Genomic DNA, 57671 nt, shown 5'->3' with positions numbered 1-57671 from the left:
TCCGTGGCTTCATGCAGTTCCTTGAAAGCTCCGACGATGTCGCCGAGTGGCAGCGCTATGCCCCGCTGATCGTACGGCAGGTCGACAGCCTGAACCGCCTCGTCACCGAACTGCTGGAGTTCGGCCGGCCCCGCCCGCCGGCCTTCCTGCGGGTGCAGTTGAACGATCTGATCCGCGAGGTGTCTTTGCTGGCAGGGCGCAAGTCGAACGCCCGCATCGCCCTGCATCCCGCCCCCGACCTGCCCCTGGTCGAAGCCGATGGCGAGGCGCTGAAGCAGGTCATGCTCAACCTGATCATCAACGCGGTCCAGGCGACCTCGGAAACCGGAAGCATCGCTATCGCTACCGCCATGGCGGCGGATGGCCGCGAGGCCGTTGTCACGGTGACCGACGATGGCGAAGGAATCACGCCGGAAAACCTCGACAAGGTGTTCGATCCCTTTTTTTCGACCAAACCGCAGGGGACCGGGCTTGGGCTGGCGATGGCGCACCGGATCGTCGATGCGCATCATGGAACCATCTCCATCGCCAGTGTGCCGGGCGCCGGCACCACGGTGACCTTGCGGATTCCCATCCTTCCCAACCGGGCGGTTGACGCATGACGACCCAGTTCCCAGCCATGCAGCAGACGATATCGGCCCCGGCCGTCCTGGTGGTGGATGACGACGAGGCGATCCGCGAGATGCTTGCGGCGGTGCTGACGCGCGACGGGCTGTCGGTGACGACCGCCGCTGACGGCGTGGAGGCGGTCGCCGTCTTCGCCGCACAGCGCCATGCCGTCGTGCTGATGGATGTCCGCATGCCGCGGATGACCGGGTTGCAGGCGCTGGCGGAGATCCGGAAGCTCGACCGCTCCACCGCGGTGATCCTGATGACCGCCTTCGCCGAGGTCGGCTCGGCGGTCCAGGCGATCAAGGATGGCGCCTTCGACTATGTCATCAAGCCGTTCGACATCGCGGAGATCCTGCTGCAGGTCGGGCGGGCGTTGCAGATGCGCCGGATGCGCGACGACATCGCAACGCTGCACCGCGAACTGTCCAGCAGCTATCACACCGGCCGCATCCTGACCGCCAGCCCGCGCATGGGCGAGCTTCTCCAGACCATCGCGAAGGTCGCCAAGAGCAACGCCACCGTGCTGGTGACCGGCGAGAGCGGCACCGGCAAGGAGTTGGTGGCGGCGGCCATCCACTACAACAGCCCGCGCAACGCCGGTCCCTTCGTCAAGGTCAACTGCGCCGCGGTGCCGGAAGGGTTGCTTGAAAGCGAGTTCTTCGGTCACGAGAAGGGCGCCTTTACGGGGGCGCAGGCGCGCCGCCGCGGCCGGTTCGAGCAGGCCGGGCACGGCACCCTGTTTCTTGACGAGATCGGCGACATTTCCCCCGGTTTGCAGGTGAAGCTGCTGCGCGTCCTTCAGGAGCGCGAGTTCGAGCGGGTCGGCGGCACGGAACTGGTGCGTACGGATGTGCGCGTCATCGTCGCCACCAACCGGAACCTGGAAGAGATGGTCCGGCAGGGACTGTTCCGGCAGGATCTCTATTTCCGGCTGAATGTCGTGACCCTCAGGACCGTGCCGCTGCGCGAGCGGCCGGAGGATGTCCGTTTGCTCGCCAGCCATTTCCTGCAACGCTTCGCTGCCGAGAACCGGATCGAGGTCAGCGGTATCGACGAACAGGCGATGGAACGCCTGCTGGCCTACCACTGGCCGGGCAACATCCGTGAACTGTCCAATGCGATGGAGCGCGCGGTGGTGATGAGCACCGGCGCGATGATCGTCGCGGAGGATTTGCCGGAGCAGATCGCCGGATTTGCTGAGGACGGCGTGCCGGGCGGCGGCAGCGATATCGTCCCGCCGGTTGCGGGCGGTGGTGGCCTGCGCGAACAGGTCAGCCGCTTCGAGGCGCGCGTGGTGGCCGAGGCGCTGGCCCGCAACGATGGCAACCGTATGCGGACGGCCCGGGAATTGGGGATCAGCCGCCGGTCGCTGCTCTACAAGCTGCAGGAATACGGCATCTCCTGAACCGAGAGTGCCGCAGGGTGTCGCTGCGCAAGATCTTGCGCAGCACGCACAAAGTTGCACACCGGCCGAGGGTGATCCGCCCGCTCCCGGCCGGTCGCGGCGGCCGGAACCCAAGGAAGATGCGGGATGTCCGGGCTTCTCACGCCGGAGCCGGTGGTTGGCACATCCATTGCTTTAATGTGGATATATCGGCCGGCTCCTTTGCTCCACTGCCATGGCGTGGACATCGCGGGGCCCCCGATCGCAGCGCTATGAAACCAAGAATGAGCGCGTGGTCCGCTTCTCAGGGTTCCCCCTCGGGATCCCATGGCGGGCTTCGCGCCCGCGGGGCTGCCGACGGAGATCGATCCGCGGCACCCCGACGTCCAAGGGAGACGTCGAATGAGTAAAGTGCGAAAGCTGGAAGAAGCCGTCGCCATGATTCCCGATGGCGCGGTCCTGATGATCGGGGGATTCATGGGTGTCGGAACGCCGCCCCACCTGATCGATGAACTGCTCCGCCAGGGCAAGCGCGACCTGACGGTCATCGCTAACGACACCGCCCGCCCCACCGTGGGGATCGGCCGGCTGGTCTCGGCGAAGGCGGTGCGCAAGGTGATCGCCAGCCATATCGGCACCAATTCCGAGACCCAGCGGCAGATGATCGCCGGCGAGACAACAGTCGAACTGGTGCCGCAGGGCACGCTGGCCGAGCGGGTGCGGGCCGGTGGCTTCGGCCTTGGCGGCGTGCTGACGCCCACCGGCGTCGGCACGGTGGTGGAGGACGGCAAGCAGCGCATCGAGCTGGACGGCACCGTCTATCTGCTGGAGCGGGCGCTGAAGGCCGATTTCGCCCTGATCGCCGCCAAGCGGGCCGATTACCTGGGGAATCTCGAATACGCGCTGACGGCGCGCAACTTCAACCCGCTGATGGCGATGGCCGCCGAAACGGTGATCGCCGAAGCCGAGGACATCGTGCCGGTGGGCGTCATTCCGCCCGACAGCGTCGTCACCCCGAATGTGCTGGTCGACTGCCTGGTCGCCAAGGAGCATCGCCATGGATGAGAAAACCCTGATCGCCAAGCGCGTCGCGCTGGAACTGCGGCCGGGCAACCTGGTGAATCTCGGCATCGGCCTGCCCACCATGGTGGCCGCCCATCTGCCGGCCGGCGTCAACGTCTTCTTCCAGTCGGAGAACGGCATCATCGGCATGGCCCCGGTCCCCGAACCGGGAGCGGAGAACGACGATCTGAGCGATGCCGGCGGCAGCCCGATCGGCGCCGTTCCGGGTGCCGCCTCTTTCGACAGCGCGATGTCCTTCGGGCTGATCCGCGGCGGGCATCTGGACGTGACCGTGCTGGGCGGCCTGCAGATCGACGAGGAGGGCCGGCTCGCCAACTGGATGGTGCCCGGCAAGATGGTGCCCGGCATGGGCGGTGCGATGGATCTGGTCTCCGGCGCCAAGCGGGTGATCGTCGCCATGCAGCACAGCGCCAAGGGCACGCCCAAGATCGTCAAACGCTGCGAACTGCCGCTGACCTCGGTGCGGCGCGTCGACCTGATCGTCACCGAGCTGGCGGTGATCGAGCCGACGGACAAGGGGCTGGTGCTGCGGGAGGTCGCGCCCGGCGTCACGGTGGCCGATGTGCTGGCCCAGACCGGCGCCGAGCTGATCGTCCCGTCCGCCGTTCCGACCATGCCGGTCGGTGCCTGACCGTCGCCATCCGGGCATCGGCCCATTTCGATCGTTGGGGTAAACCGCCGTCCCCGCGCCGCCCGGCCGTCCTGTCCGGCGGCGCGAACGGCCCCCCTCGTGCCGGAGAATCGCCATGAGCGTCACCACCGCACCCCCGCCGGCGCCGGACGCCAGCGCCCGCTTCAATCCGATCACGCCGATTTCCCGCGCCCTGACCTGGCTGGTCAGCCGCTATCTGCCCGACCCGCTGATCTTCGCCATCATCCTGACCGTTCTGACCTTCGGCTTCGCCTGGTGGCTGACGCCGAGCGGGCCGGTCGATCTGGTGCGCATGTGGGGCAACGGCTTCTGGAACCTGCTGGCCTTCTCGATGCAGATGGCGCTGGTGCTGGTCACCGGCCACGCGCTCGCCAGCTCCGAGCCGGTGCGCAACGTCATGGGCCGGGTGGCTTCCATCGCCAGGACGCCGGCCCAGGGCGTCATGCTGGTCTGCTTCGCCGCCGCGGTGACCAATGTCGTCAACTGGGGGTTCGGCCTCGTCGTCGGCGCCATGTTCGCCCGCGAGGTGGCCCGCCGCGTCCCGAAATCGGACTACCGGCTGCTGATCGCGTCGGCCTATATCGGCTTCATGACGTGGCACGGCGGCTTCTCCGCCTCGGTTCCGCTGGTCGCCGCGACCAAGGGCAACCCGATGGAGAAGACGGTCGGCCTGATCCCGATCGCCGACACCATCTTCACCACCTATAATGTCGGCATCACGCTGGCGCTGATCGTCGTCCTGCCGCTGGTCTGCCGGATGATGCACCCCAAGCCGCATGAGGTGGTGGCGGTCGATCCGGCCCTGCTGAAACCGGAGCCCTCGACCAAGCGCGTCCTCGGCCCCGACGCCAGCCCGGCGGAAAAGCTGGAGGAGAGCCGCGTCCTCGGCTTCGTCGTCGCCGCGCTCGGCATCGGCTACCTGTTCCTCCACTTCCAGGCCAAGGGCTTCGACCTCAACATCAACACGGTCAACCTGATCATGCTGGTGGCCGGCCTGATCCTGCACGGTACGCCGATGGCCTATGCCCGCGCGGTCGCCAACGCCGCCCGCGGCACCGCCGGCATCATGGTGCAGTTCCCCTTCTATGCCGGCATCCAGATCATGATGGAGCATTCCGGCCTGGGCGGGCTGATCACCAACCTGTTCGTCGACATCGCCAACAAGGAGACCTTCCCGGTCCTCGCCTTCCTGTCGTCGGGCCTGATCAACTTCGCCGTCCCGTCGGGCGGCGGGCACTGGGTGGTGCAGGGCCCCTTCATCATGCCGGCCGCCCAGCAGCTCGGCGTCGATCTCGGCAAGGCGGCGATGGCCATCGCCTACGGCGAGGAGTGGATGAACATGGCGCAGCCCTTCTGGGCGCTGCCGGCGCTCGCCATCGCCGGGCTGGGGGTGCGCGACATCATGGGCTATTGCGCGACGGCCCTGGTCATCACGCTGCCCATCTTCCTGATCGGCCTCTATTTTTGACCGTCACCGACCAATCGGCCGCCGCGCTCCCCGGACGGGCGCGGCAGCCCTCCATCCCGCAAGACACAATTATTCCGGAGGAGTCCTCCATGACCGAGATCGTCATCGCCAGCGCGGTCCGCACCGCCATCGGCAGCTTCAACGGCGCTCTGGCCTCCGTCCCTGCCCATGAACTCGGCGCCGCCGCGATCCGCGAGGCGCTGTCGCGCGCCCACACCGACGCCGCCGAGGTGACCGAGGTGATCCTGGGGCAGGTGCTGACCGCCGGCCAGGGCCAGAACCCCGCCCGCCAGGCGGCGGTGAAGGCCGGCATCCCGGTCGAGAAGACCGCTTTCGGCATCAATCAGGTCTGCGGCTCCGGCCTGCGCTCGGTGGCGCTGGGGTATCAGGCGATCCATTGCGGCGACGCCGAGGTGATGGTGGTCGGCGGCCAGGAGAATATGAGCCTGTCGCCCCACCTCATGTATCTGCGTAACGGCACTAAGATGGGCGCCGCCGAGATGCTCGACAGCATGATCAGGGACGGGCTGTGGGAGGCATTCCACGGCTACCACATGGGCACCACCGCCGAGAATGTTGCCCGCGCCTGGGAGTTGAGCCGCGAGCGGCAGGACCAGTTCGCGCTGGCCTCGCAGCAGAAGGCCGAGGCCGCGCAGAAGGCCGGCCGCTTCCAGGACGAGATCGTGCCGGTGACCATCAAGGGCCGCAAGGGAGACACCATCGTCGACAGCGACGAGTATCCCAAGCACGGCACCACGCTGGAGGCACTGGCCAAGCTGCGCCCGGCCTTCGCCAAGGACGGCACGGTGACCGCCGGCAATGCCTCCGGCCTCAATGACGGGGCCGCCGCGCTGGTGCTGATGACGGCGGAGAATGCCGCCCGGCGCGGCCTGACGCCGCTGGCGCGCATCGCCTCCTGGGCGACGGCCGGCGTCGATCCCAGCGTCATGGGCACCGGGCCGATCCCGGCCTCGAAGCTGGCTCTGCGGAAGGCCGGCTGGTCGGTGGACGATCTCGACCTGATCGAGGCGAACGAGGCTTTCGCGGCGCAGGCGCTGGCGGTCAATGCCGGGATGGGCTGGGACGAGGGCCGGGTGAACGTCAATGGCGGCGCCATCGCGCTCGGCCATCCCATCGGCGCCTCGGGTGCCCGCATCCTGGTCAGCCTGCTGCACGAGATGGGCCGGCGCGACGCCCGCAAGGGTCTCGCCACCCTCTGCATCGGTGGCGGCATGGGCGTCGCCCTCTGCGTCGAGCGCGGCTGATCCGTCGAGTGGCGGAGCCGCTACCGATGCCATCACGATGCCATCACATGGCGGCGGCTCCGCGACCATTTGTACCCTTTTGAAGGATGGTAGTATGGCAGAGATTGTCGAAGTGTCCGTCACGCTGCGCATCGCGGTCACCGACGCCCCGGACGGGCGGGCCCTTGCCCTGCGGGCGGCGGAACAGTTCAGCCATGTCAGCCACGCCCAGATCGCCGCGTTCAACGAGGTGAACCGGGTCCATTCCGCCGACCATGGCACCGTCGAAGCGGTCACCAGCATCGTCGCTGGGGCGAGCCGCGGCTCGTAACGTTGGTCCGGCTCCCTGGAACGGGCCGGGGGGAACGGGCCGGAAAGAGGGAAGACAGGATCATGCGTTTGTCGGAGCTGCCGTTGCGGTGGCGCATCGGATTTCTCGCCTCGCTGTCGATCATCGCCGCCGGACTGGTGGCGGCGGTCGGTGGCCATTTCGTCAACCGCGCGCTGGTCGAACAGCGGATGAACAGCGTCCGCTTCATCGCCGAGAGCGGTGGCAGCATCGCCGTCCGCTTCCACAAGCTGGCGCAGGATGGCGCGATGAGCGAGGAGGAGGCCAAGGAGCGCGCCAGGACGGCGATCGGCGCCATACGCTACGCCGACGGTGAGTATCTGTGGATCTGGACCTCGCAGATCGTCAACGTCATGCACGCCAACCCGGCGCTGATCGGCAAGAGCGGTGCGGAGATCCGCGACCGCAACGGCGTCTACGTCATCCGCGAAGCGGTGCGCGGCGCGCTGACACCGGTGCCGGAATTCGTGAGCTACGAGTGGCCGCGGCCCAACGATCCCAAGGGGCCGACCTATGAGAAGCTGGCCTACTCGGTCTATTTCAAGCCGTGGGACTGGGTGATCGGCACCGGTGTCTACACCGACGACCTGCGCTCCGCCTTCTTCGGCATGATGACCGTCTTCGGGCTGGTGGTCGCCGGGCTGTCGGCGCTGGCCCTGCTGCTGGGCTGGGCGGTCGCCCGCAGCGTGACGCGCCCGCTGTCGCGCGTGCATGGCGTCATGCTGCGCCTTGCGGACCATGATCTGGATGCCGAGGTGCCGGAACGCGGGCGGCGGGACGAGATCGGCGGCATGGCACGCACGCTCGAGGTCTTCAAAGAGAACCTGCTGCGCAACCGGCAGATGGAGCAGGAGCGTCGCGACGCAGCCGTCCAGGCAGCCGCGGAAAAACGGGCAGCGGTGTTCGATCTGGCGAACCGGTTCGAAAGCAGGGTCGGCCGCATCGTCGACCAGCTCGGCCGGTCGGCAAGCGGCTTCAAGGAAACGGCTTCGCATTTGTCCGGCGCAGTCCGGAAGGCCGAGCAGGAATGCACGTCGGTGGCGTCGGCCTCCGAGCAGGCGTCGGTCAATGTGCAGGCCGTCGCGTCGGCCGCCGAGGAGATGTCCACGGCGATCCGCGGTTTGTCGGGACGGGTGTCGCAAGCGGCTCAAAGGTCGAGGGCGACCGCCGAACGGGCGGAACAGGCACGCAGTCATTTGGACGCGCTGTCGACCGCCATCGAACAGGTGGACCAGGTCGTCGCATCGATCAATGTCGTGGCATCGCAGACCAACCTGCTGGCGCTGAATGCCACAATCGAAGCGGCGCGCGCGGGCGAGGCCGGCAAGGGTTTCGCCGTGGTTGCGAGCGAGGTCAAGAATCTGGCCAGCCAGACGCACGCGATGACCGAACAGATCGGGCAGCAGATCAGCACCGTGAAAGCTGCGTCCGACCGGACCGTCGAAGGAATGCGTGGCATCATCGATCAAGTCGAGCATATCGACCAGTCAGCCGCCGAGATGGCCGCCTCGGTCGAGCAGCAAAGTGCGGCAACCGGCGAAATCAGCCGCAACGCTCAGCAGGCAGCAGTCGGAACCAATGAGGTTTCACGCAGCGTGGTCGACATCCGGAAGGCCGAGCAGGAGAGTGGGGTTGCCGCCAGGCAGGTGATCCAGTCCGCCGACACTTTGGCGGCTGATGCTGCCTTGTTGAAGCATGAACTTGAGGCATTTCTGGCGGAGATCCGCGCTGCTTGACCCTGTTCAGTACGGAATGCGTATTCGGTGGCTCGCCGGTGGTTTCAACCACAATGTCGCAAATATCCAATCAGAAATGGAGCGGTCGTCCCAGCAGTCTGAGCGCAGCTTCATGAAAGACCTCGCCCAACGTCGGGTGGGCATGGATCGTTCCCGCCAAATCCTCCAGCTCCGCCCCCATTTCCAGAGCCAGTGCGAATTCCCCTGACAACTCGGAGACGTGGGCGCCCACCGCTTGGATGCCGATCACCCGCCGGTCTTCCCGACGCGCCACCAGCCGAACGAAGCCGCTCTCGCCGGCGTCCAGGGTCAGCGCACGGCCGTTCGCGGCAAAGGGAAACTGGTCGACGATCGCGTCGATCCCCTGTGCCGACGCCTCGGTCGGCGACAGGCCGACGCTGACGATCTCCGGCTCGGTGAAGCAGACCGCCGGGATCGCGGCCGGCGCGAAGCGGCGGCGGTGGCCGGCGATGATCTCCGCCACCATCTCGCCCTGCGCCGACGCCTTGTGCGCCAGCATCGGTTCGCCGACCAGATCGCCGATCGCCCAGACATTGCGCATCGAGGTGCGGCACTGGTCGTCCACCGCGACGAAGGCTCCCTGGCGATCGACCCCCATCGTCTCGAATCCCCAGCCCTCCAGCCGGGGACGCCGGCCCACGGTCGACAGCACGGCGTCGGCCGGCAGGCGGATCGTCCCACCGTCCGCCGTCTGTACGACCAGCGCATGCCCGTCCCCCGTGGCCTCCATCCCCAGCGCGCGAGCCCCGAGATGAACGGTCACCCCGGCCCGTTCCAACCAGCGCCGCACCGGATCGGTCAGAGCCGCGTCGTACAGTGGCAGGATGCGCGGCTGTGCCTCGACCACCGTCACCGCCGAACCCATCTTTGCAAAGGCGCTGCCCAGCTCCAGCCCGATATAGCCGCCGCCGACCACCGCAAGCCGGCGCGGCAGCCGGTCCAACGACAGCGCCTCGGTCGAGGACAGAACCGGCCCGCCGAAGGGAAGGGCCGGCAGCGGCACCGGCTCCGAGCCGGTGGCGAGGATCACATGCTCCGCCCTCACGGTCAGCGGGCCATCGCTGGTCTGGACGGTGCAGGTCTTGGCGTCGGAGAAGACCGCCCAGCCGCGCAGCGCCCGCACTTTCGCCTTGCGCAGCAGGGCCGCCACGCCGCCGCTGAGGCGGTCGACGATCCCGTCCTTCCAACGCACGGCGGCGGCGAGATCGAGGCGCGGCGGTGTGTCGAGCGCGATGCCGAAACGGCCATCGCCCAGCGACTGCCCCATCGCCTCGAAGCGGCCGGCGACATGGATCAGCGCCTTGGACGGAATGCAGCCGCGGATCAGGCAGGTGCCGCCCAGCCGGTCGGCCTCGACCAGCACGGTGTCGAGCCCCAACTGGCCGGCGCGGATGGCGGCGACATAGCCGCCCGGCCCGCCGCCAACCACGAGCACCTTGGCGGTGACGGTCTTTACGCTGGGTACGGTCATCGTGGTTGATCCATGAAAAGGGTGGCGGGCTGTTCCAGCGACGTCTTCACCCGCTGAACGAAGGAGGCGGCGTCCCAGCCATCGACGACCCGGTGGTCGAAGGAACAGGACAGGTTCATCATCGACCGCACGACGATGCTGCCCTTGCGCACCACCGGCCGCTCGACGATCCTGTTGACGCCGACGATGGCGACTTCCGGCCGGTTGATGATCGGCGTGGTGGCGAGGCCGCCCAGCGCGCCCAGGCTGGTGATGGTGATGGTGGAGCCGCTGAGCTGCTCCCGCCCGGCCTTCCCGTCGCGCGCGGCGGCGGCCAGTTTGCGGATCGCGTCGGCGGCCTGCCAGAGGTCGAGCGTCTCGGCATGGCGGACGACCGGCACCACCAGCCCGCCCGGCGTCTGCGTCGCGATGCCGGCATGTACCGCCTCGAACTGCTGGACGACATTCGCCGCGTCGTCGTAGCGGGCGTTGATCTGCGGGAACTCCGGCAGCGCCCGGACCAGGGCGCGGATCAGGAGGGGCAGCAGGGTCAGCTTCGGCCGCGCGGTACCACCCTCGGCGTTGAGGTGGAGACGCAATTCCTCCAGGGCGGTGACGTCGATTTCCTCGATGTAGGAGAAATGCGGGATGTGGCGCTTGGCCTCCTGCATGCTTTCGGCGATCCTGCGGCGCAGGCCGCGCACGGGCACCTCCGATACCCCGGTTCTGGCCAGGGAGGACGGCCGCTCGGCCAAGGCGACACCGTCGGCCTCACCCCCTCCGCCGGCAAGATGACGGTCGAGGTCGCGATGCAGGATCCGGCCGCCGGGGCCGGAGCCGGCGACGAACTGCAACGGGATGCCATGGTCCCAGGCACGGCGCCGCACCGCGGGTGAGGCCGTCGGCTTGACGCCGGGCGGCCGGCGGACCAGCAGGGCTGGCGTCGTGCCGTCCGGCCGGGCCGGTGCGACATCCGGCGCGGGGGCAGCGGCGGCAGGCGCTGCAGCGGTCGCTTCAGGCTGCGCCGCCACGGGGGCGTCGTTGAGCGTGTCGCCGGGGGTCTCGTCAGGGACCTGATCGCCGGCTCCCTCGACTTCCAGCACGACCAGTTCGGACCCGACCGCCAGCATCGCGCCGGGGGCGCCGTTGATCGACAGCACCGTGCCGGCCGTCGGCGACGGGATCTCCACCGTCGCCTTGTCCGTCATCACATCGACCAGGGTCTGGTCCTCGGCGACGCGATCGCCGGGCGCGACATGCCAAGCGACGATCTCGGCCTCGGCCGTGCCCTCGCCGACGTCGGGCAGCTTGAAGACATAGCGCGCCATGCTCACTCCTCCATCACGCGGCGCAACGCCTCGGCGATCCGGGCCGGGCCGGGGAAATACTCCCACTCGAAGGCGTGCGGGTAGGGCGTGTCCCAACCGGTGACCCGCTCGATCGGCGCCTCCAGATGGTGGAAGCAGTGTTCCTGCACCAGGGCGGACAGTTCGGCGCCGAAGCCGCCGGTCCGGGTGGCCTCATGCACGATGACGCAGCGGCCGGTCTTGCGCACCGATGCCTCGATCGCCTCGATGTCGACCGGCACCAGGGTGCGCAGGTCGAGGATCTCGGCATCGACCTGTGCGTCGCGGGCGGCGGCCAGCGCCACATGCACCATGGTGCCGTAGGCGAGGATGGTGACGGCGGTGCCGCTGCGCACCGTCGCCGCCTTGCCCAGCGGGATGGCGTAATGGCCGTCGGGCACCTCGCTGGCGGGATGCTTGGCCCAGGGCACCACCGGGCGGTCGTGGTAACCTTCGAAGGGGCCGTTGTAGAGACGCTTCGGCTCGAAGAACATCACGGGATCGTCGTCCTCGATGGCGCTGATCAGCAGCCCCTTGGCGTCGTACGGGGTTGAGGGGATCACCGTCTTCAGCCCGGCGACGTGGGTGAAGATGGCCTCCGGGCTCTGGCTGTGGGTCTGCCCGCCGAAGATGCCGCCGCCATAGGGCGCACGCACGGTGACCGGTGCCGTGAACTCGCCGCCGGACCGGTAGCGCAGCCGCGCCGCCTCGGAGATCAGCTGGTCGCAGGCCGGGTAGATGTAGTCGGCGAACTGCATCTCGGCGACCGGACGCAGGCCGTAGGCGGCCATGCCGACGGCGATCCCCATGATGCCGGCTTCGGTGATCGGGGTGTCGAAGACCCGGTCGCGCCCATGCTTGCGTTGCAGCCCGTCGGTGCAGCGGAACACGCCGCCGAAATAGCCGACATCCTCGCCCAGAACGACGACGTCGCCGCTCCGCGTCAGCATCACGTCCATCGCCGCGTTCAGCGCCTGGACCATGGTCATGGTCGCCATCGCTCAGACCCCCGCCTGCCGGCGCTGGCGTTCCAGATGCCAGGGCATGGTTTTGTAGACGTCCTCGAACATCGTGCGGGCCGACTGGAACGGCCCCTTGTCGAGGGTGCCGAGGGATTCGGCCTCCTTTCCGGCGACCTGGACCGCCTCCGCGACCTCCCGGGCCAGTTCCTCCTGCCTGGCCTCCGACCAGATGCCCAGCGCGATCAGGTGCTGGCGCAGCCGGTCGATCGGATCCCCCAGCGGCCAGTGGGCGCCGGCATTCTCCGGCCGGTATTTGGCGGGGTCGTCGCTGGTGGAATGGGCGGCGGCGCGGTAGGTGAACAACTCGATGAGGGTCGGGCCGAGATTGGCGCGCGCCCGTTCTGCCGCCCAGCGCGTCGCCGCGAAGACCGCCAGGAAGTCGTTGCCGTCCACGCGCAGGCTGGGGATGCCATAGCCGAGGCCCCGCGCCGCAAAGGTCGTGCGCTCCCCGCCGGCGATGCCGTGGAAGGAGGAGATGGCCCAGTGGTTGTTGACCAGATTGAGGATCACCGGGGCGCGGTAGACCGACGCGAAGGTCAGGGCGTGATGGAAGTCGCCCTCCGCGGTGGCGCCCTCGCCGATCCAGGCTGCAGCGATGCGGCTGTCGCCCTTGATCGCCGAGGCCATCGCCCAACCCACGGCCTGGCTGTATTGCGTCCCCAGATTGCCGGAGATCGAGAAGAAGCCGGCTTCCCTGCTGGAATAGAAGACCGGCATCTGCCGGCCCTTCAGCCGGTCGCCGGCATTGGAGAAGACCTGGCACATCATGTCGACCAGCGGCCAGTCGCGGGCGATCAGCAACCCCTGCTGCCGGTAGGTCGGAAACAGCATGTCGCTGCGGTCGACCGCCATTCCTTGCGCGACGGCGATCGCCTCCTCGCCGGTGCATTTCATGTAGAAGGAGGTCTTGCCCTGCCGCTGGGCACGCTGCATGCGCTCGTCATAGGCGCGCACCGTCATCATCGCCCGCAGCCCGCGCACCAGCGTGTCGGGGCCGAGCACCGGGTCCCAGGGACCGACGGCATGCCCCTGATCATCGAGCACGCGGACCAGATCATAGGCGAGGTCGGTCATGTCGGCCGCCGGACAGTCGGTGTCGGGACGGCGGGCGGTGCCGGCCGGCGGCACGGCAAGGGTGCTGAAATCGATCTCGCTGCCGGGCCGCTGCGGAGGCTCCGGCACATGCAGACTCAATGGTGCCCGAACAGGCACAGGGGCATCCATGGCATTCCTCCCAAAGGCGGGTGCTGGCATCGGACTTCCGTCCGAGAGGCGGCGGTGATGGAAAAGCGGGGCAGGAAGCGACCGCGACCGCAGCGGCGTGTCGGGGGGTATCGGGTCGTTGGTCCGATTATACCGTTGGCGCAGCGAATTTTCTTTGCGTTCTAATGCCCGCTATGCGGAAATTACGCATCATTCAATTCGTTGATCGCCGATCTGGAGAGGGATTTTATGCGGATCGAACTCGACGCCATCGACCGCCGCATTCTGGCCCTGCTGCAATCCGACGCCCAGCTGTCGAGTGCCGAGATCGCCGAGCGGGTGGGGTTGTCACAAGCGCCGTGCTGGCGCCGTATCAAGCGGATGGAGGAGAACGGCGTCATTCGCCTGCGCGCGACCCTGCTCGACCGGAAGAAACTCGGGCTGAACGTGCTGGTGTTCGCGCAGGTGAAGCTCGCCGCCCATGGCCGCGCGACCCTGCCCGAATTCGAGGAGACCGTGCGCCAGCTGCCGGAAGTGCTGGAATGCTACACGCTGATGGGGGCCACCGATTACATCATCAAGGTGGTCGCGCGGGACGTCGAAACCTATGAACACTTCTTCCGGGAGAAGCTGTCCCAGCTTCCGGCGGTGCGTGAAACCAATTCGGCCATCGCGCTGTCGGAGATCAAGCACACCACCGCCTTGCCCCTGTCCCTGCTGGAGGAACCCGATTGGCCGGCCCGGACGACGAAAACCCGCTGATCTCTGCGCAAGACCAGCGGGCTCGATCGTCAGAAGCCGGGGATCGTCCCCATCGCACAGGCCCGGCGCGCTTCAGCCTTCGCGCAGCTTGGTGCGGATGAGGATGATCAGCTGTTCGGCGTACCGGTGCTGCACATAACCACGAGCGGTGATGATGCCGACGGCCCGCCGGGAGTTGGGGTTGTCGAGCGGCACGACATGGAAATGATGGTCGACTTTCGGCCCGAGTGCGATGCTCGGCACGATCGAGACACCGAGCCCGGACGACGCCAGCGCCAGGGCCGTCTGGGCGCTCTCCACTTCGTACTGGACCTTGAGCTCGATGCCTTCCTTGCGCGTCAGGCGGTCGACGAGGCCGCGAACCGCTGTCTTGCGATTGAGCATGATCAGGGGAAACTGGGCCAGGGCCTCCAGCCCGATCTTCTTTTCTCCGTTGTAGAATTCATCGGGTATGCAGCTGACCAACGGATCATCGATGATCGATTCGAACTGGAACTCGTTGAGATTGGGGACTTCCGGTCCAATGTAGAATTCGACTTCCTGGTTCTGCAACAGGGCGAGTGCCGCCTGCGGCGGGGTTTCCTGCACCTCGACGACGCTGCGTGGATAGCGCAGCTTGAACGTCGACAGAATGTCGCCAAGGCGGCTCGCCGCCAGGGTCGGGGCGCAGGCGATCTGGATCTTTCCCTTGCGGCGGGCGGCAAGTTCCGTAAGCCTGTCGAGGCTGGCCTGCACGTCGCCCATTGCCCGCCCGATTTCCTCGAACAGGATTTGGCCTTCGCTGGTCAGGCTTACCCGCTGCGGCGTCCGTACGAACAGGCTGATGCCGATCTGCTCCTCAAGATCCTTGATCTGCATGCTGACCGCGGAGGGCGACCGGTTGCTTTCCTCCGCAGCCTTGCGAAAACTTCCGGACTCCGCGGCAAGAAGAAAGGTTTGCAGCAGTTTGAGGTTGATGCCTGACATGTCTACCGGAGCTTTACTTGCGATCAGCGGCGCTGATCTGCCTCTGCGGCCGGGAGACTATATCGCAACAGCGTGACAACATAGCCAACTCTCCCCAAAAGCCGCCTGCGAAAGCTCGCATAAGCCGCCGGAGAGGTCAAGTTGACCCGGATCACCGATGGAGGCCGAAGGTCAGGCAGCGGGCACGGGGTTGAACTGCCGGGGCGCCAGCCACCGGCGCGCCTCCAGGCGACCACGCCAGAACGCGGAGGGATGATCCGGGCACGTATGGGGTCAGTGGACGGCGGCAAACATGATTTTCTCTTCGGATGCCTCGGAGGCCATCATCTCTTCGACGACACGGCCGCGCTTCACCACGAGGACGCGGTCCGAAACCGCCATGATCTCCGGCAGATAGGAGGAAATCACCACGACGGCCATGCCGTCATCGGCAAGATCACTGATCAGCTGATGGATCTCGACGATGGCGCCGACGTCGACACCGCGCGTCGGCTCGTCGAAGATGATGAGCTTCGGTTTCTGGATCAGGGATTTGGCGATCACCACCTTCTGCTGGTTTCCTCCGGACAGCTCGATCATGCGTGCCTGATCGCTGATCTGTTTGAGCCGGAGCCGGGTACCCCAATGATCGACCAGCGCCTTTGCCTGGGCCGGTGAAACGATCGAAAGCGGGTTGTTGCCATTCGACAGGGCACCGATCTGGAGATTTTCTCCCCCGGTCATCGTTTCAAAGAAGCCATCGAGCTTGCGGTCCTCGGTGACATAGACGATCCCGTCGAGCATGGCCGGCCGCGGAACCCGGTAGCGCACTGACTTGCCGAAGAGCCGGATTTCACCGCCATGAAAGACATTGCGCTTCATCACGCCGGCGATCACCTTGGCCATCTCCGTTCGGCCGGCGCCGACCAGCCCGAACATCCCGGTGACCTGACCGGCGAACACCGAAAAGGAGGAGTTCCGGACCAGACCGGCGCAGGACAGGTTCTCCACGGACAGAACCTTTTCCCCGTAGCTGCGCGTTGCGCGCTTGGCCGATCCATGCAGCGTTTCGGACAGATTGCGGCCCACCATCGCCTGGACGATGGAGCCGCGGGTGAAATCCGCCGCCCTGCCGGTGGCGACGATCTGGCCGTCGCGCATCACCGTGATGCGGCTGGCCACCTGCAATGCCTCCTCCAGCGCATGCGTGATGAACACGATGGCCACCCCGGCCTTGACCAGCCGGTCCACGAGATTGAAGAAATGGCGCTTCTCCTCCGGGGTCAAGGTCGCCGTCGGTTCGTCGAAGATGATGACCCGCGCGCGGTGATGCACGGCGCGGGCGATCTCGACCATCTGCTTGTGGGCGGCACCCAGCGTGCTCACCTGTGCGGTCGGATCGACCTGGAATCCCATGCCTGCCAGGAACTGCCGTGCCTGGACGTTGAGGCCGCGCAGGCGATTGAACAGCTTCTCCTCACCCAGGTAGAGATTCTGCGCCACGGTCATGGCCGGCACCAGATTCGTTTCCTGGAACACCATGGCGATTCCCGCCTTCAAGGCCTCCGCCGGCGAGCTGAAATTCACCTCTTGCCCATTGAGGAGCAGCTTGCCCTCGCTGAGGGTATGGACCCCGGCCATCACCTTGGTCAGGGTGGACTTTCCGGCGCCGTTTTCTCCCAGCAGCGCATGGATCTCCCCTGGCTGGAGCGTGAAGTTGACGCCGCGGAAGGCCGCTATCCCGCCGAACGTCTTGGTCGCGTTTCGGAATTCGACGATATCGCCCATATCAGCATCGCCCATGTCAGCATCGCCCATGTCAGCCTCGCTGTCTGCCTGCCACATCGGGAAGCCTCAGAATTTTCGAGCCCCCCCGTGACGCAATGATCAGATCCTCGCCATGTTCGCAGGCAGCCAGGGTTCCATGCATCCTGCCGTCGGCACGGGAATGGAAGCTCCTCAGCGGCCGCATCTGCGGATCGCAGTTGACCACCAATCCGTAGGAACGCGTCACGGCATAGGGTTTCAGGACGCCCATCTGCTTGAGCTGGCTGCCCTGCATCGGCTCCCGGTAGGAGTTCCAGGAACTCAGCGAGGGCGCCATCCAGAAATCCTCGGGAATTTCCTCGAGCATGCGCCTGCGATAGCGGTCCTCGCGCAGGATGAACTCCACCAGTTGATTCCGTGTGGAGTAGAAGGTCAGCCAATATCCTGCATCCATGGCCGGGGAGATGCGCGCCGGATAGGCCGGCAGATGTTCGAGGACGTTTTCCACTTCTCCGCTGTTCAGATCGATCGACAGGATGCGGTGTCGCCAGGACTCGCTGACGAAAATGCGGTTGGATCCGGTTGTCGCCACGCCAGCCGGCCAGGCAAGGCCCGACTTCACCAGTTCGATCCGGCGCCGCGCCAGATCGATCTTCAGGACGCTGCCGGAACAGCCTTTCTGCATCAGGTCGCGGCGCCAGCCGGAGAAGCCCGTCGACGCCGAGCCATTGCTGGCAAGCAGCGTGTCGCTGTTCAGGAAGGTCAATGCGGTGACGCAGCCGAGATTGATGTTTCCCGTGGTCTTGAACGCCGCGCCATCGTAAGCGCCGCCGCGGATGACGATGCCTTCGCCATCGAGCGCCACCGCCGTCATGCCGCGTGCGGCGGCAAGCGCCGTGACGGGCTGATCGAAGCTGGCGAGTTCCTCCATGTCACCGTCCGCCCGGATTCGGAGGAGGCGCTTCCCACTCGAAACGAGAATGCCTTTGTGGGTGGACACCACGTTGTCCGCCGCGTCGAGCGCGGCGAGCGTCTCCGCCTCTTCGAGCCTCTGGTTGGGCAGCAGTGGCCCGTCGAAGGTCGGAACGGTAACCGCCCAGGCCCTGCGGCCGAAAAAGCGGTCGAGGAATTCTCCAAACGGGCTCATGCCGATTTGCCCCAGTAGGAATGGGAACTGAACCAGTTCTTATCCGCATTGGGCAGATCGAGTGTCCCCATGCGGTTGTTGAAGATTCCGCAGAGATAGAGAACGCCCTTGTGTTCGCGCATCGACGTGATCATTGGATGCTTCGCTCCGGTCTGGTCCCAGAAGCTTTCAAGGATTTCCCCCTTCTCGTTGAAACGCAGGACACAGCCGGTGTTGAGGTTGGGCATCAGCCACGCGTCCTCCGAGATGCGGCGCGCCATCCGCCGCCGGAAACCGGGCATCTCCAGCGAAAGATCGAGAGCCGGGGTCCGCATGCCCATCAGGGCCAGCCAGTAGGTGCCGTCGGACGCGCGGTTGATATTGTCCGGGTAGCCCGGCAGCCCCTCGATCACCCGTTCCAACCTGCCGGCCTTGGGACCGGCAAAGTAATAGCGGTTGATCCGGCACGCCCAGCTTTCGGCGAACAGAACCGATTGCCCGTCGAACGCGGTACAGACGCCATTGGGAAAGACGAGATTGGAAATCAGCGTCCGGGTAACTCCGCTCGACGGGTCATAGGTGATGATCCGGCCATTGCCACGGCTCTCGAGCGCATCCGCGTACCAGTCGTGCATCTCGAAACGTACGGTGGCTTCCGAAAACACGATCCGTCCGTCGGGAAGGATATCGCAGTCATCAGCGAGCTTCATCGGACTGTCGTCGACGACCGAGGTCAGGCTGCGGTTCGTCTCGGCGGTCAGGAGCTTCGCCTCGCCGGCCGGCGATACCTGATAGAGGCCCATGCCGGCGACGCAGACGATGAGGTTTCCTTGCCGGTCGAACGCCATGCCGAGCGGGGCACCGCCGATATGGGCAAAGACTTCCCAGCGTGTGTAATCGGGTGGGTAGAAGCGCAGGATTTCGCCTTGCCTGCTTCCGGTGTAGAGCCGGTCCTCGCCGTCGAAGATCACGTCTTCGGCGCCGTCAAGGACCCCCAGACCGATGACGCCGACGTCTTTCAGCCTGTCATTCACCGCCATCGGCATCCCGGGTTCGGTCGAGACGGGCTCCGGCATCTTCACCAGGGTCGGAGAGATGTAGACGCTGCGCAGGATCTTGTGCCGGTTCTTCGTCCAGCGGACGTCGAGAAAGACCGAGGCGAGCAGGACGAAGCCGAGCGTCAGGTCGTTGACAGGCCCCGGCACCGCGAGGGTCAGAAGGCCGTTGGACAGCACCAGCACGAAGACGACGCCCATGAGCGCCTTGGCGACCGAGCCCCGTCCGCCGCCAAGTGAAATGCCTCCCAGCACCGTGGCGGTCAGCGCCTGCAGTTCCAGGCCCGAACCGACGTCCGACGCGGCGCTGCCGATGCGGGCGCAAAAAAGGAAAGCCGCGAGCGCCACAAGCACCGAGCAAACCACATAGGCGCTGAATACGGTGAGCCGGACATTGATTCCGGCATTATAGGCCGACCGCCGCGCCCCGCCGACGGCGAACAGTCGCCAGCCGTAGCGGCCTCGCGACAGGATGATGTGCAGGATGACCGCCGTCACCAAGAAGAACACGAAGGACGCCGGAATTCCGGCAATCTGCCCGAGGCCGAGATAGTCGTAAACCGGGGAATCCGGAGAGCTCGTCACCAGCGCCGTGGATACCTTGGGGAACAGGATCTCGAACGCCGAACGGAAGATGATCAAGGTGACCAGCGTCGTCAGGAAGGCCCGCATCCGCAGGATGCCGATCATCACGGCATTGATGAAACCGCAGGCGGCCCCCACGGCGAGCGTCGCCGCCAGTCCGGTGCCGAAGCTCCACTGTCCGACATTCATTCCATAGAGCGTGGCCAGCACCGCCAGCGCGAAGGTCGAACCGATCGAGAGGTCGATGCCTCCCGACACGATGACAATGGTGAGCCCCAGGACGACGAGCCCCAGTTCGGCAACCTGGCCGCTGAGATTGGTCAATGTCGCCAGACCGAAAAAACCGGGCACGATCGATCCGAAGATTGCAAAAAGAAGCACCAGCGCCGTGAAGGGAATGACGCTGTCGATCCATTTCTTGGACAGCAGCTCTCCCACCACATGATCCGGGAGGAAGCGGTAACGCCAGCGCACAAGGCTTTCGGCCATGCTCATCGGTCGATTCCATTATTTAAGTTCGTCGATTTTCCAGCAGTTCCTGCCCGTCGCATTGTTCTTGTCGACGCGGGTGACCGGGCCGAAGAAGATCGTCTTCTCGCTGCCGGCCTTGTGATCGGGGTGTTGCAGAAGTTCGGAGATCTGCTGCGCGGCGATTTCCCCCTGAACCGGCGCATTGAAATTAAAGATGACGTCCAGCAGGCCGTTCTTGATGCTCTGGCACCCGGTGTCGCTGCCCGCACCGTTGGTGACGATCGTCACCTGATCCTGCTTGCCGGCGGCCGCGACCGCGGCACCCGCGCCGACTTCGGCATTGTCCCAGATGCCCATGATGCCGCAGAGATCGGGGTGCTGCTGAAGCACGGTCTCGGTGATCTGGCGCGCCTTCTCGCTCGAATAATCGGCCGGCTGGTCCGAGACGAGCTGAAGCTGCGGGTATTGCTTCAGAACCGCGTCGATGCCGGTGCGCATGTAGATGTTGGCCGCACCGGTCTGGACGCCTGCCAGCCACACCACCTTGTGGGACGGCGCATTCGGTGCGGTGCAGGTTTTGGCAAGCTCGCCCATCTCCAGCTTGCCCATCTCGATCCAGTCATTCCCGACATAGCTGTCGGTCTGGGTTGCCGACTGCATGTTGACCTGCAGCACCTTGATGCCGGCCTGCTGGGCCTGCTTGAGCAGCCGCGCATAGGTCTGCACGTCCGGGTTCTGCACGATGATGAGATCCGGCTTCTCGGCGATGGCACCCTGCATCGCCCGGATGCCGGCATTGGTATCGCCGTTCGGATCGCGAACCTCGAGAGAGAAGCCGTATCGGGCAGCATGGCGTTGCCAGACCGCCACCCAGGCCTGATTCAGATCGAAGCCCTGCGAAATCGGAATGAAGATGACTTTCTTGCCCTTGACCGCATCAAGGTAGGCTTGCCGGCCGACCTGATCGGTTTCCTGTGCCGTCGCGGTGGAAGCGGCGCCGCAGAGTGCCGCGACAGCGATGCCGGCGGCCAGAATAGTCCTGAGAATTGCCATGGTTTCCTCCCTGTTCGTCCGTCTGAGGACTTATGAAAGCGGCTCTTGATAGCGGCCTGTCAGGTGCAAGGACGTCGGCAGTCTGTGCCGCCGGTATCAGATGTCCCCGGTTTGAGACGTCTGCTCGTCGCGCGGATTGATGATCGCGTCGATGGCCAGAGCCGTCAGGAGAATGACGCTCTTGATGAGATTCTGATTGGTGTAGCTGACGTTCAGGATCGTCATGCCGTTGGTGAGGATGCCGACGAGAATGGTGCCGACGATGACGTTGCGCACGCCGCCTTGGCCGCCGGACAGGCCGATGCCGCCGAGGACCACCACCAGGAGCACGTCGTAGATCAGGCTGGAATTGTAGATCCGCGTGTTAATTCCGGTGACGAGGCCGGTCATGATGAGGCCGGCGATGAAGGCGATCAAGGCGCTGATGATATATTGCGTCACGATGATCGGCCGTGTCGGCAGTCCCATGTTCCGGGCTGCGTTCGGATTGTCTCCGGTCGCATAGACCAGCCGGCCGAAGCGCGTCTTCCTAAGAAACAGCCCCATGGTCACCGACACGATGCCGAAGATGAGCACCGAGGCCGGGATCCCGAACAGCGTTCCCGAGCCGACCCATTTCAACCAGCCGACATTGTTGGGCGCGTAGAGGACGTCCGAGGGAAAGATGATCCGGCCGGTTCCGTAAATGGAGGACGCAATGGCCAGTGTCGCGAAGATTGGCGGAATTTCGGCGAAAGCGATCATGACTCCGGTGAAAAGACCGATCAGAGCGACCAGCACGGCGCCGATGAGCACCGCGACGGTGAAATCGATCCCCAGGGAAGAAACCCAGATGCTGAAGGCGACGCCGACGACCATGACGGCGACCATGGTCAGATCGATGCCCCGGCCAACCACCACCAGTCCCATGCCCACGGCCAGAGTGCCGAGAATGGATACATTCTTCAGAAGTGCAATGATGTTGCCTTCGGAGAGGAATTTGTCGAGGACGATGGAGAATATTGAAAAAAGAACGACTGAAATGCCGATGACAACCTTTTCCTGGCTTATCTTGATCGGTTTGCGTGGCATGCCGCCTCTGATCGCACCGGCCCTCTGATTGGCGCTTGTCATGGATACCTCCCTTGAGGATACCTGTTTTGACTGCCAGCCGGTGTGCAATGACTGTCCACCCGATGGCAGATTATTTTTTGGTACCCGGTCGAAGCCGAACCTCTTCCGTCCGATCCTCCCTATTGGACGTCAGACGAACAATTGCGTTTTTCTGAAGCCTCGTTCAGTTCCGCGGGGTCTCCCCCCTGTCGGAGTGCCTGCGTGAACCGGTCAGTCTGAGGACGGAGTCAATTTTTCTGCACGAGGGTTCAGGAATCTACGGTCGTCACCGGCACAATGTTTTTGCTACGGATAATCAGCATCCTCCGCACAGCGTTGGTGAACGCAGGGTGCCGGGCCGGGAGAGAAACCATGCAGGGGCGGCGACAGATCGCCCCGGGAGAAAAGGCTAGATGGAATCGAACGAGTTCCGCCACAGGCTTGATGGTCGGCACCGTCGCATGTTCGTGGGCGGCGCCTGGGTCGACGCCCAATCCGGCGAGACCTTGGAGACCCGCAACCCGGCGACCGGGAAATTGCTGGCCACGGTCCCGCGTGGCAACAGACAGGATATCGACATCGCCGTAGCCGCGGCGCGGGAAGCCTTCGAAGGACCGTGGTCGCGCTTCAAGCCCTATGAACGGCAGACGCTCCTGCTGAGGATCGCCGATCTCTTCGAGCGGCATTGGGAGGAAATCTGCCAGTCCGATACCGCCGACATGGGCATGCCGATCCTGCGGACCCGCGCGAACAAGGGCCGGGTGGTCGGCATGCTGCGTTACTACGCCGGCATGGCCACCGCCCTGCACGGCGCGACGATCGAGAACTCCCTGCCGGGCGACCTGATGTCGTTCACGCGGCGGGAAGCGGTCGGCGTGGTCGGTGCCATTATCCCCTGGAACGCGCCGACTGCCGCGTCGATCTGGAAGATCGGCCCGGCGCTTGCCACCGGCTGCACGGTCGTGCTGAAGCCGTCCGAGGAAGCGCCGCTGACGCCGCTGCTGATCGCCGACATCATGAACGAGGCCGGCGTGCCTCCGGGCGTGGTCAATGTCGTCACCGGGCTCGGCGGGGAAGCCGGGGCCGCCCTCGCCGAACATATGGGCGTGGACAAGATCGTGTTTACCGGCTCGACCGCGACGGGGCAGAGCATCGTTCGGGCATCCGCCAACAATCTGAAACGGGTCTCGCTTGAACTCGGCGGCAAGTCGCCGGTGATCGTGTGCGCGGACGCGGATCTGGAAAAGGCGGTTCCCGTCGCGGCCATGGCGGTGTTCGCCAATTCCGGCCAGATCTGCATTGCCGGCTCGCGCTTGTTCCTGGAACGGTCGATCCAGGAGGAATTCACCCACCGATTGGCCGAGTATGCGTCGCGGCTGCGTGTCGGCGACGGCGCCGATCCCACCACGGAAATCGGACCGCTGATCTCGGGTCGGCAACTGGAGCGGGTGAGCGGCTTCCTGAACAGTGGGCGCGATCAGGGCGCCCGGCTGGTTGCCGGCGGTCATCGGCTGAGCGAGGGAGCTTTCGCGAACGGGCATTTCATCGCGCCGACGGTGTTCACCGACGTTACCGACACCATGACGATCGCCCGGGAGGAGATCTTCGGGCCGGTCATCTCGACCCTTCCCTTCGACACGCTCGAGGAAGCGGTCACGCGGGCCAACGCCACCCCTTACGGGCTTGCGGCCGGCGTGTTCACGCGCGATGTCGGCAAAGCCCACCGCCTGGCGCGGCAATTGCGCGCCGGGTCGGTCTGGGTCAACACCTACCACGCGCTCGACCCGGCGGTTCCGTTCGGCGGCTACAAGATGAGCGGCTATGGCCGGGAGGGCGGGGCCGAGCATCTGGACTCCTATCTCAACACCAAGGCGGTCTGGCTCAACATCGCGTGACGGAGCCTCGCGGGCTCCATCTCTGTCCCAATCTCTGCCCCATAAGGAGAATCGCATGCGTTTAGAGGGCAAGGTGGCGATCGTCACCGGCGGCGGATCCGGATTCGGTGAAGGAATCGTCCGGAAATTCGTCGAGGAGGGAGCCAGGGTCGTCATCGCCGACCGCGACGGCGGGGCGGCCGAACGCGTCGCCGCCGCAATCGGATCGGCCGCGGTCCCGGTCGTTGCCGACGTCAGCGGCCGTCAGGGCTTCGATGCCGCGCTGGCTCAGGCGCTGGAGGCCTTCGGCGGGCTGCACATCCTCGTGAACAATGCCGGGATGGGGCACCCTCCGCAGCCGCTGGAAGCCCTGGAGGAGGACGTCTTCGACCGGATCGCGGCGGTCAACATGAAGTCCATCTATCACGGCGCCCGCGCGGTCGTTCCCCTGTTCAAGCAGCAGAAGAGCGGCGCCATCGTCAACATCGCGTCCACGGGCGGCGTCAGCCCGCGCCCGAATCTCACCTGGTACAACGCGTCCAAGGGATGGGTGATCACCGCCACGCGCGCGATGGCGGTGGAACTGGCACCTTTCGGAATTCGCGTGAACGCCGTCAACCCGGTGGCCGGCGACACGCCGTTGCTGAAAACCTTCATGGGCAAGGATACCGCCGAAATCCGGGCGAAGTTCGTCTCCACCATCCCGATCGGCCGGCTGTCGACCCCGGCGGATATCGCCAATGCAACGGCATTCCTAGCCTCCGACGAGGCAAGCATGGTCACGGGCATCGCGATGGAAGTCGACGGCGGGCGATGCATCTAGGCCGGATCGGGCAGGATCGGACCCGATCAAACGCAGGAATTCTCATTTCCCAGCCCTGCATCTGCCCGGCCTGAAGGATTCGCAGGCCGTCACGGATAACCTCTCTCGAGCCGGAGGACCCTCAATTGAAGGAAATATACGACATCGCCGTGGTGCCGGGTGACGGCATCGGGCCGGAAGTGTCAAAGGCGGCGGTGCGGGTGTTGACCGAAGCGCTGGGATCCACGGCTGTTCTCCGCTTTGCCGAATATCCTGCCGGGGCCGAACTGTTCCAGCGGACCGGGGACTCGTTTCCGGCGGCCACATTCGAGGCATGCCGGAGCGCCGATGCCATCCTGCACGGCGCTGCCGGACTTCCCGGCGTGGTCCACCCGGACGGCACGGAAGCCGGGCTCGACTTCACGCTCGGGCTGCGGTCCAAGCTCGATCTCTATGCGAATGTCCGGCCGATCAAGCTGTGGCCGGGTGTGACGTCCCCCCTTCGGGGACGCGAGGTCGGCGACATCGATTACGTCATCGTCCGGGAAAACAGCGAAGGGCTGTACGCCGCACGCGGCAGCGGTGTGTTCCTGCGTGGTGAAGTCGCGATGGATCCGCTGGTCCAGACGCGCAAGGGCATCGAGCGCATTGTGCGTTTCGCTTTCGAGCTTGCCCGGACGCGCGGCGGCGCACCGGCGGACGGCCGCCGCCGGGTGACCTGTTGCGACAAGGCGAATGTGCTGCGCAGCTACGCCCTGTTCCGTGAGATCTTCAGCGAAGTGGCCCGGGGCTATCCCGACGTCGAGGCCGAATATGCGCTCGTCGACGCCATGACCCTTCATCTCGTGCGGCAGCCGTCGCACTACGATGTGATCGTGACGGAGAACATGTTCGGCGACATCATTTCGGACCTCGGCGCGGCGACGGTGGGGGGCATGGGCATGGCTCCGTCCGCCGAGCTGGGGGATGGCAACGGCTTCTTCCAGGCATCGCACGGTTCGGCGCCGGATATCTCCGGGAAAGGCATCGCCAATCCCTACGGAACGGTACTCGCGGGCGCGATGATGCTCGATTGGCTGGGGCGGCGTCACGGGGATCGGCGGCTGCTCGACGCAGCCCGCCGGATCGAGTTGGCCGTTCACGATGCGCTGGCTCAACGCAACGCCCTCAGCGGCGACATCGGGGGCACGATGGGGTCGGCGGACATTACCGGCATCCTGTGCGCCAATCTCGCACCCGCAGCCTCGGCTGCCTGAGTTTGGCCTTTCTGCCATGCCCCACACGGCCCAAAGCGTCCGTGCTCCAAAACGAACAGTGATTTTGGAGAAAACTTAAAAACATCAAAACGGGAGGAGCCGAAATGGCCCATATGCAGGAGCAGCTCGGCGCGGCTGACGCCGGTGCGACCGTTCAATCCGAGAGATCTCTCGAAAGAACGGTGATGCGCAAGGTGAACAGCCGTCTGGTCCTGATTCTGTTCATAACCTACATCTTCAACTATCTGGACCGGACGAATATCGGACTTGCCAAGCTGCAGATGCAGCCTGATCTGAATCTCAGCGAGGCTGCATTCGGCCTTGGCGCCGGTCTCTTCTTCATCGGCTACGTCCTGTTCGAAGTGCCGAGCAACCTCATTCTCTACCGGGTGGGGGCCCGGATATGGATCGCCCGCATCGCGGCGACCTGGGGTCTGGCCGCCATCGCCACGGCATTCGCGCAAGGGGAATGGAGCTTCTACGCCCTCCGCTTTCTGTTGGGCGTTGCCGAAGCGGGTCTGGTGCCGGGCGTCCTTCTCTACATCACGCAATGGATTCCAACGTCGCACCGTGCCGGTGTGATCGGCCTCTTCTACCTTGCCGTTCCGGTCTCGACCCTGATTGGCGCGCCATTCTCAGGTTGGCTGATGGGGTTCAGTCCGTTTGGGCTGTCCGGATGGCAGTTCATGCTCATCATCGAGGGCATTCCGTCCATTCTGATCGCCTGGTTCATCTTCCGCTACCTGACCAACACCCCCGAGGAAGCGACCTGGCTAAACGCGGAAGAGCGTGGATGGCTGGTCCGAAGGCTCGCGCAGGATCGTGCAGCGGAGGGCGAGGCTTCACATAAACTCGGTTCTACCTTGAGCGCGGCAACGGACATTCGGGTACTCGGCTTTGCGGCGATCTTCTTCAGCATGGTCATTCCGATCTATGCGCTGTCCTTTTTCCTCCCGACCATCCTCAAGGAGATATCGCATGGAAGCTACAGCACCTTCCAGATCGGATGGCTGACTGCAATTCCTTATGCCTTCGCCTCGCTGGGTCTGGTGCTGATCGCCCGCAGTTCCGATGTGCGCAACGAAAGAGTGCTTCACTATTCCGCCTTCGCGACCCTGGGGGCGGCAGGCTTCTGCCTTTCGGCTCTTACCCTCTCGACTGCGCCTGTCATCGCGTTCCTCGGCTTCTGCATCGGCGCGGTGGGCTGCATTTCCACCCTGCCGTCGTTCTGGGCCACCATTCCGGAACTTCTGACCGGGCGCGGAGCGGCGGGCGGGATCGCTTTGATCTGCGCAATCGGCAACATCGCAGGATTCGTCTCCCCCTACATGATTGCCCTCGTCCGCGGAGAGAACCCTGATTTTTCCCGTACCGCCATTGCCATCGTCGTGTCCGGCGCCTTTCTCCTGCTTGCAGCGATCATCATGGTCCTGGTCGGACATTCGATCCGGCAGCAACGGCTTAAACGACGGACGTCGGTCGCCTAGTGATTTCGGCTCGATTGGCGGCGGTTCCGCTCTCATACCAAGGCTCGCATTGCCGCCTTTCCCTTTGTCGAAGGCTGGTACAATCCCTGCCGATGGCACACCGCCCCCGGCCATCTGTCACCGGTCGACTACGAAAGGAGATCCAGCGCTGCGGGGTGAAACAAGTCCCAACCCGTTCACCGAGCCGGGGCAATCCCGCGCGCTCCGTGCTCCTTCCATGTGGGCAATCCCCAGTCTGCTCGCCACCGCAACCCGGACCATCCAGGCAAAGTGCGCAAGAGCCACCGAACCCGGGCAGGATCATCCGCCCAATCACCGCTTTTTGTTGCGGAGTCCGGTGGCGCGGATGGTCTGTTTGCTGAAGTGCCTAAATTTCCGCGGGGTGCGTTCGTCGTCTTTCAGGAATCCGGCGAAAGAGGCGGCGGTCGGCTGAAGCCGGTCGGCTCCGGCTGGAAGCCCGCCACGCCAACGACCGGCACGACCGGCGCAGGCAGGAGCAAGACCGGCCCAAGCGTCCGGCAGCCGTGGCGTCGTTTTGGGGATTCTCAAACAGGGGACGACCATTCCATGACTCAGTTCAGCCTTTCCGAAAAGCCCCTGGACCTTGCGGGGGTCGGGTTCGGGCCATCCAACATCGGGCTGGCGATCGCCCTCGAAGAGCAGGCGGAACGTTCCGGACGGACGCTGGACACCGCCTATTTCGACCGGCAGGTCTCCTACAGCTGGCATGGCGGCACCCTGGTGCAGCAGAGCGACCTGCAGATTTCCTTCCTGAAGGATCTGGTGACCCTGCGCAATCCGCAGAGCCCCTACAGCTTCGTGAACTATCTGCACCGCAAGGGGCGGCTGATCGACTTCATCAACATCGGCACCTTCTATCCCTGCCGGATGGAGTTCAACGACTACCTCCGCTGGGTGGCATCCCATTTCTCCGATCTCTGCCGCTACGGCACGGAGGTTCTGCGTGTCGAGCCGGTGGCCGACCGTTCCGGCACGATCGGCATGCTGGATGTCGTGACCCGCGGTCCGGACGGGATCGAGCGGGTCCGGCGCACCCGCTCGCTGGTGGTGGGCACTGGCGGAACGCCACGCATTCCCACCCTGTTCGCCGGGCTGAAGGACGATCCCCGCGTCTTCCACCATTCCGACTATGTGCAGCGCATCGCCGCCCAGCCCTGTGTCGCCGGGACGCCGATGCGCATCGCCCTGGTCGGCGGCGGGCAGAGCGCGGCCGAGGCCTTCATTGATCTCAACGACAGTTTTCCGTCGGTGCGGGCCGACATGATCCTGCGCTCCGCCGTCCTGCGACCGGCCGACGACACCCCCTTCGTCAACGAGATCTTCGCGCCGGCCTACACCGACGTGATGTTCGGCCTGCCGGAGGAGGAGCGCGCCCGGCTGATCCGCGACTATCACAACACCAACTATTCGGTGGTCGATTCCGAGCTGATCGACCGCATCTACGGCATTCTCTACCGCCAGAAGGTTTCCGGCGTGCCGCGCCACGGCTTCCTGTGCCGGCGCGAGATCGAGGCAGTCGTATCGGACGAGGCCGGCGTCACGCTGACCCTGCGCGACCTGTCCAGCGGTGGCCTGGAGGAAATCCGCTATGACGCGGTGGTGCTGGCGACCGGCTACGAGCGCAACTCCCACCGGCGCCTGCTGGAGCCGCTGGGCGACCTGCTGGGCGACCTGCGGGTGGACCGCGACTATCGCGTCCGCACCGATTCCAAGTTGACGGCACCGGTCTTCATCCAGGGCTTCTGCGAAGAGACCCATGGGCTGAGCGACACGCTGCTGTCGGTTCTGCCGGTCCGCGCGGCGGAGATCGCCGCCGCCCTCTACCTCGATCTGGCGCCGGCGGACGGCAGGGTCCGGCGCCAGTCGGGACCGACCGGTCTGGTCGCCGGCGCGATGAACCGCTGATGCGCGCAATGACGAGGGTCAGGCGCGCCGGGCTGTGGCTGTTGTGTCTCATGTCCGCCGTCTGCGCGGCAGGGGCGGGCACCGCGGCGGAGGCCGTCCGGCAGGCGGCCGTCGCTCCGGCGCGGGGTTCGGTGCTGGAGGTGGCGACGCTGGCGACCTACCGGCGGGATGCCATCGAAGCCGGGCTGGGCGAACGCGCCGGTTACATTGGACGACCACGTTGCGACGTCACCCTGTCGCAGGTGAGCTATGCCACCATCGGCGTGCGCGGCGAACCGGCGACGGCGTCGGCCATGCTGTTGCTGCCCGGCGGCCCGGACTGCAGCGAATCGCATGGGCTGCTGGGCTGGGCGCAGGGCACCCGGATGCAGCGGGACGTCACCCAGGCCGGCGATCTTCTCGCAGCGGGCGACAGCCCGCTGATGACGTTCTATGCCGCCCAGGGTGTCGCGGTCGTTGCCACCGATTATCTCGGGCTGGGGCGGTCGGACTATCCGTTCCACCCCTATCTCCATGCGGAGAGCGAGGCGTCCGCCATCGTCGATGCGCTGCGTGCCGCGCGCAGCGTGGCGGCGGAGGCGGGAACCGCTCTGTCGGGGAAGGTGCTGCTGGCCGGCTATTCCCAGGGCGGCCATGCCGCCATGGCGGCACAGCGCACCATCGAGCGCGACCACGCCGCCGAATTCACCCTGGCGGGGACGGCGCCGATGTCCGGCCCCTATGCGCTGGAGCGGACCTTCGTCGACGGCTGGTCGGGAACCGGGCCGGCGGGGCCGAACAGTCTGGCGACCGCGCTGTTCGCCTATACCGTCGTGGCGATGCAGCGTGTCTACGGCAACATCTACGCCTCTCCCGCCGCGGTGTTCCGGCCGCCCTTCGACGCCACCGTCGAAGGGCTCATGCCCGGTTCCCGCGACATCTTCGATCTGCTCCGGCAGGGCGCGCTGCCGCCGGGTGCCGAGATGGCGCGGCTTCGCCAGGACGGTTTCACGCGGGCTTTCGACGATCCCCAGTTTCCGTTCCGGCAGGCTCTGGCCCGCAACGACCTGCTGGACTGGACTCCGCGCGCGCCGATGGTCCTGTGCGGGGCCGGCCGGGATGCCGTCGTGCCCTTCGCCAATGCCGTCACCGCCCGGCGGATCTTCACCGCCCGCGGGGCGGCGGTCGAATTGCTGGACATGGACGGCCGCATTCCGCCCGATCTGGACGGGGTGTCGGTCCACACCAGTGCCGCCGTCTATCTGTGCTTCGGGGCGACCCGAGACCGGCTGCTCGCTCTTGCCCGGTGAGGGGGCGGCGGCAGCGGATGCCAGCAACAGGAAAGTGCCATCATGACGTCATCCCGTACCTTGCCTTTGCCCGACGGCCGCCGGCTGACCGCGGAGGTCCAGCCCGGCCGCCTGCATCTTGCCGTCGACGGCGTTCCGCTGCTGTCCGCCATTTGCGAGCCGGTTGAGGGCGGCATCGCCCTTGTTCCTGAGGGCGGCTCGGAGGGCGGCCGGGATCGTCCCGCTCCGCTTTCGGCGGAGGCTGCCTGGGCCGCGGCCTGCTGTCTGTTCAGCTGTGATCCGGGTGGCGATCCGGCTCGCCGCCTTCTGGTCTGGCGCGGCATCGAGCCCGATCCGGCGGCGTTGCGGTCTGGCCTGCTGCTTGCCGACGGCGTGGGTGGCGCGCTGTGCCGCCGCGACGCCTTCTGGCAGTTGCCTGGACCCTGGCTGCGCAGTCCCGGCACCGGCGGCTTTCCGTCCATCGCGCGCGGTGACGGAAGCGGCCTCCATCGGCCGCCCAAGCCGGTCGGAGAGTTGTACCGCCGGTTCGATCCGGCGCTCGGGCTGTGGATTTCGCTGCGCAGTCTCGACATCGAAACCGATCTGGAGCGTTTCAACCGTTGGCAGAACACCCCGCGGGTGCTGGAATTCTGGCAGGAGGGCGGCGACTTCCTGAAACATCGCGCCTATCTGGAGGGGCTGGCGGAGGACCCGCATGTCCAGACGCTGATAGGCTGCTTCGATGACGAGCCATTCGCCTATTTCGAGGCCTATTGGGCGAAGGAGGATCGCATCGCGCCCTTCTGCGCGCCGGGCGATCACGACCGCGGCATCCATATGCTGGTGGGCGAGGAGCATCATCGTGGACCGCACAAGGTCCGCTCGTGGCTTTCGGCGCTGGTCCACTGGCTGTTCCTGTCCGATGCCCGCACCGCCCGCGTGGTGTCGGAACCGCGGGCCGACAACGCCCGCATGATCGGCCACATGCAGTCCCTCGGCTTCCTGCGCGAGCGTGATTTCGACTTTCCGCACAAGCGTGCCGCCCTGATGTTGCTCGACCGCCGGTACTTCTTCGACCGCTGTCCCGGCCTGTCGGAGCCGTCGTCCGACCCGGGCGCGCACGAAAAATTCCTACATATGAAAGAATCTCCTTAATCTTCATCTACCCCCTTCGTCTTAGAGCCGGGAGACGGATTTCGCCGGAAGCGGAACCCCGTCGGACGGAGCTTCAGTTTGGGGGAATGGAGATGGAGATCGAGGTTGGGGCGGCCGTGCCGGCCGGTCGCGCGGCGTCGGGCAAGCGCGGGCGTCTGAGGGCTTTCCTGCTGGCGACCACGATGGCCGGTCTGGCGCTGATGGCGAACCAGCCGGCCGGTCTGGCGCAGCAGGCGACGGACAGCGGAAAGGCCGGCGACACCCAGGCCACCGGCGGCGACAGCATGGTTCTCGGACCGATTTCCGTGCAGGGCGTCGTCGGCGGTACCGAAGGCAATGTCGCGACCCGCAGCGCGGTCGGCACCAAGGTCGAGACGCCGCTGGTCGAAATCCCCCAGACGATTTCCGTCGTGACCCGCAAGGAGCTGGATCAGCGCGCAGTGCAGGATTTTGCCGGCGCGGTGGCCTATTCGCCCGGCATCGCGGTGGTCGATTATCCCGGCGGTCCCGGTGCCCCGGACTTCTCGATGCGCGGGTTCCGCGATTTCAACCTGTTCGGCATCTACCGTGACGGCCTTCGGGCCGGCTTCAACAACTACGACACCAATTTCGAGCCGTACGGGCTGGAGCGCGTGGACGTCGTCAAGGGCCCGTCGTCGGTCCTGTTCGGCCAGACCTCGCCCGGCGGCGTGGTGAACCTGACCACCAAACGGCCGACCGACAAGCCTCTGCACGAGATTCAGCTGCAGACCGGCAGCTTCGACCGCCGCCAGGCCGCCTTCGATTTCGGCGGGCCGGTGGATGGCGACGGCAAGGTGCTGTACCGCCTGACCGGCCTCGGCCGCATGTCCGACACCCAGGTCGACCATGCGCCCGACGACCGCTTCTACATCGCGCCGGCCTTGACCTTCAAGCCGACCGACAAGACCAAGATGACCCTGCTCGCCAGCTATCAGAAGCTGAAGATGAGCGGGGCGGAGCAGAGCATTCCCCGCGATGCGATGGGCCAGATCGGCACCGATCTCTTCTTTGGCATTCCCGGCTATTCCGACTGGAAGGTGCAGAACACCACCATCGGCTACGAGCTGGAGCATGAGATCAGCCCGGACTGGACCTTCCACCAGAACGCCCGCTACATGCATTCGCGGGTGAATTTCGTCAGCGCCTTCAGCACCGCATGGCCGGTGGAGCTGGAGAACGGTCGCTTCTATCCGGTCGGCGTGCAGGACCGTCCGAAGACCACCGAGACCTACCTGCTCGACAGCAACGTCCAGGGCAAGGTCACGACCGGTCCGGTGTCGCACACCATCCTGGCCGGCGTCGACTACGGCTACTACATCGGGCGTGAGACGCGGCGCAATTCATTGAATTCGCTGGTGATCGACGTGCTCAACCCAAGCTACCCGGGGACCGATTTCCTCTATGCCGACCCCTGGGTGGACGGCAAGAGTAACCTGAGCCAGATCGGCGCCTACCTGCAGGACCAGCTGCGCTACGACAACTGGATCCTGACTCTCAGCGGCCGCCAGGACTGGGTGGTGGACAAGGAGACGGACAACCTGTCCAGCAGCTCCCAGACCGCGCGCGACCATCATTTCACCGGCCGCGTCGGTCTGGGCTATGTCTTCGACAACGGCATCGCGCCCTATGCCAGCTATGCGACCTCGTTCCAGCCGACCACCGGCACCTACGCGCCGCAGCGTGGCGGCGGCACCTTCAAGCCGACCACCGGCACCCAGTACGAGGTGGGCGTGAAGTACCAGCCGAACGGCTGGAACAGCTTCATCTCCGCCTCGCTCTACCACATTACCCAGCAGAATGTGGTGACCAACGATCCGACCTACAGCGGCTTCTCCGTTCAGGACGGCGAGATCCGCAGCCGCGGCATCGAACTGGAAGGCAAGATGGAGCTGACGGAGGAGTTCAGCCTGATCGCCTCCTACGCCTTCGTCGATGCGGAGATCACCAAGGACAATCCCGCCGTCGGCTCCACCACCAGCTCGGTCGGGCTGCGTCCGAAGGGCATTCCGCGCCACATGGCGTCCGCCTGGGGCGACTATACCGTCAAGTCGGGTCCGCTCACCGGCCTCGGCCTCGGTGCCGGCGCGCGCTATGTCGGCTCGGCCAAGAATACGGGCAACACCGAGACCATCCCCGACTACACGCTGGTCGATGCCGCGGTCCGCTACGATCTGGGGGCGCTGCGGTCCGAACTGCAGGGCGCCAGCGTCGCGCTCAACGTCAGCAACCTGACCGACAAGAAATATTACTCGGCGGGTTTCTATGACAACACGGTGCTGTACGGCAACCGCCGCCAGGTCCTGGCGACGCTGAAGTACAGCTGGTAAGGCACGACCGTTGCGGCCGATGCCCGACATGGCCGGCGCCCCGGACCGGCGCCGGTTCCTCCGCATGGCCTCTGCGCTGCCGCTCGGTCTCCTGGCCGGCGGCACGCGGCCGGTGCGGGCCGAGGAGGCAGGCGGGGCCTGCGCGCTCGACTGGACGAGCGCGCAGGCCCTGTTGGCGTTGGGCATCGCCCCGCGCGGCCTGCCCGAGATCGACCGCTACCGCCGTTCGGTGATCGAGCCGGCGGTGCCGGCCGGTGTTCCCGACATCGGCGCCCGGGCGGAGCCGAACCTGGAACTGCTCGACCGGCTGGCCCCGGCGCGCTTCGTCACCGACGGCATGCTGTCGGCGGTGCACGGCCGGCTGGCGCGGATCGCGCCGCTTACCCTCTATCGGTCCTTCGACACGGGTTCCGGGGAGAGCGAAGGGCGGAACGGCCAGCTCGCCTTCGCCATCGCTGCCCTGCGCGGGCTGGCCGGCGAACTGGGTGTGCCGGAGGCGGCGGAGCTTGCGGTCGCGCGGCTCGACCGGGCACTGGACGAGGCACGGGCGCGCCTGACCGGCGTGGTCACGCGCCCGCTCTATGTTCTCAGCGTTCTCGACGGGCGCCGCGTCCTCATCCATGGACGCAACAGCCTTTATCAGGATCTCCTCGACCGGCTGGGGATCGGGAATGCCTGGACCGGGCCGAGCGGCCCCTATGGCCATGCCACGGTGACGATGGACCGGCTCACCGGGCGTCCCGAGGCCGGGCTGGTCAACATCGGCAGCGAGGGCAAACGGGCGCTGGAAGCGTTGGCCGCCCTGCCGCTGTTCGCCGGGCTGCCCTTCCTGCGCGAAGGCCGCGTCACCATCCTGCCGCCCATCCTGTTCTATGGCGGCGTCCCGACGGCCGAACGGTTCGTCCGCCTGCTCGGCGAAAGGCTGCCGCAGAGCCATGGCTGACACCGCGATGCCGCCGTCCTTCCGCCGCTTCGGCCCCGCATGGCCGGTGGCCGGCCTGTTCCTGCTGGCCGGGCTGGCCTCCCTTCTGGTGCTCGACCGCCAGTTGCCGCCGGAGCTGTGGTGGCGGGCGCTGCTCGATCCCGATCCGGCGCGGCTCGACCAGCTTGCCGCCCATTATGTCCTGTTTCCGCGCTTTGCCGTCGCCCTGCTGGTGGGGGCGGCGCTGGGACTGGCCGGCACCATCCTGCAGCAGGTCCTACGCAACCCGCTGGCCGAGCCGGCCACCCTGGGCATTTCCGCCGGCGCGCACCTGTCGCTCGCCGTCGCGACCCTATGGGTTCCCGAGGCGCTGGCGCTGGGGCGGGAGTGGGTCGCGCTGGCCGGCGCCGGGCTGTCGGCGGCGGCCCTGCTGGCGCTGTCCTGGCGCAAGGGGCTGTCGCCGGTCACCGTCATCCTGGCCGGCCTCGTCCTCAGCCTCTATGCCGGGTCGGTCAGTGGCGTGATGGTGCTGTTCAACCACGATCTGCTGATCGGCCTGTTCCTGTGGGGGGCCGGCTTCCTCGACCAGCAGGATTGGGGCATGGCCGCCTTCCTGGCGCCAAGGCTGGCGGTGCTGGCGGTTGCCGCCCTGCTGGTGCTGCGCCCGCTGACCCTGTTGGGCCTGGGGGAGGGTGGGGCGCGCAGCCTGGGCCTGTCGGTGGTCGGCGCCCGTCTCGCCGGGCTGACGATCGCCGTGATGCTGGCCGCCCTGACCGTCGCCGCTGTCGGCGTGGTCAGCTTCGTCGGTCTGGCCGCCCCGACCATCGTCGGCATGGCCGGTGCCCGCCGGCTGGGCCAGCGGATGCTGTGGGCGCCCCTGTGCGGTGCCGCTCTGCTGTGGGCGACCGATTCCCTGGTGCTGATGGCGCCGATCACCTACCGCGAACTGCCGACCGGTGCCGTCACCGCGGTGCTGGGCGTGCCGATGCTGCTGTGGCTTCTGCCGCGGCTGCGCAGCACCGCACCTCCGGTCATGACTGCGGCACCGCCGCCGCCGCGGGCTTCCCGGCCGGGCATCGTCCTTGCCGGCGTCGCCCTGCTGTTGCCGCTGGTCCTGTGGGCGGCGGTCGCCTTCGGCCCCGGCCCGGACGGCTGGAGTTGGAGCGTCGGCGCCGATTTCGCCACGCTGGAGCCCTGGCGCCTGCCGCGGGCGCTGGCGGCCCTGTCGGGCGGTGCGATGCTGGCGGTGGCCGGCACCGTTCTGCAGCGGATGACCGGCAACCCGCTGGCGGCGCCGGAGATCCTCGGCGTTTCCTCCGGCGCGATCCTCGGCGTGATCGCGCTGATGTTCTCGGTCGAGGCGCCGGAGCGTGGCGCGCAGATCGCGGCCGGCGGGGCGGGGGCGGTCGCGGTGCTGGCGGCGATGCTGGCGCTCGGCCGCAAGGACGGCTTCTCCCCCGACCGGCTGCTGCTGGCCGGCGTCGCCACCAGCTCGATTTCCGGCGTCGTCGTCGCCGTGCTGATGGCCGGGCAGGATCCGCGCCTGCAGACGCTGGTCACCTGGCTTTCGGGGTCGACCTATATGGTCGGGTGGACCGACGGGTTGGCGGCGCTGTCGCTGGCCCTGCTCGCCGGTGCCGCGATCCCCTTCATTGCCCGTTGGCTCGATCTGCTGCCGCTCGGCGGCGGGGTGGCGGCGGCGCTGGGCGTCAGCCCGTCGCTGAGCCGCATTGCGCTGTTCAGCCTGTCGGCCGTGCTGACCGCGGCGGCGACGCTGATCGTCGGGCCGCTGAGCTTCGTCGGGCTGATGGGACCGCATCTGGCCCGCATGCTCGGCCTGCAGCGGGCTGCGGCCCATCTCGCCGGCTCCGCCATGCTCGGCGGACTGGTCATGCTGCTGGCCGACTGGCTCGGACGCGGCGTGATCTTCCCCTATCAGGTGCCGGCCGGGCTGCTTGCCTCGGTGATCGGCGGACCCTTCCTTCTCTGGCTGCTGGGACGGCGCTGATGCCCCGCTTCTCCTGCGATACCGCGATCCCCCACGACCACCCCGCCGCCGCCGCCGGTCAGTTGGTGGCCGCCGCCGAACCTTACGGCCTGACCTTCACCCGTGAGGGCGACGCGCTGGCAGCGAGTGGCCCGTTCGGCCGGCTGGCCCTGACCGTCGGCGGCGATGCCCTGCATCTGCGGGCGGAGGCGGACGACCGCGGGCTGCTGGAGCGGCTGCGCGCCTCGGTCAGCGAACAGCTGGCCGGTCTGCTGGGGGAGGAGCTTTCCATCGTCTGGACCGGCGATGTGGAGACCGGACCGCTCTTCACCGATTTCCGGGAAATCAGGGTCATCGCCGTCCGGGACCTGACGCCACGTCTGCGCCGCATCACCTTCCTGGGCCGCGATCTCGACCGCTTCGCCACGCCGGACAACCTGCATGTCCGTCTCTATCTGCCGCCGGATGGGGCGACGGATGGGATGGCGACGCCGTCCTGGCCGCGTCCGGGTCCCGACGGGCGGCCGGTCTGGCCCGATCCGGAGCGGCGGCCGGCGGTTCGCTACTACACCCTGCGCCGCATCGACGCCGAGGCGGGTGAACTCGACATCGATTTCGTTCTCCATCCCGATCACGGCCATCCGGATCATGGACTTGCCGATGGCGCACCCGGTGCCGATTTCGCCCGCCGGGCGCGGCCCGGCGCTCTCTGCGGCATGTCCGGCCCCTGCGGGCTGGGCATCCGCCCGGCGCCCTGGCATCTGCTGGCCGGCGACGAGACGGCGCTTCCCGCCATCGCCCGCATCCTGGAGGAGCTGCCTGCCGATGCCCGCGGCACCGCCTTAATCGAGGTGGAGGATGCGGCGGACGAACTGCCACTCAGGGCTCCCGCCGGTGTCGTCGTCCGCTGGCTGCGCCGGCGGGGCGGCGGGACGGCGCGGCCCCTGGTGGAGGCGGTGCAGGCTCTGACGCTTCCGGACGATCTGTTCGCCTGGGTCGCCTGCGAATTCGAAGACCTTGCCTGTCTGCGCGATCATCTGCGCGGGCGCGGCATCGACCGCGACCGCATGCTGACCGTCGCCTACTGGCGGCGCACCCCGCCGGACACCCCATCAGACCGCAGGACTTCCGCATGACCTCTCCCGTTGTGCCTTCGACCGAGCCGATGTTCCGGATCGACGGGGTGAGCTTCGCCCTGCCGGGCCGTCTCCTGCTCGACCTGCCGTCCTGCGACCTGTTTCCCCGCCGGGTGACCGCGCTGATCGGCCACAACGGCTCCGGCAAATCGACCCTGCTCAAGATCCTCGCCCGCCAGCAGCATCCCAGCGGCGGACGGGTGCTGTTCGAGGGCCAGCCGCTGGAGCGCTGGAAACAGCGCACGCTCGCCCGCCGGATCGGCTACCTGCCGCAGCATATGCCACCCGCCTCCGGCCTGCTGGTGCGGGAACTGGTGGCGCTCGGCCGCTATCCCTGGCACGGCGCGCTCGGTGCCTTTCGGGTCGAGGACGCCCGCAAGGTGGAGGAGGCGCTGGTCCTGACCGACACCGCGCGCTTTGCCGGCCGTCTGGTGGACAGCCTGTCGGGCGGCGAGCGGCAGCGGGTGTGGCTCGCCATGCTGATCGCCCAGGATGCCGGCTGCCTGCTGCTCGACGAACCGATTTCCGCGCTCGACGTCGCCCATCAGGTGGAGGTGCTGGCCCTGGTCCGCCGCCTGTCGCGGGAGCGCGGCATCGGGGTGATCGCCGTGCTGCACGACGTGAACATGGCGGCCCGTTTCTGCGACGACATCGTCGCCCTGCATGGCGGACGGCTGATCGACCGCGGCACCCCGGCCGAGATCATGACGTCCACCCGGCTGGGCGCCATCTACGGCCTGCCGATGGCGGTGATCCCGCATCCGGATTCCGGGGAGCCGGTCGGGCTGGTCCGCTGACCGTCACGGCAACCTTGCACCGGTTGTTGCGAGGGAATCGCAAAATCCCCCTAACGATTCCCCGCGCTGCTTCGTCCATTAGGGCAGGACGGCGCCGGGCGCGGGCCGCATGAGCGGCCGGGCCCGGTACCGCCACTTCCGACAGACGACGAGGACAGCGATGGCGTTCGACCGCGAGGACATCACCTTCAAGGTGCTGGTCAACCACGAGGAACAATACTCCATCTGGCCGGACTACAAGGCGGTTCCGGCCGGCTGGCGCGAGGCGGGCAAGAGTGGCCCCAAGGCCGATTGCCTCGCCTATGTCGAGCAGGTGTGGACCGACATGCGGCCGCTCAGCCTGCGCCGCCAGATGGACGAAGCCGCCGCGCGATGACCATCGCGACCACGTCTGCTTCCGGTCGCGCGGCAGCACCGGCGATGAGGCTGTTCTGCCTGCCCTATTCCGGCGCCAGCGCGATGATCTACGCCCGCTGGAGGCGCCTCGTGCCGTCCTGGCTGGAGGTGGTGCCGGTGGAACTGCCGGGCCGCGGCCGGCGGATGGACGAGCCGCCCAGGACGGACCTGACGGGGCTGGCCGCCGAACTGGCGGAGGAATTGGCGCCGCAAATGCGCGGTCCCTTCGCCCTGTTCGGGCACAGCCTTGGCGGTCTGCTCGCCTTCGAGCTGGCGCATGCTCTGCGCGGGCGAGGGCTGGGGGAGCCGCGGGTCCTCTTCGCCTCGGCCGCCGCCGCCCCCAGCCGGCGCGAGGACGGGCGTTGGGCCGAGCCGCTGGACGACGACGGGCTGATCGCCGAGATGCGCCGCCTCAGCGGCACGGCCGAAGAGGTGTTCGGCAACCGCGACCTGCTGGAGATGGCCCTGCCGGTTCTGCGTGCCGACTTCCTGCTGTGCGGCCGCTATGCCTACCGCCCGCGCCCTCCGCTGGACTGCCCCATCCGGGTGTTCGGCGGCACGCGGGACGACATCGCCGCCGACCGGCTGCGGGCGTGGTCGGCGGAGACGCGGGGCGATTTCACCCTGGAGATGTTCGACGGCGACCATTTCTTCCTGCGCGCCCACGAGCGTCCGCTCCTCGACCGGCTGGCGGCATGCCTGACCCGGCCGGCGGACGGCAATCGGGGCATTGCCGCGACCGCCTGATTTCGTGAGGATCCCATGGCCGAGCGTAGTTTCACGATCGAAGACTTTCCCCATGCCCGCGGCGGCCTGCCGTTGCTGGTGCGGGCGCGCGATCCGCAGGTGGACCTGCTCGACGCCTTCGCCGCCCTGGAGCCTCTGGTGCGCGACTGGCTGCCGCGCTGTGCCGGCATCCTTTTCCGCGGCTTCGCACTGGGTTCGGGCGCATCCTCGGCCGTGCCTTCGGTCGAGCGCTTCCGTGCCTTCGCCGCCGCCTTCGGCCATCCCCTGCTGAGCTACGAGTTCGGCTCGACCCCGCGGACCAACGTGACCTCGGGTGTCTACACCTCCACCGAATATCCGGCCGACCAGCACATCCCGCTGCACAACGAGCAGGCCTACACCCGCGACTGGCCGATGCGCATCTGGTTCTGCTGCGTCCAGGCGGCGCCGGTCGGCGGCGAAACGCCGATCGCCGACAGCCGGGCGATCTACCGCAGGATTCCCGCCGATGTCCGCGAACGCTTCGAACGGCGCGGCCTGATGTATGTCCGCAACTACGGCAACGGGCTGGACGTGCCGTGGCAGAAGGTCTTCAACACGGAGGACCGCGCGACGGTGGAGGCTTATTGCCGCGACCACCGCATCCTCTGCGACTGGAAGGAGGATGGCGAACTGCGCACCCGCCAGATCTGCCAAGCGACCGCCCGTCATCCGGTGACAGGCGAGGCGGTGTGGTTCAACCAGGCCCATCTCTTCCACGTCTCCAACCTTCCGGAGGAGGCGCGGTCGGCGCTGTTCGACATCCTCGACGAGGAGGATCTGCCGCGCAACGTCTACCACGCCGACGGCGGTCCCATCGACCCGGCCGACCTCGCCGCCATCCGTACGGTCCTGGCCGAGGAAACGGTGCTGTTCCCGTGGGAGACAGGGGACGTGATGATGCTCGACAACATGCTGGCCGCCCATGCCCGCACGCCCTTCAGCGGGCCGCGCAAGGTGGTGGTCGCCATGGCCGAACCCCACTCCGCCGACTGACCGCTCCCGGCCGGCGTTTCCGCCGGCTCTGCTGACCCTGGCCGGCGTTTCCGCCGGCCTTGCCGACCTCGTGATCGTTCCGCCCCCTGGCCTGCCGGGGGCGTGCCCTTCTGCCTGCACAGGTGACTCCCATGGACAACCGTTCCGACGCCGCCTCCCTTTCGACGGCCCGGCCTGCGCGCATCCCCTCCGAAACGCCGGGCGGGACGCTGGGCAAGACGCTGGTCGGCACGCTGCTCGGACGGGCCGCGGAGACGCCCGGCGGCATCGCCCTGCGTTTCATCGCCGAGGGGACGGACGATCCGCTGAGCTACGCGGAGCTGGACCGGCGGGCCCGCGCCATCGCCGTCCGTCTGCGCGGGCGGGCCGGGCTCGGCGACCGCGCCGTCCTGCTTCTGCCGAGTGGTCCGGATTATGTCGCCGCTTTCTTCGGCTGCCTCTATGCCGGCGTCATCGCCGTGCCGGCCTATCCGCCGGAGTCGGTCCGGCCGCAGCATCTGGCCCGGATCCAGGGCATTCTCGCCGATGCGCAGCCGCAGGTCATTCTGACGGACAGCACCCTGATCGAGACTCTGCGTGAGGCCGGCCGGGCCATGGCCGGCGAGCGGATGCCGGAACTGCTGGCGGTGGACGCGACGGACGCTGGGCTTGCCGGCGACTGGTCGATGCCGCCGCTGTCGGGCGAGGACATCGCCTTCCTGCAATACACCTCCGGCTCCACGTCGGCGCCCAAGGGTGTACGGGTCAGCCACGGCAATCTGGTCGCCAACGAAGGGCTGATCCGCCATGGCTTCGGCATCGGCACCGACGACTGCATCGTCAGCTGGCTGCCGCTGTTCCACGACATGGGTCTGATCGGCGGGCTGCTGCAGCCGATCCACAGCGGTGTTCCCTGCGTGCTGATGTCGCCGCGCTATTTCCTGGAGCGGCCGCGGCGCTGGCTGGAGGCGATCGGCCGTTATGGCGGCACCATCAGCGGCGGGCCGGACTTCGCCTTCCGCCTGTGCTGCGAGCGCATCGCCGATGGCGGGCTGGAAGGGCTGGATCTGCGGTCCTGGCGGCTGGCCTTCTCCGGGTCCGAACCGATCCGGCCCGACACGCTTGCCCGCTTCGCCGAGCGCTTTGCCCCGGCGGGCTTCGACAGCCGGTCCTTCTTCGCCTGTTACGGGTTGGCGGAGGCCACGCTGTTCGTCACCGGCGGCCGGCGCGGGCAGGGCATCACGCTGACGCCGTTCGACGGGCCGGCGCTGGCCGCCAACCGGGCGCTGCCGCCGGGGGACAACGGCGCGGCGATGATGCTGGCCGGCTGCGGCCATCCGCAGCCCGACCATCCCGTGCGGCTGGTCGATCCCGCCAGCGGCGCGGAGGTGGGCGAGGGGATGGTCGGCGAGATCTGGGCCGGCGGGCCCAGCATCGCCGACGGCTATTGGCGCAATGCGGAGGCGACGGCCCGCAGCTTCGTCGAGCGCGACGGCGCAGTCTGGCTGCGCACCGGCGATCTGGGATTCCTGAAGGGCGGCGAGCTGTTCGTCACCGGCCGGCTCAAGGACATGCTGATCGTGCGCGGCCAGAACATCTATCCGCAGGATCTGGAGCGCAGCGTCGAGGAGGAGGTCGAGGTCGTCCGCAAGGGACGGGTCGCCGCCTTCGCCGTCGAGCAGGACGGCCGCGAGGGCATCGGCATCGCCGCCGAGATCGGCCGGACGGTGCTGAAGCTGGTGACGCCGGAGGCGCTGTGCGGTGCCATCGCCGCCGCAGTGGCCGACGCCTGCCAGGAGGCGCCGGCGCTGGTCGCCCTGCTGGAGCCAGGTGCCCTGCCCAAGACCTCCAGCGGCAAGCTGCAGCGCTCCGCCTGCCGGTCCCTGCTGGATACGGGGGACCTGCCGGCCTTCCATGTCCAGCGCCGGGGGGCACCCGTTCCTGTCGCCGATACCGCCGTCCGCGGTCTGACGGACCGCGAGAGCGTGGTCGCCGCGGTGTGGGCGGAGGTTCTGAACGTCGCCATCGCCGATGGCGGCGCTCATTTCTTCGCGCTGGGCGGCAATTCGGTGTCGGTCGTGCAGGTCGTCGCCCGGCTGCGCGAGCGCTGCGGGCTGGCGGCCGACATCGCCGACCTGTTCCGCCACCCGACCCTGGCCGAGTTCGCCGCCCGGCTGTCCGACGGCGCCCCTGCGACGATCCGTGGGGCGATCCGGGCGGCCGCCCCGCAGACCGGGGCGATGAAGCGCGTCGCCGAGCCGTCGGCGGCCCAGGCCCGCATGTGGTTCACCTGGAAGCTCAACCCGCAGGATTGCGGCTATACCATCTCCGGGCGGGTGCGATTGCGCGGAGCCCTGAACCGCGAGGCCGTCCAGGCCGCGGTGGACCTGCTGGTCGGGCGGCACGAGAGCCTGCGCACCGTCTTCCGCGAGGAGGGTGGACGGCCGGTGCAGGTGGTGCGCCCCGCCGGGATTCCGGGAGTCGCAGTCCGCCTCGCCGACCTGTCAGGGGAGGTGGACTGCGAGGCGGCGGTGCGGCGTGTGCTGGAGAAGGAGGTCCACGCCCCCTTCGATCTGGCGGAGGGGCCGCTGATGCGGGTGCAGATCATCGCCTGCGCCGCCGACGACCATCATCTGCAGGTCAGCCTGCATCACGCCATCGCCGACGGCTGGTCGATGAGCGTCCTGCTCGACGAGTTCGGCGAAGCCTATGCCGCCCATTGCGAGGGCAGGGCGCCCGATCTGCCGGCCCTGACCGTGCAGTATGCCGACGTCGCCCGCTGGCAGCGCGAGCTGCTGGAGTCGGGCGAGGAGGCGCGCCAGCTTGCGCACTGGACCGCCAGGCTGGGCGACCGTCATCCGGTGCTGGACCTGCCCACCGACCGTCCGCGCTCCGCCGGCGGCAGCCAGCGCGGCGGGGCGGTGCAGTGCGCCATCGACGACGGGCTCGCAACCGGTCTGCGTGCGCTCGCCCGGCGGATGGGAGTGACGCTGCCGACCCTGTTGCTCGCCAGCTATGCGGCGCTGCTGCACCGCTATTCCGGCCAGGACGACATCCGCATCGGCTGCACGCTGGCCAACCGGCGCAGCATGGACAGCGAGAGGCTGATCGGCTTCTTCGTGAACATGGCGGTGCTGCGCGCCGACCTGTCGGACGATCCGGCCTTCGCCGCGCTGCTGGGCCGGCTCAACGACGCGGCGCTCGACGCCCAGGCGAACCAGGATCTGCCCTTCGACCGCCTGGTCGAGGAACTGCAGCCGCAGCGTGACCTTGCCCACCATCCGCTGTTCCAGGCCGCCTACGATCACCAATGGCAGCGGCTGGACGGTCTCGACCGCCTTCCCGGCCTGCGGGTCGAGGCCATCGAGCATCTGCAATACGCCACCCAATTCGACCTGATCCTGCACACCACCGAGCGGGTCGGGCCGGACGGGACCGGCCGTCTCGGCGCCTTCTTCACCTACAGCAGCGAGCTGTTCGAGCCGGAGAGCGTCGAGCGGATGGCGCGGCACTGGCTGACCCTGCTGCGCGGCATCGTCGCCGACCCGGCGCAGCCGGTCGCCCGCCTGCCGCTGATGGACGCGGCGGAGACGGCGGCGCTGGTCGCCGGCTGGAACGATCCCGCCCGCAACTCCGCTCCCCTGCCTGTGCCGGTGCCCGCCAGCGCCCCGGGTCTCCATGCCCGCATCGCGGAACAGGCGCGCCGGGCCCCCGACGCACCCGCCGTGACCTGCGACGGCCTGACCCTGAGCTATGGCGAGCTGGACCGCCGCAGCGACCGGCTGGCGTGGCGGTTGCGCGCGCTCGGCGCCGGGCCCGACCGGCTGGTCGGGCTGGCCGCCGACCGCTCCTGTGACCTGATCGTCGGCATGCTCGGCATCCTGAAGGCCGGCGGCGGCTATCTGCCGCTGGATCCTTCCTATCCCGCCGACCGGCTGCTCTACATGCAGGCCGACAGCGGCATCGAACTGGTCGTCACCCAAGCGCATCTGCGCGGCAGGCTGCCGTTGGCCGACAATGTGCGGGCGCTCTCGGTCGGCGAGGAGCCGGACGCTCCCGACGGTCCGCCGCCGGACCTGAGCCGGGCGGGATCGCTCGCCTACTGCATCTACACCTCGGGGTCGACCGGCCAGCCCAAGGGCGTGGCGATCACCCATGCCAACGTGCTGCGGCTGTTCGAATCCTGTCCGCCCGATCTGCGCTTCGACGGGGGCGACGTCTGGGCGCTGTTCCACTCCTACGCCTTCGACTTCTCCGTCTGGGAGATCTTCGGTGCCCTGCTGCATGGCGGGCGGCTGGTGGTCGTGCCCTACTACACCAGCCGGTCGCCGGCCGACTGCTTCGCCCTGCTGCGGGACGAGCGGGTGACGGTGCTGAACCAGACGCCCTCCGCCTTCCGGCAGCTGATGCCGGTGGCGCTCGCCGCACCACGCGACGCGCTGTCGCTGCGGTTGGTTGTGTTCGGCGGCGAGGCGCTGGAGATGGAAAGCCTGCGCGGCTGGTTCGGCTATTTCGGCGACGCCCGCCCGCGGCTGGTGAACATGTACGGCATCACCGAGACCACCGTCCATGTCACCCATCGCCTTCTGACCGTCGCCGACCTGCCCGAACCGGGGGAAGCGGATGCCCAGACCGAGACCGGCGCCCCGGTCGGCATGCCGCTCGGCGATCTGCGCTGGTATTTCCTCGACCGTCATCTGCAGCCGGTGCCGCCCGGCGCGGTTGGCGAGATCCATATCGGCGGTCCCGGGCTGGCGCGGGCCTATCTGAACCGTCCCGGTCTGACCGCGGAGCGTTTCGTTGCCGATCCGTTCGGCGGGAACTTCGGCGATCCGGGCGGTCGTCTCTACCGCAGCGGCGACCTCGCGCGCTGTCGGTCCGATGGCCGGGTCGAGTATCTCGGCCGCGCCGACCAGCAGATCAAGTTGCGCGGCTTCCGCATCGAGCCGGGCGAGATCGAGGCGGCGATCCGCCGCCAGCCCGCCGTCGCCGACGCCGCTGTCCTGCTGCGCGGCGATGGGGCGGGGGACCGACGGCTCGTCGCCTATGCCGTCGCCGACGAGGCCGCCCTGCGTGACCGGCCGGAGGAGCAGAGCGGCGATCTGGTCGGACAGTGGAACACGGTGTTCGACGGCACCTATTCCCGCGCCGGAGCGGCGACGGGGCCGAGCTTCACCGGCTGGAACGACAGCTACGACGACCGCCCGATCCCCGAGGCGCAGATGCGGGAGTGGCTGGATGCCACCGTCGCGCGCATCCTGGCGCTGAAGCCGGAGCGGCTGCTGGAGATCGGCTGCGGCGTCGGCCTGCTGACCCAGGCGGTGGCCCCTCATTGCGCCGTTTATCATGGAACCGACTTTTCGGCGCAGGCCATCGCCGATCTCGGCTCCTGGGCGGCCGGGCGGCCGGAGCTGGCCCATATCCGGCTGATGCGGCGCGAGGCGACCGACTTCAGCGGGGTGGAGGAGGGCGGTTACGACACCGTCGTCATCAACTCCGTCGTCCAGTATTTCCCGGACGGCGATTATCTGCTGTGCGTGCTGGAGGGCGCGGCGCGGGTTCTGCGGCCGGGTGGGCGCATCTTCCTGGGCGACCTGCGCCCGCTGCATCTCCAGTCGCTGTTCCATGCCTCGGTCACGCTGTGGCGGGCTGAGGCCCAGGCCACCCCGGCCCAGCTGCGTGCCCGCGTCGGCAGAGCCATCGCCGAGGATGGCGAGCTGCTGTTCGCCCCCGGCTTCTTCCCTGCGCTCCGCCGGCGCATTCCGGGGATCGGGCGCATCGACACCGACCTGCGCTGTGGCCGGGCCGACAATGAGCTGACCCGCTACCGCTTCGATGCCGTCCTTCACATCGGCGGGGACGACCTGCGCCCGGCCGGTGGCTGGCGCGAGGCCGGGGAGGATCTGGCCCGTCTCGACCGCCTGCTGGCGGAGGAACGGCCTGCCGGCCTGCGCATCGCCCGGATCGTCAACCGGCGGCTGGCCCGCGACCTCGCCGCCTGGACGGCGATGTCCGGCGCCGGATCGCCTGCCGCGGCCGGATTGCGGGAACGGATCGGATGCCTGGAACCCGCCGGTGCCGATCCCGACGCCTACCGTGCACTGGCCGAAGCGCATGGTTACCGCGCCCGCATCGGCTGGAGCGTCGGCCCCGACGGCGTCGGCGATGCGGAAGGCCGCTTCGACGTGGAGATCGTCGATCCGGCGCAACTGGAGCGCTCTCCGCCGGTGCCGGAACCGGTGCCTGCCGGCGACTGGCGCGCCCAATGCAGCGACCCTCTGCTCGCCCGGCAGCGGCGGACCTTCGCGCCGCGCCTGCTGTCCGTCCTGCGCGCCAGCCTGCCGGGGCACATGGTCCCGTCCCAACTGCTGCGCGTCGACCGCCTGCCGCTGACCGTCAACGGCAAGCTCGACCGCGACCGGCTTGCCGATCATGACCAGCCGATGCAGGTGACGGCGGCAGCCCACGTGCCGCCGGAAACGCCGGTGGAAATGTCGCTTGCCGCCATATGGGCCGAGGTGCTCGGCGTCACCCGTGTCGGGCTGGACGACGACTTCTTCGAGCTTGGTGGCCACTCGCTGCTGGCAACCCAAGTGGCCTCGCGCATTGCCGCCGAGCTGGGGGTGACGCTCGACATTCGCACCCTGTTCGAGGCGACCGGACTGCGCAGTCTCGCCCGCCGGGTCGAGGAGCGCCTCGCCACCGCCGGACCGGCCGCCGCATCCGTTGGCGGACCCGCTGGCGGGGCGGACATCGAGGATGAGCTCATTGCCGCTCTGAAGGCCATCGACGGCCTGTCGGAGGACGAACTGAACGCGATCGCGGATGCCGCCCGCACCGGCGGCGCCACACCAGACAGCGCCAATACGGGGACCGCCCGATGACCAGCAGCCCGTCCACCTCCGCCCTGCCGACCTCGCCGGTCCTCTCGCTCGACGGCCTTTCGCGCAGCCAGCGCCGGGCGCTGGCCGCCATGCTTGCCGCCAAGGGCATCGACGTCCACACCCGCTTCCCGATTCCACGCGCCGACCGGTCCGAGCCGCTGCCGCTCTCCTTTGCCCAGCAGCGGCTGTGGTTCCTATGGCGAATGGATCCGGGCGGTGCGGCCTACAACGTTCCCGGTGCCATCCGGGTGACGGGTCCGCTCGATCCCGCCCTGCTGGAAGCGGCCTTCATCCATCTGACCGAGCGGCACGAGGCCCTGCGCACCTGCTTCGCCGAGCGCGACGGCCAGCCGGTGCAGGTCATCCACCCGCATCTGGCGCCGGTGCCCGTCCGCATCGATCTTTCGGATCTCGCCCCTGCCGAACGCGGAGCCCGCGCACGGGATCTTGCGCGCGAAGAGGCGCTGGCCCCCTTCGACCTCGGCACGGGGCCGCTGCTGCGCCTGACCCTGATCCGGCTGGCGGATGACGATCATCTGCTGCTGGTCACCCTGCACCATATCGTCGCCGACGGCTGGTCGGTGGAGCGGTTTCTGGCGGAGTTCGCCCGCAGCTATGATGCCCTGAGGGCCGGGCGGCAACCGGACCTGCCGGCTCTGCCGATCCAGTATGCCGATTACGCCCAGTGGCAGCGGGACTGGCTGGAAGCCGGGGAGCGCGATCGCCAACTCGCCTATTGGCGCGACCGGCTCGGCACCGACCATCCCGTCCTGTCGCTGCCGCTCGACCGGCCCCGCCCCGCAGTGCTGGGCGCCCATGGCGGCACGGTGAGCTTCCGGCTCGGCGCACAGCGCAGCCGTGCGCTGAAGGGGCTGGCCCAGGCCCGCGGCGTCACGCCTTTCGTGCTTCTGCTGGCCGCCTTCAAGCTGCTGCTGATGAAGCACAGCGGCGAGACCGACCTGCGGGTCGGCGTGCCCTTCGCCAACCGCAACCGGGTCGAGACCGAGGGGGTGGTCGGCTTCTTCGTCAACACGCTGGTCCTGCGCAGCCGGCTGGACAGCCGGGAGAGCTTCGGCACCCTGCTGGCCCGGCTGCGGGAAACCGCGCTGGAGGCGCAGGCCCACCAGGATCTTCCCTTCGAGCAGCTGGTCGAGGCGCTGCAGCCCGAGCGCAGCCTGAGTCACAACCCGCTGTTCCAGGTGAAGTTCAACTACGGCTTCGACACCTCGACCCTGCCGGCACCGGAGGGGTTGCGTTTCGCCCCCGAGCCGACCGAGTTCCTGGGAGCCCATTTCGATCTGGCGCTGGACATCGCCGATGCCCGGGACGAGCTGCACGGATCGATGACCTATGCCCGCGACCTGTTCGATGCCCCCAGCGTCGAGGGGCTGGTTGCCGATTACAGCAGCCTGCTGGACGCCGTTCTGAGCCAGCCCGACGCCCCGCTGTGGCGTCTCAGTCCGCAAGGCTTCGCATCACCCGCCGAGGCCGGCGACTGGTGTGATCCGGCACCCGGCGTGCTGGATCTGTGGCAGGCCCGCGTCGCGGCCGAGCCGGAGGCCGTCGCCGTGTGCGACAGCGGGCGGACGCTCGCGGTCCGCGCGTTGGACGCCCTTGCCAGCCGGCTGGCGAACGAACTGCGCGAAACCGGCGTCCGGCCGGGTGACCGGGTGCTGCTGTGCTTCGAACGCTCCTGCGGCCTCGTCGCGGCACTGCTGGGCGTCATGAAGGCCGGTGCCACCTATGTGCCGCTCGACCCCTCCCAGCCGGCGGAGCGGCTCCGCCGCCTCGCCCTGTCGAGTGGCGCGCGCTGCGTCGTTGCGGCGGAGCCGACGTTGGCCGCCGCCGGTGCCACGGGCCTGCCCTGTCTCGACCTCGACAGTCCGGAGATCGCCGCCCGCTCCGACCGGTTCGACGGCCTCAATCCGGCCGGGGCGCTGCCGGCCTATGTCATCTATACCTCAGGTTCGACTGGCGAGCCGAAAGGCGTCCTGGTCAGCCATGGCGCGCTTGGCAGCTATCTGCGCGGCGTGCTGGAGCGGCTGGCCGTTCCGAAGGGCAGCGCGATGGCCATGGTCTCGACGGTCGCCGCCGACCTGGGCCACACGGTGCTGTTCGGGGCGCTGTGCCATGGCGGCGCCCTGCATCTGGCCGACGATGCCACCGCCCGCGACCCCGACCGCTTCGCCGCCTGGATGGCCGAATGCGGTGCCAGGGTCCTGAAGATCGTGCCAAGCCATCTGCGCGGCCTGCTTCATGCCGGCCGCGCCGCCGACGTGCTGCCGCGCGACCTGCTGGTTCTGGGGGGCGAGGCCTGCGACGGTGGGCTGGTGGAACGGGTGCGGGGGTTGCGGCCGGGCCTGCGCGTGCTCAACCATTACGGTCCGACCGAGACGACGGTCGGCGTTCTCACTCACGAGGTTCCGGCTGCCATTCCCCCTTTGGTTCCGCTGGGCCGGCCGCTGGCGAATGTCCGCGCCTGCGTGCTCGACGCCGATCTGGAGCCGGTGCCTGCCGGTGCCGTGGGTGAGCTTTATGTCGGCGGCGACAGTCTTGCCGACGGCTATCTCGGCCAGCCGGGGCTGACCGCGGCCCGCTTCGTTCCCGATCCGCAGCCGCACCGGCCGGGCGACCGGCTCTACCGGACCGGCGACCGCGTGCGCCTGCGCCGGGACGGGCTGCTGGAGTTCGTCGGCCGCCTGGACGATCAGGTCAAGATCCGTGGCCATCGCGTCGAGCTGGGGGAGGTCTCCCGCGTCCTGAAGGGCCTGCCCGGGCTGGCCGACGTGCTGGTGGTCGCCGGCACGGCCCTCCATGGCACGGCCGCCTATGCTCCGGCTGCCGGGCAGCTGATCGCCTATTGCGTGCCGTCCGCCGGATTGCCGGATGCGGCCACCCTGCGCGAAGCCGCTGCCGCCCTGCTGCCGGACCACATGGTGCCGGCCCATTGGGTGATGCTCGACCGCCTGCCGCTGACCGCCAACGGCAAACCGGACCGCAAGGCGCTGCCGGCTCCCATCATCGCCGAGGAAGCCCCCCGAACCGCGATGACGGAGACGGAGCGGCGCCTTGCGGCCATATGGGCGGAGGTTCTGAAGCGTGAGACGGTGGATGTCGGCGCCAGCTTTTTCGCCATGGGTGGCGATTCCATCCTCAGCCTCCAGCTGATCGCCCGTGCTCGCAAGCAAGGGCTGAAATTCACTCCGAAACAACTGTTCGAGGCGCAGAGCATCCGTGTGCTCGCCGCCCTGCTGGATGCCCGCTCTCAGGCAGGCGCCCCTGCGCCGACCCGGGTTCCGGAGGCTGCCCCGGCCGTCGGCACCGCCGGCGTGCCGGATGCCACCGCAGAGGCGGCGATTCCCACGGTGCCGCGCGGCGACAGTCTTGCACTGTCCTCCACGCAGCGCCGGCTGTGGTTCCTGTGGCGCCTTGATTCCGCCAGCACCGCCTACACCATCTCCACGGCGCTGCGCCTGCGCGGCCGGCTCGACACAGAGAGCCTGCGGCGGGCTTTCGCCCTGGTGTCGGCACGGCATGAAAGCCTGCGGACGCGTTTCGTCGATCGCGGCGGCGAACCCCGTCAGGTCATCGATGCAGAGCCCGGTTTCGACTGGACGGTCGAGGCGCTGGAAGACGTTGCCCTGCTGGAGGACCGGCTACGAGCCGAGGCCGCCCGCCCCTTCGATCTGGAACGGGGGCCGCTGCTGCGGTTGCGCCTGTTCCGCCTGCCGGGCGGGGATGAGCATGCGCTGTCCCTGGCGATGCACCACATCGTCTCCGATGGCTGGTCGATGAACATTCTGGTGGATGAGGTCGCCCGGACCTATGCGTCGCTATCGGCCGGCCAGCCGGCGGCGCTGCCGCCTCTGCCGCTTCACTATGCCGACTATGCCGCGTGGCAGGAGCGCTGGATGGAGGGGGACGATGCCCGCCGGCAGCTCGACCATTGGCGGGGACGGCTGGGCGGGGAACAGCCGGCGCTCGACCTGCCGGCCGACAGGCCCCGCCCGCCGATGCAGAGCCATCGTGGCGCTGCGGTGGAATTCCGGCTGGAGGCACCGCTGGTCGCCGGACTGTCCGCCGTCGGGCGTGAACAGGGGGCGAGCCTGTTCATGGTCCTGCTCGCCGCTTTCGCCGCCCTGCTGCACCGGCACAGCGGCCAGACCGACCTGCGCATCGGTGTGCCGACCGCCAACCGCGGCCGGGTGGAGTTGGAGAATCTGATCGGCTTCTTCGCCAACACCCAGGTGCTTCGTATCGAACCCGACGGGCGGATTCCCTTCGACCGCTTCCTGGCCGGTGTGCGCGACGAGGTTCTGGCCGCCCAGGCCAATCAGGACCTGCCCTTCGACGCCCTGGTGGAGGCCCTGCAGCCGGCGCGCAGCCTCGACCGCAACCCGCTGTTCCAGGTGATGGCCAGCCACAGCCGCCCCCGCTCCGACGCGCTGCGCCGCCTGCCTGGCCTCGAAATCGCGGAGCATCCGCGCCAGCACCATGCCGCCCAGTTCGACCTGTCGCTGCACAGCGAGGAACAGGCCGACGGTTCGCTGTGCGCCACCCTGATCTACGCCACCGACCTGTTCGACGCGGCGACGGTCCAGCGCTTCGGCAGCCATCTGGAGCGGATTCTCCGCGGGGTGGCCGAGGCACCCGCGGTGACGCTGGGCTATCTGCCGATCCTCGACGCCGCCGACTGGCCGGCGGTGGAGCCCACCCTCCGTGCGCCCGCCGGTCCTCTGGTTCCTGACGTGATTACTGAGCAGGCGGCTCTGCATGGTGCGCGTCCTGCTTTGAGCTTTGGCGGCCGGACGCTGAGCTATGCCGAGCTGGAGGCGCAGGCGAACCGTCTGGCGCACCGGCTTCGGGGGCTTGGCGTCGGACCCGAGGTGACGGTCGGTGTCGCCGCCGAACGCTCGCTGGAACTGGTCGTCGGCCTGCTGGCGGTGATGAAGGCCGGTGGCGCCTATCTGCCGCTCGACCCGGAACTGCCGCCGGCCCGTCTCAAGGCCATGGCCACGGACGGTGGCATCGCCCTGCTTCTCACCCAGAGCCACCTTGCCGACAGGCTGAACGGCGACGCGCTGCCGGAGGCGGTCCGCCTGCTGCTGCTCGACGCCGAGGATACCGGCGGCCTGCCGGACAACCCGCCGGCGTCGGGCCTGCGGGCGGAGAACCTTGCCTACCTGATCTATACCTCCGGCTCGACCGGGACGCCCAAGGGGGCGGGCAACAGCCATGGCGCCCTGCTGAACCGGCTGGCCTGGATGCAGAAGGCCTACCGGCTGGCTCCGGGCGACCGGGTGCTGCAGAAGACGCCCTTCGGCTTCGACGTCTCGGTCTGGGAGTTCTTCTGGCCGCTGATGGTGGGGGCGCATCTGGTGGTGGCGGCGCCCGGCGAACATCGCGATGCGGCACGGCTGGTGGCACTGATCCGTGAGCGGTCCATCGACACGCTGCATTTCGTGCCCTCGATGCTGCAGGCCTTCCTGGAGGAGCCGGGTGTGGAGCGCTGCACCAGCCTGCGTCGGGTGGTGTGCAGCGGCGAGGCCCTGCCGGTGGCGCTGCAGGACCGGCTGTTCTCCCGTCTGCCCGGTGTCGGCCTGTACAACCTCTACGGCCCGACCGAGGCGGCCATCGACGTCAGCCACTGGACCTGTCGGGCTGGCGAGGCCGGTGCCGGCGGCGGGGTGCCGATCGGGGTGGCGATCGACAATCTGCGGCTCCATGTGCTGGACGAGAGCCTGAACCCGCTTCCGGCCGGGGCGGTGGGCGAGCTTTACATCGCCGGTGCGGGTCTGGCGCGGGGCTACCACCGGCGGGCGGGTCTGACGGCGGAGCGCTTCGTCGCCGATCCGTTCGCCAGCGACGGCGGCCGGATGTACCGGACGGGCGATCTGGCGCGGCGGCGTGGCGACGGGGTGATCGAGTATGTCGGGCGGATCGACCATCAGGTGAAGATCCGCGGGTTGCGGATCGAGCTTGGCGAGATCGAGGCGGTCTTGCGCGGGCATCCGGCGGTGCGCGACGCGGTGGTGGTCGCCAGGGAGGGCGCCGGCGGCAAGCGGCTGGTCGGCTATGTGGCGGCCGATGCAAATGGGGCCGGCGCGGATAGGACTGCCGAGCTGCCGCGGCTGCTGCGGGAGCATCTCGCCGGTGGCCTGCCGGACTACATGGTTCCGGCGCACATCGTCGTTCTGGAGCGGCTGCCGCTGACGCCCAACGGCAAGCTCGACCGCAAGGCACTGCCCGAGCCCGCACCCGATGCCGGTACGGAACATATAGCGCCGGCATCGGCGACCGAACGGGTGCTGGCGGAGATCTGGAGCGCTGTCCTGGGCGTCGGGCGCGTCGGCGCCGCCGACAATTTCTTCGTGCTCGGCGGTCATTCGTTGCTGGCGACGCGGATGGCGGCGCAGATCCGCGACCGCTTCGCCCTGGAGCTTCCCCTGCGCGCCCTGTTCGAGGCGCCCACCCTTGCAGAGCTTGCCGCACGGATCGACCGTGAACAGGCGGACGGCGGCGGCGACGACATCGGGCGGATGGACGCCCTCCTGGCCGACCTCGAAACCGATCTTGAAGCCATGTCGCCGGAGGCCGCGCAATGACCACGACCGCCAAGCGGGAACCTGCTGGACGGCCGGCAGATGCGCTGAAGCAGATCGCCCGGCGTCTCGATGCCCTGCCTGCCGACCGACAGGAGGAATTCCTCCGCCGTCTCGCCGAAACCGGGATTTCCTTCGCCCGGCTGCCGATCCTCCCCGGCCGCCGGCCGGAGCGGCTGCCGCTGTCCCATGCCCAGCGGCGGCTGTGGGTGCTCTGGCAGCTTGACCGGGGCAGCCGGGCCTATCACATCCCGATCGGCCTACGCCTGACCGGTCGTCTCGACCGGGAGGCGCTTGCCGGCGCATTCGCCGACATCGTGGACCGGCATGAGGTGCTGCGCACCAGCTATCCGGCCCGCGATGGCGAGGCGGAGCAGCGACTCCATCCCGCTGCTCCGCCGGAGATCTGGCTTGAGACCATCGGTTGGACCGACCTGTCGGCCCTGGTGCCGGCGGAGCGGGACGGCCGGCTGGAAGCCCTGGCCGAGGCGGAGGCCGCAACCCCTTTCGATCTGGAAGCGGCGCCACCGGTCCGTCTGCGGCTGGTGCGGCTGGCCGAAGAGGAGCATGCGCTTTTCCTGACGCTCCACCACATTGCCGCCGATGGCTGGTCGGTGAACCTGCTGGTGGAGGAGTTCGCCGCCCTCTATGCGGCCCGATGCCAGGGGCGGGACGCCGGCTTGGCCCCGCTGCCGATCCAGTACGCCGACCATGCGCTGTGGCAGGACCGTCTCCTGCGCAGCGGCGAAGGGGCTCGGCAGCTCGAGCATTGGTGTGCCCTGCTCGGCGCGGAGCAGCCGGACCTGAGTCTGCCCTGGGATGATCAGGGTGCCGGAAACGACGGGCGTGACCACAGCGAGGCCGGCATCCCGATCCTTCTTGACGATGCCCTGATCGCTCAACTGCGCGGCATGGCCGGCAAGGAGGGGGCGACCGTCGCCAATCTTCTGCTGGCGGCCTTCCTGCTTCTGTTGCACCGCCATACCGGGCAGGGAGAGCTGCGGGTGGGCGTGCCGGTCGCCGGACGTCACCGCGCCGAGACCGAGCGTCTGATCGGCCTGTTCGTGAACAGTCAGGTCATCCGTGCCGACCTGCATGGCGGGCTCAGGCTGCGTGAGGTCCTGGCGCAGGTCCGCGACCGGTCGGTCGACGCTCAGGCCAGCCAGGATCTGCCCTTCGAGCATCTGGTCGACGCGCTGAAGCCGGAACGCCGGCTCGACCGCAATCCGCTGTTCCAGGTGATGTTCAACCACCAGCATCGCCGGCTGTCAGCGCTGGATCGGATCGCCGGGCTCACGATCAGGCTGCAGACCGGCGGTTCCCGGGCCGCTCTGTTCGACCTGTCGCTGGAGGCCGAGGAGGATGACGGCGGGCGCATCCGCTGCGATCTGCGCTACCCTGCTGACCGGTTCGCCGTGGAGCGGATGGCCGCCATGGCGGAGGATTACCGGCGCATCCTCGCGGCCTTCGCCGCCGATGGGAGCGTTCCGGTCGCGTCCATCCGGCTTACGGCTGACGACGGCGCGGACGCCGCGCTGGCCGTACCTATGGCGTCCGCTTCCGCACTGTCGCCTGCGACGCTGTTCGATGCCCGTGCGACGGAGGCCCCCGACGCCGTGGGTCTCGTCGCCGATGGGCGGCCAGTGACGTTCGGGACCCTGAAGGTGCGGTCGGACCGGCTGGCCCGTCGGCTTCGCGCGCTGGGTGTCGGGCCGGATGCCCGGGTTGGGCTGGCGGTCGAGCCGTCACCCGCCATGGTGGTCGGGCTGCTGGCCGTCCTGAAGGCTGGCGGGGGCTATGTGCCGCTCGATCCCCGGCTCCCCCGCGACCGCCTGGCCGGGATGATCACCGACAGCGGCATGGCTTTGATGCTGGTGCAGGACAGCTTGCAAGGGGCAATGCCGGCCGGTGTCGCCCGCTTGACGGTGGACGCCGAGGGGCTGGCTGAGGATGGGCCGGAGATCGCGGATGCTCTTCCGGCGCCGGCGGGCGAGGGGCTGGCCTACCTGATCTACACCTCCGGTTCGACCGGGACGCCCAAGGGCGTCATGGTTTCCCACGGGGCGCTCACCTGCCACTGTCTTGCGGCGGCCGAGGCGTATGGGATGACCGCCGGGGACCGGCTGTTGCATTTCGCGTCCTTCGGCTTCGATGCGGCGAGCGAACAGATCCTGATGCCTCTGCTGGCGGGAGCCGGCGTCGTCCTGGGCGCCATGGCCGATTCCACGCCGGAGCGGCTGGCGGCGCTGATCCTGCGCGATGGCGTCACCGTCGCCGACCTGCCGCCGGCCTATCTCGCCCACCATGCCGATGCCCTTGCGGTCGCCATGCCCGGCCATCGCCTGCGCGCCTGCATCCTGGGTGGCGAGGCCTGGGATCTGTCGCTGGCCGGCCGTCTCGCCGATTGGGTCGGCGGTGTTTTCAACGCCTATGGGCCGACCGAGGCGGTCATCACCCCTCTGGTCTGGCAGGTGGGCGGAGAAGGGCAGGCCGGAACTGCCCCCATCGGCCGCCCCATCGGGGACCGCCGGGCGCTGGTGCTCGACGCCTCGCTGAACCTGCTTCCGGCCGGGGTGGTGGGCGAGCTTTATCTGGGTGGCTCGGGTCTGGCGCGGGGCTACCTGAACCGGCCGGGCCTGACGGCGGAGCGCTTCGTCGCCGATCC

Annotated in this window: 37 protein-coding genes (1 of these 37 running past the window's edge); 27 read left to right on the top strand and 10 right to left on the bottom strand. The window is 68.0% G+C overall.

Annotation, left to right across the window (positions count from 1 at the left end; all coding sequences use genetic code 11):
• From atoS to J2848_RS29640, 8 genes are all read left to right on the top strand, one after another.
• Nucleotides 1-602: the end of a two-component system sensor histidine kinase AtoS gene (gene atoS, locus J2848_RS29675; protein ID WP_149234150.1), read on the top strand. It extends 1249 nt beyond the left edge of the window; the window shows 602 of its 1851 coding nt (coding positions 1250-1851); its start codon lies off the left edge, out of view; it ends in the stop codon at nucleotides 600-602.
• Nucleotides 599-2017 (top strand): acetoacetate metabolism transcriptional regulator AtoC, encoded by a 1419-nt coding sequence (gene atoC, locus J2848_RS29670; protein WP_246194224.1) that lies wholly within the window; start codon nucleotides 599-601, stop codon nucleotides 2015-2017. Before atoS ends, atoC begins: the two co-directional genes overlap by 4 nt.
• 381 nt (nucleotides 2018-2398) lie before the next feature.
• Nucleotides 2399-3061, top strand: coding sequence for a CoA transferase subunit A (locus tag J2848_RS29665; RefSeq protein WP_149234151.1), 663 nt, complete (start codon nucleotides 2399-2401; stop codon nucleotides 3059-3061).
• Nucleotides 3054-3710: a 3-oxoacid CoA-transferase subunit B gene (locus J2848_RS29660; protein WP_149234152.1), complete on the top strand. Its 657-nt coding sequence runs from the start codon at nucleotides 3054-3056 to the stop codon at nucleotides 3708-3710. The genes J2848_RS29665 and J2848_RS29660 overlap by 8 nt, the downstream gene beginning before the upstream one ends.
• Nucleotides 3711-3825: 115 nt before the next feature.
• Nucleotides 3826-5199: a TIGR00366 family protein gene (locus J2848_RS29655; protein WP_149234153.1), complete on the top strand. Its 1374-nt coding sequence runs from the start codon at nucleotides 3826-3828 to the stop codon at nucleotides 5197-5199.
• 89 nt (nucleotides 5200-5288) lie between these two features.
• Nucleotides 5289-6464, top strand: coding sequence for an acetyl-CoA C-acetyltransferase (locus J2848_RS29650; RefSeq protein WP_149234154.1), 1176 nt, complete (start codon nucleotides 5289-5291; stop codon nucleotides 6462-6464).
• A 94-nt stretch (nucleotides 6465-6558) separates the two neighbouring features.
• Nucleotides 6559-6774 carry a hypothetical protein gene (locus J2848_RS29645; protein WP_149234155.1) on the top strand — a complete coding sequence of 72 codons (216 nt, stop codon included), beginning with the start codon at nucleotides 6559-6561 and terminating at the stop codon, nucleotides 6772-6774.
• Between the two features lie 62 nt (nucleotides 6775-6836).
• Nucleotides 6837-8528: a methyl-accepting chemotaxis protein gene (locus J2848_RS29640; protein ID WP_149234156.1), complete on the top strand. Its 1692-nt coding sequence runs from the start codon at nucleotides 6837-6839 to the stop codon at nucleotides 8526-8528.
• 70 nt (nucleotides 8529-8598) lie between these two features.
• On the opposite strand, the gene lpdA is transcribed toward J2848_RS29640, so the two are convergent.
• The 4 genes from lpdA to J2848_RS29620 are packed head-to-tail and all read right to left on the bottom strand — an operon-like array spanning nucleotide 8599 to nucleotide 13591.
• A complete protein-coding gene (lpdA, locus tag J2848_RS29635; protein WP_149234157.1) occupies nucleotides 8599-10020 on the bottom strand; it encodes a dihydrolipoyl dehydrogenase in 1422 nt (473 codons plus the stop codon).
• Nucleotides 10017-11327, bottom strand: coding sequence for a dihydrolipoamide acetyltransferase family protein (locus tag J2848_RS29630; protein WP_149234158.1), 1311 nt, complete (start codon nucleotides 11325-11327; stop codon nucleotides 10017-10019). The genes lpdA and J2848_RS29630 overlap by 4 nt, the downstream gene beginning before the upstream one ends.
• Nucleotides 11328-11329: 2 nt before the next feature.
• A complete protein-coding gene (locus J2848_RS29625) occupies nucleotides 11330-12343 on the bottom strand; it encodes an alpha-ketoacid dehydrogenase subunit beta (protein ID WP_211103286.1) in 1014 nt (337 codons plus the stop codon).
• A gap of 3 nt (nucleotides 12344-12346) precedes the next feature.
• Nucleotides 12347-13591, bottom strand: coding sequence for a thiamine pyrophosphate-dependent enzyme (locus J2848_RS29620; protein WP_149234159.1), 1245 nt, complete (start codon nucleotides 13589-13591; stop codon nucleotides 12347-12349).
• Between the two features lie 201 nt (nucleotides 13592-13792).
• Between J2848_RS29620 and J2848_RS29615 the strand changes: the two genes are divergently transcribed.
• Nucleotides 13793-14332, top strand: a complete 540-nt coding sequence (locus tag J2848_RS29615; RefSeq protein ID WP_246194226.1) for an Lrp/AsnC family transcriptional regulator — start codon at nucleotides 13793-13795, stop codon at nucleotides 14330-14332.
• A gap of 72 nt (nucleotides 14333-14404) precedes the next feature.
• Here J2848_RS29615 and J2848_RS29610 read toward each other — a convergent pair whose 3' ends face one another.
• The 6 genes from J2848_RS29610 to J2848_RS29585 all read right to left on the bottom strand — a co-directional run bounded on the left by J2848_RS29610 (nucleotide 14405) and on the right by J2848_RS29585 (nucleotide 22447).
• Nucleotides 14405-15298 carry a LysR family transcriptional regulator gene (locus tag J2848_RS29610; RefSeq protein ID WP_149234160.1) on the bottom strand — a complete coding sequence of 298 codons (894 nt, stop codon included), beginning with the start codon at nucleotides 15296-15298 and terminating at the stop codon, nucleotides 14405-14407.
• 273 nt (nucleotides 15299-15571) lie between these two features.
• Entirely contained in the window at nucleotides 15572-17095 is a 1524-nt protein-coding gene (locus tag J2848_RS29605; protein WP_211103287.1) for a sugar ABC transporter ATP-binding protein, read from the bottom strand.
• Between the two features lies 1 nt (nucleotide 17096).
• A complete protein-coding gene (locus J2848_RS29600; protein ID WP_149234161.1) occupies nucleotides 17097-18191 on the bottom strand; it encodes an NHL repeat-containing protein in 1095 nt (364 codons plus the stop codon).
• Nucleotides 18188-20305, bottom strand: a complete 2118-nt coding sequence (locus J2848_RS29595; protein WP_149234162.1) for an ABC transporter permease — start codon at nucleotides 20303-20305, stop codon at nucleotides 18188-18190. Before J2848_RS29595 ends, J2848_RS29600 begins: the two co-directional genes overlap by 4 nt.
• 12 nt (nucleotides 20306-20317) lie before the next feature.
• Nucleotides 20318-21334 carry a sugar ABC transporter substrate-binding protein gene (locus tag J2848_RS29590; RefSeq protein ID WP_149234163.1) on the bottom strand — a complete coding sequence of 339 codons (1017 nt, stop codon included), beginning with the start codon at nucleotides 21332-21334 and terminating at the stop codon, nucleotides 20318-20320.
• A gap of 96 nt (nucleotides 21335-21430) precedes the next feature.
• Nucleotides 21431-22447, bottom strand: a complete 1017-nt coding sequence (locus J2848_RS29585) for an ABC transporter permease (protein ID WP_211103288.1) — start codon at nucleotides 22445-22447, stop codon at nucleotides 21431-21433.
• A gap of 392 nt (nucleotides 22448-22839) precedes the next feature.
• On the opposite strand from J2848_RS29585, the gene J2848_RS29580 reads away from it, so the two are divergent.
• The 18 genes from J2848_RS29580 to J2848_RS29495 form a co-directional block, all read left to right on the top strand.
• Nucleotides 22840-24321, top strand: coding sequence for an aldehyde dehydrogenase family protein (locus tag J2848_RS29580; protein WP_149234164.1), 1482 nt, complete (start codon nucleotides 22840-22842; stop codon nucleotides 24319-24321).
• 55 nt (nucleotides 24322-24376) lie between these two features.
• Nucleotides 24377-25123: a glucose 1-dehydrogenase gene (locus J2848_RS29575; protein WP_149234165.1), complete on the top strand. Its 747-nt coding sequence runs from the start codon at nucleotides 24377-24379 to the stop codon at nucleotides 25121-25123.
• A 125-nt stretch (nucleotides 25124-25248) separates the two neighbouring features.
• The gene (locus tag J2848_RS29570) at nucleotides 25249-26358 is read left to right on the top strand and encodes an isocitrate/isopropylmalate dehydrogenase family protein (RefSeq protein WP_149234166.1); all 1110 of its coding nucleotides are present in this window, start codon (nucleotides 25249-25251) and stop codon (nucleotides 26356-26358) included.
• A gap of 104 nt (nucleotides 26359-26462) precedes the next feature.
• On the top strand, nucleotides 26463-27845 hold the full coding sequence (locus tag J2848_RS29565) for an MFS transporter (protein ID WP_211103289.1): 1383 nt from the start codon (nucleotides 26463-26465) through the stop codon (nucleotides 27843-27845).
• A 567-nt stretch (nucleotides 27846-28412) separates the two neighbouring features.
• Nucleotides 28413-29771 (top strand): lysine N(6)-hydroxylase/L-ornithine N(5)-oxygenase family protein, encoded by a 1359-nt coding sequence (locus tag J2848_RS29560; RefSeq protein ID WP_149234167.1) that lies wholly within the window; start codon nucleotides 28413-28415, stop codon nucleotides 29769-29771.
• A 50-nt stretch (nucleotides 29772-29821) separates the two neighbouring features.
• On the top strand, nucleotides 29822-31060 hold the full coding sequence (locus tag J2848_RS29555; RefSeq protein WP_149234168.1) for a lipase family protein: 1239 nt from the start codon (nucleotides 29822-29824) through the stop codon (nucleotides 31058-31060).
• Between the two features lie 42 nt (nucleotides 31061-31102).
• A complete protein-coding gene (locus J2848_RS29550; RefSeq protein WP_149234169.1) occupies nucleotides 31103-32194 on the top strand; it encodes a GNAT family N-acetyltransferase in 1092 nt (363 codons plus the stop codon).
• Nucleotides 32195-32286: 92 nt separating this feature from the next.
• Nucleotides 32287-34542, top strand: a complete 2256-nt coding sequence (locus J2848_RS29545) for a TonB-dependent siderophore receptor (RefSeq protein WP_149234170.1) — start codon at nucleotides 32287-32289, stop codon at nucleotides 34540-34542.
• Nucleotides 34543-34606: 64 nt separating this feature from the next.
• Nucleotides 34607-35485, top strand: coding sequence for an ABC transporter substrate-binding protein (locus J2848_RS29540; protein ID WP_246194228.1), 879 nt, complete (start codon nucleotides 34607-34609; stop codon nucleotides 35483-35485).
• Nucleotides 35478-37472 (top strand): Fe(3+)-hydroxamate ABC transporter permease FhuB, encoded by a 1995-nt coding sequence (gene fhuB / locus J2848_RS29535; RefSeq protein ID WP_149234172.1) that lies wholly within the window; start codon nucleotides 35478-35480, stop codon nucleotides 37470-37472. The genes J2848_RS29540 and fhuB overlap by 8 nt, the downstream gene beginning before the upstream one ends.
• The gene (locus J2848_RS29530) at nucleotides 37472-38587 is read left to right on the top strand and encodes a siderophore-interacting protein (protein ID WP_149234173.1); all 1116 of its coding nucleotides are present in this window, start codon (nucleotides 37472-37474) and stop codon (nucleotides 38585-38587) included. The genes fhuB and J2848_RS29530 overlap by 1 nt, the downstream gene beginning before the upstream one ends.
• The gene (locus J2848_RS29525) at nucleotides 38584-39384 is read left to right on the top strand and encodes an ATP-binding cassette domain-containing protein (protein WP_149234174.1); all 801 of its coding nucleotides are present in this window, start codon (nucleotides 38584-38586) and stop codon (nucleotides 39382-39384) included. The genes J2848_RS29530 and J2848_RS29525 overlap by 4 nt, the downstream gene beginning before the upstream one ends.
• A gap of 160 nt (nucleotides 39385-39544) precedes the next feature.
• Nucleotides 39545-39760, top strand: a complete 216-nt coding sequence (locus tag J2848_RS29520) for an MbtH family protein (RefSeq protein ID WP_098735105.1) — start codon at nucleotides 39545-39547, stop codon at nucleotides 39758-39760.
• The gene (locus J2848_RS29515; protein WP_211103290.1) at nucleotides 39757-40527 is read left to right on the top strand and encodes a thioesterase II family protein; all 771 of its coding nucleotides are present in this window, start codon (nucleotides 39757-39759) and stop codon (nucleotides 40525-40527) included. The genes J2848_RS29520 and J2848_RS29515 overlap by 4 nt, the downstream gene beginning before the upstream one ends.
• A 15-nt stretch (nucleotides 40528-40542) precedes the next feature.
• The gene (locus J2848_RS29510) at nucleotides 40543-41541 is read left to right on the top strand and encodes a TauD/TfdA family dioxygenase (protein ID WP_149234175.1); all 999 of its coding nucleotides are present in this window, start codon (nucleotides 40543-40545) and stop codon (nucleotides 41539-41541) included.
• A 131-nt stretch (nucleotides 41542-41672) separates the two neighbouring features.
• On the top strand, nucleotides 41673-48404 hold the full coding sequence (locus J2848_RS29505) for a non-ribosomal peptide synthetase (protein ID WP_149234176.1): 6732 nt from the start codon (nucleotides 41673-41675) through the stop codon (nucleotides 48402-48404).
• Nucleotides 48401-55009: a non-ribosomal peptide synthetase gene (locus J2848_RS29500; RefSeq protein WP_149234177.1), complete on the top strand. Its 6609-nt coding sequence runs from the start codon at nucleotides 48401-48403 to the stop codon at nucleotides 55007-55009. Before J2848_RS29505 ends, J2848_RS29500 begins: the two co-directional genes overlap by 4 nt.
• A partial coding sequence (locus tag J2848_RS29495) for a condensation domain-containing protein (RefSeq protein ID WP_253568788.1) occupies nucleotides 55006-57671 on the top strand: 2666 nt, incomplete at its 3' end. The genes J2848_RS29500 and J2848_RS29495, both read left to right, overlap by 4 nt.

It is taken from the genome of Azospirillum lipoferum, assembly GCF_024170005.1.
Taxonomy (GTDB): Bacteria; Pseudomonadota; Alphaproteobacteria; order Azospirillales; family Azospirillaceae; genus Azospirillum; species Azospirillum lipoferum.
Note: the sequence above shows the minus strand (reverse complement) of the source record. Positions and strands in the feature narration are given on the sequence as shown.

What these genes read in the sequence shown, in the direction of transcription:
- J2848_RS29650 (WP_149234154.1), top strand. Translation starts at nt 5,289, where the DNA reads ATGACCGAGATCGTCATCGCCAGCGCGGTCCGCACCGCCATCGGCAGC.
- J2848_RS29510 (WP_149234175.1), top strand. Translation starts at nt 40,543, where the DNA reads ATGGCCGAGCGTAGTTTCACGATCGAAGACTTTCCCCATGCCCGCGGC.
- J2848_RS29600 (WP_149234161.1), bottom strand. Translation starts at nt 18,191, where the DNA reads ATGAGCCCGTTTGGAGAATTCCTCGACCGCTTTTTCGGCCGCAGGGCC.
- J2848_RS29660 (WP_149234152.1), top strand. Translation starts at nt 3,054, where the DNA reads ATGGATGAGAAAACCCTGATCGCCAAGCGCGTCGCGCTGGAACTGCGG.
- fhuB (WP_149234172.1), top strand. Translation starts at nt 35,478, where the DNA reads ATGGCTGACACCGCGATGCCGCCGTCCTTCCGCCGCTTCGGCCCCGCA.
- J2848_RS29575 (WP_149234165.1), top strand. Translation starts at nt 24,377, where the DNA reads ATGCGTTTAGAGGGCAAGGTGGCGATCGTCACCGGCGGCGGATCCGGA.
- J2848_RS29520 (WP_098735105.1), top strand. Translation starts at nt 39,545, where the DNA reads ATGGCGTTCGACCGCGAGGACATCACCTTCAAGGTGCTGGTCAACCAC.
- J2848_RS29500 (WP_149234177.1), top strand. Translation starts at nt 48,401, where the DNA reads ATGACCAGCAGCCCGTCCACCTCCGCCCTGCCGACCTCGCCGGTCCTC.
- J2848_RS29560 (WP_149234167.1), top strand. Translation starts at nt 28,413, where the DNA reads ATGACTCAGTTCAGCCTTTCCGAAAAGCCCCTGGACCTTGCGGGGGTC.
- atoC (WP_246194224.1), top strand. Translation starts at nt 599, where the DNA reads ATGACGACCCAGTTCCCAGCCATGCAGCAGACGATATCGGCCCCGGCC.
- J2848_RS29610 (WP_149234160.1), bottom strand. Translation starts at nt 15,298, where the DNA reads ATGTCAGGCATCAACCTCAAACTGCTGCAAACCTTTCTTCTTGCCGCG.
- lpdA (WP_149234157.1), bottom strand. Translation starts at nt 10,020, where the DNA reads ATGACCGTACCCAGCGTAAAGACCGTCACCGCCAAGGTGCTCGTGGTT.
- J2848_RS29580 (WP_149234164.1), top strand. Translation starts at nt 22,840, where the DNA reads ATGGAATCGAACGAGTTCCGCCACAGGCTTGATGGTCGGCACCGTCGC.
- J2848_RS29665 (WP_149234151.1), top strand. Translation starts at nt 2,399, where the DNA reads ATGAGTAAAGTGCGAAAGCTGGAAGAAGCCGTCGCCATGATTCCCGAT.
- J2848_RS29530 (WP_149234173.1), top strand. Translation starts at nt 37,472, where the DNA reads ATGCCCCGCTTCTCCTGCGATACCGCGATCCCCCACGACCACCCCGCC.
- J2848_RS29515 (WP_211103290.1), top strand. Translation starts at nt 39,757, where the DNA reads ATGACCATCGCGACCACGTCTGCTTCCGGTCGCGCGGCAGCACCGGCG.
- J2848_RS29550 (WP_149234169.1), top strand. Translation starts at nt 31,103, where the DNA reads ATGACGTCATCCCGTACCTTGCCTTTGCCCGACGGCCGCCGGCTGACC.
- J2848_RS29655 (WP_149234153.1), top strand. Translation starts at nt 3,826, where the DNA reads ATGAGCGTCACCACCGCACCCCCGCCGGCGCCGGACGCCAGCGCCCGC.
- J2848_RS29620 (WP_149234159.1), bottom strand. Translation starts at nt 13,591, where the DNA reads ATGGATGCCCCTGTGCCTGTTCGGGCACCATTGAGTCTGCATGTGCCG.
- J2848_RS29630 (WP_149234158.1), bottom strand. Translation starts at nt 11,327, where the DNA reads ATGGCGCGCTATGTCTTCAAGCTGCCCGACGTCGGCGAGGGCACGGCC.
- J2848_RS29540 (WP_246194228.1), top strand. Translation starts at nt 34,607, where the DNA reads ATGGCCTCTGCGCTGCCGCTCGGTCTCCTGGCCGGCGGCACGCGGCCG.
- J2848_RS29545 (WP_149234170.1), top strand. Translation starts at nt 32,287, where the DNA reads ATGGAGATCGAGGTTGGGGCGGCCGTGCCGGCCGGTCGCGCGGCGTCG.
- J2848_RS29640 (WP_149234156.1), top strand. Translation starts at nt 6,837, where the DNA reads ATGCGTTTGTCGGAGCTGCCGTTGCGGTGGCGCATCGGATTTCTCGCC.
- J2848_RS29565 (WP_211103289.1), top strand. Translation starts at nt 26,463, where the DNA reads ATGGCCCATATGCAGGAGCAGCTCGGCGCGGCTGACGCCGGTGCGACC.
- J2848_RS29605 (WP_211103287.1), bottom strand. Translation starts at nt 17,095, where the DNA reads ATGGGCGATGCTGACATGGGCGATGCTGATATGGGCGATATCGTCGAA.
- J2848_RS29505 (WP_149234176.1), top strand. Translation starts at nt 41,673, where the DNA reads ATGGACAACCGTTCCGACGCCGCCTCCCTTTCGACGGCCCGGCCTGCG.
- J2848_RS29525 (WP_149234174.1), top strand. Translation starts at nt 38,584, where the DNA reads ATGACCTCTCCCGTTGTGCCTTCGACCGAGCCGATGTTCCGGATCGAC.
- J2848_RS29555 (WP_149234168.1), top strand. Translation starts at nt 29,822, where the DNA reads ATGTCCGCCGTCTGCGCGGCAGGGGCGGGCACCGCGGCGGAGGCCGTC.
- J2848_RS29645 (WP_149234155.1), top strand. Translation starts at nt 6,559, where the DNA reads ATGGCAGAGATTGTCGAAGTGTCCGTCACGCTGCGCATCGCGGTCACC.
- J2848_RS29595 (WP_149234162.1), bottom strand. Translation starts at nt 20,305, where the DNA reads ATGAGCATGGCCGAAAGCCTTGTGCGCTGGCGTTACCGCTTCCTCCCG.
- J2848_RS29625 (WP_211103286.1), bottom strand. Translation starts at nt 12,343, where the DNA reads ATGGCGACCATGACCATGGTCCAGGCGCTGAACGCGGCGATGGACGTG.
- J2848_RS29585 (WP_211103288.1), bottom strand. Translation starts at nt 22,447, where the DNA reads ATGACAAGCGCCAATCAGAGGGCCGGTGCGATCAGAGGCGGCATGCCA.
- J2848_RS29590 (WP_149234163.1), bottom strand. Translation starts at nt 21,334, where the DNA reads ATGGCAATTCTCAGGACTATTCTGGCCGCCGGCATCGCTGTCGCGGCA.